Here is a 44807-nt window from a genome sequence, read left to right as displayed (position 1 = left end):
AGGAGATTCGCGCGATCGCCTGGATCAGGTCGGTCGACTTGTCCATCACGATGACGGCGGCGGTGCCAAGGCCGGAGCGCAGCTTGCCCAGGCTGTCGAAATCCATCGGCGTATCGATGATCTGTTCCGCCGGCACCATGCGCACCGAGGAGCCGCCGGGAATCACCGCCTTGAGATTATCCCAGCCGCCGCGGACGCCGCCGCAATGGCGCTCGATCAATTCGCGAAACGGAATTCCCATCGCCTCTTCGACGTTGCAGGGACGCTCGACATGGCCGGAGATGCAAAACAGCTTGGTGCCGACATTGTTGGGCCGGCCGATACCGGCGAACCACGCCGCACCACGCCGCAGAATATCCGGCGCGACCGCGATCGACTCGACGTTATTGACGGTGGTCGGACAGCCATACAGACCGACATTGGCCGGAAACGGCGGCTTCAGCCGCGGCATCCCCTTCTTGCCTTCGAGGCTTTCCAAGAGCGCGGTCTCTTCACCGCAGATATAGGCGCCGGCGCCGTGAGTCACATAGAGGTCGAACGGCCAGCCGTTGATATTGTCCTTGCCGATCAGCTTGGCCGCATAGGCCTGATCGACCGCGGCCTGCAGATGCTCGCGCTCGCGGATAAATTCGCCGCGCACGTAGATGTAGCAGGCGTGCGCGTTCATCGCGAAGCTCGCGATCAGACAGCCTTCGACCAGAAGATGCGGGTCGTGCCGCATGATCTCGCGATCCTTGCAGGTGCCGGGTTCGGACTCGTCGGCATTGACCACGAGATAGCTCGGACGGCCGTCGGTCGATTCCTTGGGCATGAACGACCATTTCAGCCCGGTCGGAAACCCTGCCCCGCCCCGTCCGCGCAGTCCGGAGGCCTTCATCTCGGCGATGATCCAGTCGCGGCCCTTGTCGATGATCGCCTTGGTGCCGTCCCAGGCGCCACGGCGGCGCGCGCCCTCAAGACCCCAGTCGTCGAGGCCGTAGAGATTGCGGAAGATGCGGTCCTTGTCGTCGAGCATGACTTGAAGCTTCCTCAGGGGTCAGCGATTGGACTGCATGAAGGCGAGGCCGGCGGCGCATCCGCCGAAGGTCAGCGCCCACAACAGGCTTGAATCCAGCGAGGCATTCAGCCCATAGCGCTGCAACAGAAAAATGAATGTGGCTGCGGTCAGGGCATGCAGAGCGATATAGCGCCATTTCCCCATGACACCGACGCTCCCGGGCTTTGACGCTTCCAGCGTGCGGATACGCGTCATGTGGTTTCCTTCAGCGTGGTCGGCCCGCCCATGGGGGCGGAGAACTGACGGCCATTCTGCGGCCCCGGCTTCGGAAGATTGCCGGAGGCGAAGCCGTCCAGCACCTTGCCGAAGTTTTCCTTGGTCAAGTCCTCGTAGGTATCTTTCCAGATCAGTACCATCGGCGCATTCACGCAGGCGCCGAGACACTCGACCTCTTCCCAGCTGAAATCACCATCCTTGGACAGGTGAAATGGATCATGATGGATGCGGCTCTGGCACACCTCGATGATATCGGCGGCGCCGCGCAGCCGGCATGGCGTGGTGCCGCAGACCTGGACATGGGCCTTCTTGCCGACCGGCTGCAGCTGGAACATGGTGTAGAAGGTCGCGATCTCGAGCGCCCGGATGTAGGGCATGCCAAGCAAATCAGCCACCGCGCGGATCGCGGCTTCCGAAACCCAGCCGTCATGCTGCTCCTGCACCCGCCACAGGATGGGTATCACCGCCGATGCCTGGCGGCCTGGCGGGTATTTGGCGATCTGCTCCTTCGCCCACGCGAGATTTTCCGCCGAGAACGTGAAGTTCGCGGGCTGTAGTTCCTTGGGTGCGAGGCGGCGGACGGACATTGTCTTTCAGTCTCTCATTGCATGCGGCGCGTGGCGTTGGCGTTCAGGGCATTGATCCGATTTTGCCAGAATGCGCTTGCGGTGCCGAACACGTTATAGCCGACGTGGGATGAAACCTTGATGCGGTCGAGTATCGAAAGCTCGGTGACGGTCTCCAGGCGATTGCTGCGGGGATCGTAAACGATCAGCTTGAGCGGCGTCTGCTCGAGGATAAAGCGCGACACGGTATGACGGGGGTCATTGCCGTGTTCCTCGCACAGCAGGACGCTGTCGCCCTGCAACAGACGCGTGCCGCCCTTGATGGCTTCAACCTCGACGCCTTCGACGTCGAGCTTGATCAAATATTTGCCGCCAGGCGAAATCTTGCCGTCGTCGAGCAGATTATCCAGCGCGATCACCGGCACGTCCTCGCCGCTGCCGCCGGCATTGCCGGTGATGCTCAACGCCTCATGCTTGGTACCGGACAGCCGTGCGGTGCCGCGCGCCGCGCCGATCGCGCACTTCATCAACTCGAAGCGGTGACCATTGATCTCGGCATTGTTCTTGAGCTTGGCAAAATTCTGCGACGACGGCTCGATCGCGATCGCCCGGTGCGAACCGAACGGCGCGCTGGAAACCAGTACCGACCAGTAACCGAAATTGGCGCCGCAATCGAGCAGCGTGTAGTCGACGCTGGCGGAATCCCGGAACAGCAGTTCCAGTTCGTCCTCATAACTATACGAGCGATTGAGCAGCTTGCTCCAGTAACCATCGCCATAGGGGAATTCGAACGTCGCGTCGGAATTGAGTTTGATCGCGATGTTGCGCTCGGGCAGCGTCTTGCGCAGCAGATTGGCGCAGCCGTTGTAGCCGCGATGCGAAAAGTGTGAGGATATTTTCGAACCCGTCGCCAGTGCCAGCGCAGCCGTCCGCTCCCACAGGTTGGCTCCCTCAAGAGCTCCCGATGCCCGGTCAAACTGGATGGGCGGCAACGCGATCACCGATCGACCTCTCCGAACACGATGTCGAGCGAACCCAGAATCGCCGAGACGTCGGCCAGTAGATGGCCCTTGCAGATGAAATCCATCGCCTGCAGATGGGCAAAACCCGGCGCGCGGATCTTGCACTTGTAGGGCTTGTTGCTGCCGTCGGCGACCAGATACACCCCGAACTCGCCCTTCGGCGCCTCGACCGCGGCGTAGACTTCGCCGGCGGGCACATGGAAGCCCTCGGTGTAGAGCTTGAAATGATGGATCAGCGATTCCATCGAGCGCTTCATCTCGCCGCGGCGCGGCGGGAAAATCTTGTTGTCTTCGATGGCGACAGGTCCCTGCCCGTCGGCGGCACGCAGCTTTACGATGCACTGCTTCATGATGCGCACCGACTGGCGCATCTCTTCCATGCGAATGCAGTAGCGGTCGTAGCAATCGCCGTTCTTGCCGATCGGAATGTCGAAATCCATTTCGGCGTAGCATTCGTAGGGCTGCGCCTTGCGCAGATCCCAGGCCGCTCCGGAGCCGCGCACCATGACGCCGGAAAAGCCCCACTCCCACGCCTGCTTCAGCGAGACCACGCCGATATCGACGTTGCGCTGCTTGAAGATGCGGTTGCCGGTCAGCAGCCGTTCGAGGTCGGCGACCACGCCGAGGAACGGACCGCACCAGGCGTCGATATCGTCGATCAGTTTCGGCGGCAGGTCCTGGTGCACGCCGCCGATCCGGAAATAGGCCGCATGCATCCGCGAGCCGGAGGCGCGCTCGTAAAACACCATCAGCTTTTCGCGCTCTTCAAAGCCCCACAAGGGCGGGGTCAGCGCGCCGACGTCCATCGCCTGCGTGGTGACATTGAGAAGATGCGACAGGATGCGGCCGATCTCGCAATACAAAACCCGGATCAACTGGCCGCGGCGCGGCACCGCGATGCCGAGCAGTTTTTCCGCAGCCAGACAGAACGCGTGTTCCTGGTTCATCGGCGCGACGTAGTCGAGCCGGTCGAAATACGGGATCGCCTGCAAATAGGTCTTCTGCTCGATCAGCTTCTCGGTGCCGCGATGAAGCAGCCCGATATGCGGATCGACGCGGGCGACCACTTCACCATCGAGCTCCAGCACCAGGCGCAACACGCCGTGCGCCGCCGGATGCTGCGGCCCGAAATTGATGGTGAAGTTGCGCAGTGCTGCTTCGGTCATGGTTTCGGCCCCGCTTTCTCATCCCCGGGCAGCACCGGATAGTCGGCACCCTCCCATGGCGAGAGAAAATCGAACTTGCGGAATTCCTGGTTGAGACGGACGGGTTCGTAGACCACCCGCTTCTCCTGGTCGTCGTAGCGCACCTCGACGAAGCCGGAGAGCGGGAAGTCCTTGCGCAGCGGGTGGCCATCGAAGCCGTAATCGGTCAACAGCCGCCGCATGTCGGGATGGCCGGTGAAGATCACCCCGTAGAGGTCGTAGCACTCGCGCTCGAACCAGTCGGAACCGGGAAACACCTCGATGATCGACGGCACCTGGGTGGTCTCGTCGGCCTCGGCGCGCAAACGGACGCGCGCATTCAGCGCCGGAGACAGAAAATGATAAATCACGTCGAAGCGCTTCTCGCGCCCGGGATAATCCACCGCCGTCACATCGATCAGGCTGACGAAGCGGCAACCGGGATCGTCGCGCAGGAATTTGACGACATCGACGATCCTTGAGGCCTGCACCGTGACGGTGAGTTGATCGAACGCCACCGAATGACCGATCGCGGCATCGCCGAGCCCGCCGACGATCTTCTCTCCGAGACTATTGAGTAGTTCGCTCATCGCACCCCATCAATCCACAATGAACAGGCGCGCACCCTGCGCGGTGTGCGAACGATGCGGCTCGGCCCCATCGGCGACCTGATAGCTCATGCCGGGCGTCAATCTGAACGTACGGCCGTCAGCGAGATCGGTCCCAAGCTCGCCCTCGACGCACAACAGGATATGCCCCTTCTGGCACCAGTGATCGGCCACATAGCCCGGCGAATAGTCGACCATCCGAACGCGGATATCGCCGAATTGCCGGGTGCGCCAGGTCGCCACGCCGGTGTCGCCCTGATGCGTGGTCGGCTCTACGCTCGACCAGTCGGTAGTGCCGAATGGGAGGCCGGTGATCTGCATGGTCTTTACCGTTCGATGGTTCCGGTGCGCCGGATCTTCTTCTGCAGCAGCATCACGCCGTAAAGCAGCGCTTCCGCCGTTGGTGGGCAGCCAGGCACGTAGATATCGATGGGCACGATGCGGTCGCAGCCGCGTACCACCGAATACGAATAATGATAGTAGCCCCCGCCATTGGCGCATGACCCCATCGAGATCACGTAGCGCGGCTCGGGCATCTGGTCGTAGACCTTGCGCAGCGCCGGCGCCATCTTGTTGGTCAGCGTGCCCGCCACGATCATCACGTCGGACTGGCGCGGGGAAGCACGCGGCGCAAAGCCGAAGCGCTCGGCATCGTAGCGCGGCATCGACATCTGCATCATCTCGACCGCGCAGCATGCGAGGCCGAATGTCATCCACATCAGCGATCCCGTGCGCGCCCAGGTGATCAGGTCGTCGGTGGCGGTGACGAAGAAGCCCTTGTCGGACAGTTCGTGATTGACCTCGAGAAAGTAGGGATCATTGGCTCCGACCGGCCGGCCGGTCGATGGATCGATAATGCCGGTCGCGGCGGGGGCCACCGCCGGTGCGAACCCTGGCGTTGCGGCAGCGGGGCTCAATCCCATTCGAGCGCGCCTTTCTTCCATTCATAGGCAAAGCCGACGGTGAGGACGGCGAGGAAAACCACCATCGACCAGAAGCCGGTCGCCCCGAGCTTGCCGAACGCGACCGCCCACGGAAACAGGAATGCGACTTCGAGGTCGAAGATGATGAAGAGGATCGCCACCAGATAGAACCGGACGTCGAACTTCATGCGGGCGTCGTCGAAAGCGTTGAACCCGCATTCATACGCCGAAAGCTTTTCCGGATCGGGCTGCTGGAAGGCGACGAGGAAGGGAGCAATCAGCAGCACCAAACCGATCAGGCCGGCGACCCCGATAAACACCACAAGTGGAAGGTAATTCTGCAAGATGCCGGTCATCGGCGGGGCCTTTTTCCTGCGGTCGCTGACAACAGCAGATTCGTTAATTGGAATTGTTCTGAGGCTTAGCGCAGCGCAACAGAGGGCGCAAGACAAGCTATCTTGACGGCTCCGCCTCGTCCCAGACGCGGCGGGAAAACTCGGGATCACCTGGCAACATGAGGTGCCGGCGACCCTATCCCCTGTGGTGAGGACCGCCGCTCGCCAACACCGCCTTTATCTCCCGGCGCGATCCGGCGCCGCCCCTGCCATCGGACCTTCCGCCGCCCCGATCGGCCCAACCACGATCGGCCGCCGCATAGCACGGAAACGCCCTCCTCCATGGCCGGCAGGAAAACCGCCTGAAAGACGCCCACGAAACCATTTTGGGGAACCCACGAAACCGGCCGGAAACACACGGGGGGTAAATCTGTCGTCAATAAAGCGGCGACAGAGGCGCCAGGAGGCTTCCATGAACCATTCAATTCACTCGGCGGACCGTGCGACCCACCTGAAGATCGTGGTCGTGGCGCTGGTAGCTGGCATTGCGGTCGCGGGTTTCGGCATCTCCGCCCGCACCGGTTCGGATTACAGCCAGACCGCTCATGTCATTAAGGCGGGCAAGCCCGTGACCGTAACCAGTTCGGATGCATCCATCGTTCGCTAGGCCGCCCCCCAACGTCCTGGCGATGCGAAGTAAGGCCGCCCCTCCCCAGGGCGGCCTTTTGCTTTGGAGCTTTGCAGGGCGCCAGATTTTCTCGGGGGCAGTACCAACCGCATCGCCCGAATGCCTTCGGCCAATCATGATCGCGCCACCATAGATCGGCGGGCGGAAATCTGGAAAATGCGGCGTATGCAGGCGCTAAGCCATTGAAATAATGGCGCGAGAGACGGGACTCGAACCCGCGGCCTCCGCCGTGACAGGGCGGCGCTCTAACCAACTGAGCTACTCCCGCGGACGTCGAAATCAGAGACTGATCCGCACAGGAATGAGGACTTAAAGGGGCGACCTAGCCAAGTCAAGGTTGTTGCGAATCCCCTTGCCAGTCGGGCATTTTTGCGATGTCGATGCAAAAAATAGGCTGTTTGCAGGCAAAACAGCGTAGGCACGCCGGGTCCGAATCATTTAAGGCCTGCTACGTCTTAGGTTCCTAAGCCATCAACAACGAGGAGGGCCAAATATGGCGAAGAAGGCAGCGACCCCGACCACCGTCACGCTCAAGCATCTCGCCGCGGCAATCGCCGACGAGCAGGAGTTGTCCAAGAAGCAGGCGGAAGCGATTCTGAACGATCTGGTCGGTCGCATCACCAAGCATCTGAAGAAGGGCGAGCGCATCCGTATCGTCGGTCTTGGCATCCTGCAGGTGCGCAAGCGCGCCGCCCGCATGGGCCGCAACCCCGCCACCGGCGAAGCGATCCATATCAAGGCCAGCAAGAAGGTCGCCTTCCGCGCAGCCAAGGAATTGAAGGAAGCCGTCTGATAGGACGCGTTTTCCAATCCTGACCTTGCGTCATCCCGGCATACGCGGCTCCCCGGGATGACGCTTCAATCACAGCTTAAGCTTCCCTGTCTTACACACGGTTTGGATTGTGGCTTCGCTCCCAGGGTTCACCCACACCGTAACCGAGCGCTTTCTGCGCTATGTGGTCATCGACACCCAGTCGGACCCGGCGTCCCCGACCTGCCCCTCCACGGAAAAGCAAAAAGTGCTGGGGGCCCTGCTCGCGCGCGAGTTGCAGGCGATGGGAATTCGTGACGCGCATCTCGACGAACTCGGCTATGTCTACGCGACCATCCCGGCCAATACGGACAAGCCAGTCGCGGTCATCTGCTTCTGTTCGCATATGGACACCTCGCCCGACTGTACCGGCGCCAACGTCAAGCCTCAGATCGTCAGGGATTACCGCGGCGGCGACATCGTGTTGCCGGCCGATCCCACCCAAGTCATCCGTGCCGCGGATCATCCAGCACTGGCCGACCAGATCGGCAACGACATCATTACCACTGACGGCACCACGCTGCTCGGCGCCGACAACAAGGCCGGCCTCGCCGAAATCATGGATGCCGCGCAGTTCCTGATCGACAACCCGCAGATCAAGCACGGCACGATCAAGATCCTGTTCACGCCCGACGAGGAGATCGGCCGCGGCGTCGACAAGGCCGACCTCAAGAAACTCGGCGCCGATTTCGCCTATACGATCGATGGCGAAACCGCTGGGAATATCGAGGACGAAACCTTCTCCGCCGATGGCGCGACCCTTACCATCGAAGGCGTCAGCACCCATCCCGGCTTTGCCAAGGGCAAGATGGAGCACGCAATCAAGATCGCGGCCGCCATCGTCGACCGCCTGCCCAAACATACCTGCTCGCCCGAAACCACCGAAGGCAAGGAAGGATTTCTGCATCCGATCGGCATCTCAGGCGCGCTGGAAAAGGCGACGCTGAGCTTCATCGTGCGCGATTTCATCGACGCGGGACTGCAAGAGAAGGAAGTCCTGCTGGAAAATATCGTCAAGGAGGTGATGCGGGACTTTCCGCATTCATCATACCGGCTGGAAATCAAGCCGCAGTACCGCAACATGAAGCAGGTGATCGACCGCTACCCCGAGATCATCGACAATGCGATGGAAGCGATCCGGCGCGCCGGCCTCACGCCGATAAAGACATCCATCCGCGGCGGTACCGATGGCTCGCGGCTGTCCTTCATGGGACTGCCCTGCCCCAATATATTCGCAGGCGAGCACGCGTTCCATTCGCGGCTGGAATGGGTCAGCCGGCAGGACATGGAAAAAGCCGTGCAGACCATCGTCCATCTCGCGATGATCTGGGAAGAGCGCGCCTGAGGTGTTTTCAGGAGGCGCGCGCGGTAACGATCCAGATCGATGCGGGAAGCGGCACCGTCTCGCCCTTGGCGAAGGTCGACAGCACCTCGCGGATCGAATTGGTCGCAGCTGCACGAACGTCCGCCGGATGGCCTTCCAGCGCGCGGCTGGCCGGACCGATTTCCAGCGCGCTCTGCACCGCCGCATCGAGGCCGCGCCCGATCGCGACATCGAGCGCCAGATTATGCGGCTCCATCGCAATCCCGGTGAACCCGGCTTCGCCCAGGATACGGTGGACGCGCGCCTCCGAGGCGAACGAGAACGGTCCGGGATCTTCCGGCCCTTGCTGCGGCATTTTCGGGACGTGTTTGTAGACAGCCTGGAGTGGCGCCATGAAAAACGGATTTTCGCGCGGTTCGCGCCAGCAGGCGAACGCCAGCCTCCCCGACGGCCGCAACGCCTTGCGCATGTTCGCAAACGAGCGCGAGGGCTCCGCGAAGAACATCACGCCGAACCGCGAGGCCAATAGATCAAAGCTTGCGGGATCGAAGGGATAGACAGTCGCATCCGCCAGCGCAAAAACAACCGGCAACTCCTTGGGCGCACTCGCGCGCGCCCGGGCCAGCATCGGGCCCGATATGTCGATACCGAACACATGACCCGACGATCCGACCTGCTGCGCGAAGGCGATGCTGGTGGCGCCACTGCCGCAACCGACGTCGATGATCCGCTCGCCGGCCTTCGGCTTCGCGCGATCGATCAGCGTGTCGGCGATCGGCTTCAGCAGGATATCCTGCGCCTGTTGCCGATCGGCCCAGCGCTGGCCGCCTGGTCCATTCCAGTAGGCGATCTGGTCGGCGTTTTGCTCGTGGCCTATCGGGGATTCCATGGAATGAAAATCTCGGTTGCGGAACGTCCGCCTTCGTTGCTTCGCAACTTCGGCGCGACAGCCTTCGCTCTCCGAGCCTGGCTTGCCGAGCCGAAGCTCGAAGAGCGAAGGCTGGTAGGCGGCGAGAGATTCGAACTCCCGACCCTCTCGGTGTAAACGAGATGCTCTAACCAGCTGAGCTAGCCGCCCTCGCCCTCTGTTTAACGCCACCGCACCATCTGGCGCAAGCCGGGCGTCGCCTCATAAAAAAGCGGCGCCCCCGAGGGAACGCCGCCTTTTCAATGTTGGGTAGGTTCAGTGCGCCGTCAGGCCACCGGACGCTTCATCCGTGGCATCCGGCTTGACCGGTACCTTGGTGTCCTCTTCCCAGATAATCGGCACCGGCGGCCGCACCAGGGCCTTGGAAATCACGTCGTCCAGGCGAGCCACCGGAATGATCTCCATGCCGCCCTTGATCGCATCGGAAATCTCCGTGAGATCCTTGGCGTTGTCCTCGGGGATCAGCACCGTCTTGATGCCGCCGCGCGCGGCCGCCAGCAGCTTCTCCTTCAAGCCGCCGATCGGCAGGACCCGTCCCCGCAGCGTGATCTCGCCGGTCATGGCGACATCATGCCGGATCGGGATGCCGGTCATGATCGACACGATCGCGGTCGCCATCGCCACGCCGGCCGACGGGCCATCCTTCGGGGTCGCCCCCTCCGGCACGTGAACGTGGATATCGCGCCGATCGAACAAGGGCGGCTCGATGCCGAAGCCGACGGCGCGCGAGCGGACGTAAGACGCCGCCGCCGAAATCGACTCCTTCATCACGTCGCGCAGATTGCCCGTGACGGTCATCTTGCCCTTGCCGGGCATCATGACGCCTTCGATGGTGAGCAGCTCGCCACCGACATCGGTCCACGCCAGGCCGGTGACAATGCCGACCTGATCGTCGGTCTCGATCTCGCCGTAGCGGTACTTCGGCACACCCAGAAACTCTTCCAGAGTTTTCTCGGTGACCTTGACCGACTTCTTCTTGGACATCATCAGCTCCTTCACCGCCTTGCGGGCCAGTGTCGAAAGCTCACGCTCCAGGTTACGTACGCCCGCTTCGCGGGTGTAGCGCCGGATCATCAAGAGCAGCGCGTCGTCGTCGATCGACCATTCCTTCGAATCCAGGCCATGCTTGGAGATCGCGTTCGGGATCAGATGCTTGCGCGCGATCTCGACCTTCTCGTTCTCGGTATAGCCGGCGATCCGGATGATCTCCATGCGGTCCATCAGCGGCCCCGGAATATTCAGCGTATTCGCGGTCGTGATAAACATCACGTTGGATAGATCGTAATCGACCTCAAGATAGTGATCGTTGAAGGTCGAATTCTGCTCGGGGTCGAGGACCTCAAGCAGCGCCGATGACGGATCGCCGCGGAAATCGGCGCCCATCTTGTCGATCTCGTCCAGCAGAAACAGCGGATTCGAGGTCTTCGCCTTGCGCATCGACTGGATGATCTTGCCGGGCATCGAACCGATATAGGTGCGGCGGTGACCGCGGATCTCGGCCTCGTCGCGCACGCCGCCGAGCGACACGCGAACGAATTCGCGTCCCGTCGCCTTCGCGATCGACTTGCCGAGCGAGGTCTTGCCGACGCCGGGAGGGCCAACCAGGCACAGGATCGGTCCGGTCAGCTTGTTGGCGCGTGACTGCACCGCGAGATACTCGACAATGCGGTCCTTGACCTTCTCAAGCCCGTAATGGTCGTTATCGAGCGTGGACTGCGCCGCGACCAGATCCTTCTTGACCTTGGACTTCTTGTTCCACGGGATCGACAACAGCCAATCCAGATAGTTGCGCACCACCGTGGCCTCCGCGGACATCGGCGACATCTGGCGCAGCTTCTTTAATTCGTGCTGCGCCTTCTCGCGTGCTTCCTTGGAGAGCTTGGTCTTGGCAATCTTCTCTTCCAGATCGGCCAACTCGTCACGGCCTTCGTCGTCGCCGAGTTCCTTCTGGATCGCCTTCATCTGCTCGTTGAGATAATATTCGCGCTGCGTCTTCTCCATCTGGCGCTTGACGCGCGAGCGGATCCGCTTCTCGACCTGCAGCACCGAAATTTCGCTCTCCATCAGCCCGAGCACCTTCTCCAGGCGCGCGGTGACCGACAACGTCTCCAGGATCGCCTGCCGATCCGCGATCTTGACGGCCAGATGCGAGGCCACGGTGTCGCCGAGCTTGGCGAAATCCGTGATGGCCTGCACCACGCCGACGACTTCGGCGGAGATCTTCTTGTTCAGCTTCACATAGCTCTCGAAGTCCGACACCACCGAGCGCGACAGAGCCTCGGCCTCGACGGAGGTCGCATCGGTATCGGCAAGCGCGGTCGCAGTGGCTTCGTAGTATTCAGCGCGGCCGGTATATTTCTGCACACGGGCGCGCTCAAGCCCCTCCACCAGCACCTTCACGGTACCGTCGGGCAATTTGAGCAGTTGCAGCACGCTCGCCAGCGTGCCGGTCTCGTAAATCGAATCCGGGGTCGGATCGTCATCCGAGGCGTTCTTCTGCGTCGCGAGCATGATCAAGGCGTCATTCTTCATGACCTCCTCGAGCGCGCGGATCGATTTCTCGCGACCGACGAACAGCGGCACGATCATGTGCGGGAAAACGACGATGTCGCGCAGTGGCAGCACCGGATAAGAATGGCTTTCGCCGTGAACGATAGATGGCCGGGGTTTTGGGGTCGTCATGGCCTTTTCCTTTTGTTGTGCCCCCTTGCACGCAGTCCGCTTTGTGCGCAACCGCCACAAGGTGCCGAGATGCTCCGGGATCGTGTGGCCGCGTCTGGCCGGCGTCCCGGATCGTTGTTACGGCGAATCTCAAACCAGATTTATCACCGCCGACAGCATTAGGTGGCTATCGACCATGGAGGTGTCAAGTCGCTGAAAAAGGCCCGCCAATTGGGGCTAAACGCGGCGAACGATCTGCACAAACACGGCCGCCGAAAGGCCCGGCAGCCGTCTTCACCCGATACGCTGTTCGCCGGCGGCTGATACGATCAGGCGCTGGCGCTGCTTTCCACGGCGCGGTCGGAACGGTCGGCGTAGATGTAGAGCGGGCGAGCCGTCCCCTCCACCACTTCGCGCGAGATCACGACCTCTTCGACCCCTTCCAGACCCGGAAGATCGAACATGGTTTCAAGCAGTATGCTTTCGAGAATCGAGCGCAGGCCGCGCGCGCCGGTCTTGCGTTCGATCGCCTTGCGGGCGACCGCACCAAGCGCTTCGTCGGCGAAGGTCAGCTCGATGTTCTCCATCTCGAACAGCCGCTGATACTGCTTCACCAGCGCGTTCTTCGGATCGGTCAGAATCTTCTTCAGCGAAGCTTCGTCGAGATCCTCCAGCGTCGCGACCACCGGCAGGCGGCCGACGAATTCGGGGATCAGGCCGTACTTCAGCAGATCCTCAGGCTCGACGTGACGGAAGATTTCGCCGGTACGGCGATCTTCCGGCGCCAGCACCTGGGCGGCGAAACCGATCGAGGTCGAACGTCCCCGCGCGGAGATGATCTTCTCGAGGCCCGAGAAGGCGCCGCCGCAGATGAAGAGAATGTTGGTGGTATCGACCTGCAGGAACTCCTGCTGCGGATGCTTGCGGCCGCCTTGCGGCGGAACCGACGCAACCGTGCCTTCCATGATCTTCAGCAGCGCCTGCTGCACGCCTTCGCCGGACACGTCCCGGGTGATCGACGGATTGTCGGATTTGCGGCTGATCTTGTCGATCTCGTCGATATAGACGATGCCGCGCTGCGCGCGCTCGACATTATAGTCGGCCGACTGCAGCAGCTTCAGGATGATGTTCTCGACGTCTTCGCCGACATAGCCGGCTTCGGTCAGGGTCGTCGCATCGGCCATCGTAAACGGCACGTCGAGAATCCGCGCCAGCGTCTGCGCCAGCAGCGTCTTGCCCGAACCGGTCGGTCCGATCAGCAGGATGTTCGACTTCGCCAGTTCGACATCGTTGTGCTTGGTCTGGTGATTGAGCCGCTTGTAGTGATTGTGGACGGCAACCGACAGCACCTTCTTGGCGTGGCTCTGGCCGATGACGTAATCGTCGAGGACCTTGCAGATTTCCTTCGGGGTCGGAATGCCGTCACGCGACTTCACCAGCGAGGATTTGTTCTCCTCGCGGATGATGTCCATGCACAGCTCAACGCATTCGTCGCAGATGAATACGGTGGGGCCCGCGATCAATTTACGGACTTCATGCTGGCTCTTGCCACAGAACGAGCAATACAGCGTGTTCTTGGAGTCGCTGGTGCCGACCTTACTCATTCTTATCTCCGTCCGCCGTTCGATCCCGTACGCTCGATCGCCCTATTCCGGGAATTACCGGCACAGAGTTCTAGATAGAGCAAAATCCGTACCAAAAAAGACCCTACGCTCTAGATGCCACACGAATCGCGGTTCATTCGAATCTCCCGCGAGCATAACCTATTCGACCTAGCCAACCATGGTCGCACCCGACTATCAAGAATTCGCTAATCAGGCGGCCATCCGATATCCGTGACAATACCGTGATTTGCGGCTTTCGCACGGGGCGGAATGGTCGAAATCGGCCCGGCGTTGCGCGATTGCCACGCTTTCAGACCAGCACGAAAGCGGAACTTTCTGCCCGGGCGGGGCAAAAAGGCGCTGCCGGCCGGCCAGAAACGCCGTCGGCGGCAACGGTTAACCGTCTGTTCGACCGTAATTCGACCGTCGCCGGACCGCCAATATCAGGGGGTTTTCGCCGTCGGCTCTTCCGAACGCTTGTCGATGACCTTGTCCACAATCCCGAAATCGCGGGCCATCTCGGCGGTGAGGAACTTGTCGCGTTCCAGCGCATCCTCGATCGCCTTGAAGGTCTGACCGGTGTGCTTCACGTAGATTTCGTTGAGCCGCTTCTTGAGGTTCAGGATTTCCTGGGCGTGCAGCATGATGTCGGTGGCCTGGCCCTGGAACCCGCCGGAAGGCTGGTGCACCATGATTCGCGAATTCGGCAGCGAGAAGCGCATGTCCTTGTGGCCTGCGGCCAGCAGCAGCGAGCCCATCGAGGCAGCCTGCCCGGTGCAAAGTGTCGACACCGGCGGACGGATGAATTGCATCGTGTCGTAGATCGCAAGGCCCGACGTCACCACCCCGCCCGGCGAGTTGATGTACATCGAAATCTCCTTCTTCGGATTCTCGGCTTCGAGAAACAGAAGCTGGGCGACGGTCAGCGTCGACATGCCATCCTCGACCGGTCCGGTCACAAAGATGATTCGTTCTTTGAGCAGGCGCGAAAAAATGTCGTAGGCACGCTCGCCGCGGTTGGTCTGCTCGACCACCATCGGCACGAGGTTCATGTAGGTTTCCACCGGATCGCGCATTAGTCACCCAAGGGTTAGTAGACAAGTTGGCGGAAGCGAACATCCATCGGCAAGCCAGAACGAGCTGAAATTTGCCGGGCACGGACGAACGTCCCGTGATGCAGGACTTAAAAGACAGGGCTCACAGATATGGGCCATTTCTCCGGTGACAAGACCGGAGCCAATACGAGCTTAATCCGCCGCAGTTGAAGCTGATTCGCACAGCCCCGCATAGCGACGCACACCGCCGCCATGCGCCTTTCGCTGCGCATCCTTAACGCCGGCTAACTGGTCAGGCGGCGCTCTTCTCCGCCTCGTCGTCCTTGTAGAGCTCCTCGCGCGTCACCTTCTTTTCGGTCACGTTGGCGAGCTCGAGGATGAAATCGACGACCTTGTCTTCATAGATCGGCGCGCGAAGCTGGGCCAGCGCATTGGCATTGTTGCGATAGAAGTCCCAGACTTCCTTCTCGCGACCGGGCATCTGGCGCGCGCGCTCGATGACCGCACGACTGACTTCATCGTCGGTGACCGTGATCTTGTTCCTCTCGCCAATCTCGGACAGCACAAGACCGAGCCGGACGCGGCGATCGGCGATCTTGTGGTACTCCTCCCGGGCCGCCTCTTCCGTGGTGTTCTCATCGGCGAAGGTCTTGCCGCCGGACTCCATCTCGGACTGGATCGATTTCCACATCTGGTCGAATTCTTCTTCAACCAGCGATGGCGGCGCCTCGAAGCGGTGGGTCTCATCGAGACGGTCCAGCAGCGTCCGCTTGACCCGCTGGCGCGTGGCGCCGGCGAATTCGGACGCCAGCCGCTCGCGTGCGGCTTCCTTCAGCTTGTCGAGCGATTCCAGGCCGAGCGTCTTGGCAAACTCGTCGTCAACAACGGTTTCCTGCGCCGCTTCCACCAAAGACGCCGATGTCTCGAACTCGGCGGCCTGGCCGGCCAGCTTCTCGCTGCCGTAATTCTTCGGGAAGCTCACTTTGAGGGTGCGGGTTTCGCCCGCTGCAATGCCGATCAGCTGCTCCTCGAAGCCGGGAATGAAGGTATTCGAGCCGATCGTCACCGGCATGTCTTCGCCGGCACCGCCCTCGAACGGCGTGCCGTCGATTGAGCCCTTGAAGGAGATCGTGACCCGATCCCCAGTTTCGGCCTTGGCGCCTTCGCCCTTGGCGGCGAAGGTTCTGTTCTGTTCGGCGATACGCTTGATGGCCTCGTCGACCTCGGCGTCGGTCACATCAGCCACCGGTTTCTCGACCGTAAAGCTCTTGAAATCGGCGAGCTGGATCACAGGCACGACTTCGATCGCCACCGTATAGGTGAGGTCGGATTTCCCGGCGAGGATGTCCTCGACGGCTTTTTCCTCGGTCGGCATCGTGACCTTGGGCTCGGTCGCCAGACGGAACCCGCGCTCGGTGAAGAGTTGCGAGTTGGTGTCGCGGATCGTCTGATCGATGGTTTCGGCCATGACCGAGCGGCCATACACTTTTTTGAGATGGCTCACCGGCACCTTGCCGGGACGAAATCCGTTGAGACGGACCTTGTCCTTGAGGTCCACCAGACGGGCGTCCGCCTTGGCATCGAGGTCCGATGCGGGAACGCTGATCTGGAATTCGTGCTTCAATCCCTCGGCGAGGGTTTCTGTGACCTGCATGGCGTCAATCTTCTTCCCGCTTGGTCCGGCCTAACAGGCTCGGACATTGTCAATCTGGTCGACGCGCGGCCTGGAAGCCTGCGCCGGTGGTTCGGCGGACCGTTTCCCGGGGCAGACGCCCTTTGGAAATGGCCCTCCAGCAATCGTCATGCAAACGCTATCGGCGCTTGGTGCGGGCGGAGGGACTCGAACCCCCACAACTTTCGTCACTGGAACCTAAATCCAGCGCGTCTACCAGTTCCGCCACGCCCGCTGATAGCATCACGTCCGGCCGCGATGCCGCGAGCGGCGGGCTTATAACATGAGCCCACCGGTCCGCAGCAAAAAAATGGCCGTTTCGGAGCCTGCTCAAAAGCCTCCTTAAAGCCTGCTCAGAAGTCTCCTTGGACGTAGCTGCGGCAGCTGGACATATCCAGCAGAAAATGGTCCGCATCGATCCCATGGCAGATCGAATTTCCCGGTTGGGCCGACGCGAGCTGATGGCCGGATTGGGCGCCGTGGCCCTGAGCCAGGCGATGCCGCGAATGGCGGCCGCTCAAGGGCTCCCTTCGCTGAGGTTGCAGGCCAAGGCCGATGTTCTTGCCTTGCGTCCGGGACAGCCGGATACGCCGATATGGTCACTCCAGGACGCAAAGCCCGGCCCACGCTTCACGCGCGGTGACTCGGTTGAAATCACGCTCGGAAACGAACTGCCGGTGCCGACCATCCTGAACTGGCACGGGATCGAAGGTGTCCCGGCAGCCGAAGCGCTGACCGTACGGACCCGCCTCGCATCGAATGCCACGGAAAGCCTAGTGATTCCATTACGTCACGCCGGTACCCTCTTGTGTGACGTTCGACTGCTGGGCGACGGTCAGGCGCGGCCATCGCGGGCGTTGCCATTGATCGTCGGCGAGAGCGAGCCGGTCGCCGTCGACCGCGACGAGGTGTTTCTGGTCGAAGACTGGCGTCTGCGGCCGGACGGGTCCGCGATCGCCCCCGGCATCGACCCCAAGGACACGGTGCCGGTCTACACCGTCAACGGACTGACCATGCTCGATGTCCCCGTGCGGACCCATGAGCGCCTGAGGTTTCGCTTCATCAATGGCTTTCAGCGTAATGTTATTGCTATAAAAATGGAGAAACACGACGTTCGTGTCATGGCCCTTGACGGCCAGCCGAGCGAGCCGTTTTTGGCGCGCGACGGCACGCTGGTGCTGGCGCCGGGAACCCGCGTCGATGCCTTCGTCGACGCCACGGTGCCGCCGGGCTCGACATCGTCCATCCTGCTGCATGACGGCAAGGCGCCTCGTCCCATCGCACGGCTGGTCGCCTCACACGAGCCGCCGATCCGGGATGCGCCGCTGCCGGTGGCGGCGCCGCTGCCGTCCAATGGCCTTCCGGCGCGGCTCGACCTGAAGAACGCATTGCGGGTCGATTTGACGCTCAGTGGACGAACGCTCGGCGGACCATCAGCCGATTGGGCTGCGCCCGCGAGTTTCGCCAACTCGGCCGCCCCCGCCTTCCGGGCCGGGACCGGCCGCACCGTGGTACTGGCCCTGACCAATCGCGCCGATATGCCCGGGGTATTCCACCTCCATGGGCATCATTTCAGGCTGCTGGACCGGCTCGACGACGGCTGGAAGCCGTTCTGGCTGGATACGCTGGCGGTCGACGCCGGACAGACCCAGCGCATCGCCTTCGCCGCTGAGAATGCCGGACGCTGGCTGATGGAGTCTGTCGCGGCCGACTGGGCGGCGCCTCGATCGGTGCGCTGGTACAATGTCGAGTGAACGCTAAAGACGGCTCAATAGTCGACGCCGAACTCGTCATAGAGACGCCGAAACACCGCGGGCATGGTCTCCGGCAAATCTTCCGCGATCAAGCCGGGCCCCGCCTCGCGCGCGGCCTCGCCGTGCATCCAAACCCCGATGCAGGCGGCCTCGAACGCCGGGACGCCCTGTGCCAGCAGGCCCGATATCATGCCCGACAGCACGTCGCCGGCGCCGGCCGTGGCCAGCCAGGGCGGCGCGTTGGCGGCGATGGCGGCGCGCCCATCGGTTGACGCCACCACGGTATCCGGTCCCTTGAGCAGGACGATGGCGCCGGAGCGTTCGGCGGCTGCCCGCACCCGCTCGAGTTTGGAGCGCAGCGGATGCTTGTTGCTGATGTCGCTGAACAGCCGCGGAAATTCTCCCTCATGCGGCGTCAAAACCACCTGAGGGTCCGGCGATGCTTTGATCGCCTCAAACAGGTGATCGGGCGCCTCGGCAAAGCTGGTCAGTGCGTCCGCGTCCAGCACCAGGCTTCGTTTCGCGGACAGGGCGGTCAGGACCAGATCGCGGGTTCGCCCGCCAAGGCCGGCACCCGGGCCGATGACGCAGGTATTGAAGCGCTTGTCGGTCAATAATTCGGCGAACTCGACCACCGTATCGACGGCGCGAACCATCACCGCCGACAGCGCGGAGGCATTGACCGTGAGCGCATTGCGGGGCGATGCGAGCGTGACCAGCCCTGCTCCCGCCCGCAAACTCCCGCGCGCCGACAGCCGAGCCGCGCCCGTCGCAGCCATGTCGCCGGAGACGACAACCGCGTGGCCGCGGCTGTATTTATGGCCGTCGACCCGCGGCACCGGAAACCATTGGCGCCAAAACGCGGGAATGTTTTCGAAGGTCTGCGGCTGAATTTCTCCGAGTACATTCGGATTGATCCCGATATCGGCAACACGCACGCGACCGCAGTGAATCCGGCCCGGCAACAGCAAATGCGCCGGCTTGCGCCGGAAGAAGGTGACGGTCTCGGTCGCGTTGACCGCGACGCCCATGACGGCACCCGTGGTGCCGTTGACACCGCTCGGCAGATCAACGCTGAGGACGGGTGCGCCGTTGGCATTGATCGCTTCGATCATCTGTTGCGGCTCTCCCTTGACGCTTCGATCGAGACCGGCGCCGAACAGCGCATCGATGATCAGTGCCGGCCGGCCGATAGCTTGGGGATTGAACGGCAGAACCGGGTATTTCCAGCCCCGGGCCGCTGAAGCCGCGTCGCCCTGCAGGCTATCGCGCTCACACAGCAGGATGACCGAGACCTCGCGGCCCCGCGCTGCCAGTTCAGCCGCTGCCACAAAGCCGTCGCCGCCATTATTGCCGGGGCCGGCGACAACGACGATCGGCCCCTCCTCCACGAGGTTCATCGCGGCCTCGGCGACGGCCTGGCCCGCACTCAGCATCAGCGCGAAGCCCGGCGTACCGGCGGCAATGGCGAGCCGATCGGCACGCTCCATCTCAGCAGCGGTTAGAACTTCCATGCCAATCCCCTGTCAGAATCGCCTTTTCCTGAGGCATTTCTTGTTTCGTATGCAGTTCGACCTCGACGACTGCACGCCGATTGATCTAGTTGCCTATTTCCTAGGCTTGGGTATGGTGACGGCTTCGGTCTACCCCCCTGCGAATGCCCGTTAAAAGCCTGATAACATTTCGAAATCAGGCATCTTAACAACTTGGCATAGACCCTGCTTTTGAGGAAGCCAGCTCCGGATCATCGTGCTGACCGGTAAACGATAGATGTGTGCGTAGCCGCGCGCCGGGATAAACGATCGAATAGCTGCGCACCTCGCGCAATGTGGAAGCAACCCTGAAGTCCGAAATATGAAGTGCCCGGGAGGCGTTCAGTGAAAAAAATCGAAGCCATCATCAAGCCATTCAAGCTCGACGAGGTCAAAGAAGCGCTCCAGGAAGTTGGACTGCAAGGCATTACCGTCACCGAAGCCAAGGGGTTCGGGCGGCAAAAGGGCCATGCCGAGCTCTATCGCGGCGCCGAGTACATTGTAGACTTTCTTCCCAAGGTGAAGATCGAGATCGTGATCTCCGATGAGCTGGTCGATCGGGCGATCGACGCGATCAGGCGGGCGGCCCAGACCGGACGCATCGGCGACGGAAAGATCTTCGTATCCAACATCGAAGAGGCCATTCGGATCAGAACCGGGGAATCCGGGCTCGATGCCATTTGACCGGAACCTGCCGGCATTTTGATGCCGACACTCTGATATTGTATTGAACATCCCCCAATTGTATTGACCATTGTCCATGGTCGCTGGCCGCGGCCGGCTCAACACAACCAAAAATCCTAAGGGGGGATTCATGAAGACCGCCAAAGACGTCCTGAAATCAATCAAGGACAACGACGTGAAATACGTCGATCTGCGTTTTACCGACCCGCGCGGCAAGTGGCAGCATGTGACCTTCGACATCAGCATGATTGATGAGGAGATATTCGCTGAGGGAACGATGTTCGACGGCTCATCGATCGCCGGCTGGAAGGCGATCAACGAATCCGACATGTGCCTGATGCCCGATCCGGTCACCGCGACGATCGATCCGTTCTTCGCAGAAACCACCATGGTCATCACCTGCGACGTGCTGGAGCCGACCACGGGCGAGCCCTACAACCGCGACCCCCGCGGCATGGCCAAGAAGGCCGAGGCGATGGTCAAGTCGATGGGCGTCGGCGATACCGTCTTTTTCGGACCGGAAGCCGAATTCTTCGTGTTCGACGACGTCCGCTACCAGACCACCCCCTACAATACCGGCTTCAAGCTGGATTCGTCGGAACTGCCGATCAACTCGGACACCGAATATGAGGGCGGCAACCTCGGTCACCGCATCCGCACCAAGGCCGGCTACTTTCCCGTTCCGCCGCAGGATTCGGTGCAGGACATGCGCTCGGAAATGCTCGGCGCGATGGCCAAGATGGGCGTCAAGGTCGAGAAGCATCACCACGAAGTGGCATCCGCCCAGCACGAACTCGGCATGAAGTTCGACACGATGACGCTGATGGCCGACCAGATGCAGATCTACAAATACTGCATCCATCAGGTCGCCCACATCTACGGCAAGACCGCCACCTTCATGCCGAAGCCGGTCTATGGCGACAACGGCTCGGGCATGCATTGCCACCAGTCGATCTGGAAAGACGGCAAGCCGGTATTCGCCGGCAACAAATATGCCGACCTCTCGGAGACCTGCCTCTCCTACATCGCCGGCATCATCAAGCATGCCAAGGCGATCAATGCCTTCACCAACCCCTCGACCAACTCCTACAAGCGCCTGGTGCCGGGCTATGAAGCCCCGGTGCTGCTCGCCTACTCCGCGCGCAACCGCTCGGCATCGTGCCGGATTCCCTATACTTCCAATCCGAAGGCCAAACGCGTCGAGGTGCGTTTCCCCGATCCGATGGCCAATCCCTATCTCGGTTTTGCCGCGATGCTGATGGCCGGCCTCGACGGCGTCAAGAACAAGCTCGATCCGGGTCCGGCGATGGACAAGGACCTCTACGATTTGCCGAAGGAAGAGCTGAAGGCGATCCCGACGGTGTGCGGCTCGCTGCGCGAGGCGCTGGAGAATCTCGACAGGGATCGCGGCTTCCTCAAGAACGGCGGCGTGTTCGACGACGACTTCATCGACGCCTATATCGAGTTGAAGATGACCGAAGTGGCGCGCTATGAGATGACGCCGCATCCGGTCGAATTCGAAATGTATTATTCGCTGTGATGGATTGGCGGGATTTTCCCGCCAGCATCAGGACTTGAAAGCAAAAGGCGCTCCCGCGGGAGCGCCTTTTTTATTTCGATTGCCGCAATGAGCGTCGGTCGATCACACCCTGAAAACCTTGGAATAGCGCGCCTTTATCTCTTCGCTCGCCGCCTGCACCGCGGCCGGATCGGACTTCAGCAGTTTGAGGCTGGACATCGGCGTTTGTCCGTCTCTCGGCTTAACCTGTGCATGGAAGGAGCGATGGGCAAATTCGTTGACCAGCATCTGCTGAGCTTCCGCGCTGAAGAAGAAGCTCTGAAAAAGCCGCGCGGCATTTGGATTTGGTGCGTTCTGGAATACGCTGCAGGGAACAATGATCAGCGGTGACCCCTCCTGCGGATAAACCACTTCCACCGGCTTGCCCTGATCCTTGAACAGCACGAGATTGTAGTCGTTGCCGTCGGCCATCACCGCGCGCTCACCGAGCATGATTTTTTTCGGGGGATCGCCCGCCGATTGCACCTGCATCACCTTTTGCTGGGCTAGTTTTTCAAGATACGGCCAGCCCAAATCGCGTGCGAGCACGAAAGTCGTAGTCAGGACGGCGCCGCTGTAGCTGGGATGACCCTTGACGATTTTGCCTTGCCACTTCGGATCGAGCAGATCGGCGTAGCTCTTCGGCGCGTCCTCCGGTTTGACCAGACCGGTGTTGTAGCCGATCACCTCCAGCCACGCGCACGATGTGGCGTACATCCCGTCGGGATCGAACTGATCGGCGGGAAAATACTTCGCGACATCTTCAGGCAGATATGGCGCCAGCCAGCCGCTCTTTTTCCAGTCGAGATAATGCGACACATCGGTGCTGTTGGCGACATCTACGGCGTGAATGCCACTGTCCTGCTCCTGCGCGATACGCTGAAAAATCCGCTCGGCCCCCGAACGCTCGACCCGCACGGTAATTCCGGGATATTTGGCCTCGAACATCTTCCCCAGACGTTCGGCGACGTTCAGCTCGATGGCCGCGTAATAGGAAATCTTGCCTTCCTTGCGCGCGGCGTCGATCAAGGCCGGCGTGACCGCCGTCGGCGGTAGCGAGGCGGCTCGCAATGGCTGTGCGAAAAGCGCGCCGGCCACGGCTGCCGTCGATGCCTTAAGCACCTCACGCCTCGACCATTTCCGGTCCTGCACGGCATCCTCCCTGTGATGGCACGACCGTTGATCGGCCGCTCGCGATCAGTGTCTATAACCGACATTGACCGCGTGCCCAAGGATGCGGTGCATGATTGATCACCCCGTCATGCCGGCGCGACCAGCGAAGCCATCGGCACGTTCAATACGTACACAAATCCCGTCGCGTCATAGGCAAGTTTGACGGCGCCCTTTAATTGCTGTCCAAGCGTGCCGATCAGACGTGTTCCAAAGCTTTGCCTGGATGGCGCATGAACGGTCGGGCCATTTTTTTCGGACCACGTCAGATGCAACCGCTGCGCCGTTTCATCGATCTTCCAAACGATCTCGATGCGCCCCGCCGGTTCCGACAGCGCGCCGAATTTCGTGGTGTTGGTGCAGAGCTCATTGAGGGTCATGGCGAGAGCGATCACGGCTCCCGACGTTATCCTGATGTCGGGGCCCTGTATCGAGATTCTACCGGAACCGATGCTGACATAGGGCTCGGTTGCACCACGGATGGTATGTTCAAGACTTGCGTTGGCCCATCTCGCTTGCAACAGCAGATCATGCGCTCGTCCCAGCGCCACCAGCCGGCCTTCGATGGCGTGCTGACCGTGCTCGATGCTTGTTGCCGTCCGCAGACTCTGGGAAGCAATGGCGCTGACGGTCGCCAGCGTGTTCTTGATGCGGTGATGCAACTCCTCGAGAATAAGCTTCTGCAGTTTGTCGGCCGTTTCACGCTCCTTGGCATCGATGCCGGCCTGAGCAAGCAGTACCTTGGCATCGATACCGGCCTGCTCCAGCAGCAGGCGAAGGCTGTCATTTTCCGCAGTCAGGAATTCCTGCGTTGAACCGGGTGATCCCGGCCGGATCGCTTTGCCATTCGATTCCGGATGCGGGGCTGTCGCGATCAGCGCGGCGACATCCTTGGCGATTTTTAGCGCGCCATTGCCAATCATGTCCTGCAGTTCGGCAATCATTTGCTTCACGTCGAGCGGCTTTCCAAAGAAGCGGCTGTCGACAGGCTTGTCGTTGTCGGTCAATTTCAACTGGCCGGACACCAGAATGATCTTGATCAATGGCCAACGCTCATGGACGGCGTAAGCGAGCTTGAGGCCATCCATGCTTCCCGGCATCTGGATGTCCGTGAACAATAGTTCGATGTCGGAGCGGGATTCGAGGATCGCCAGCGCATCGTCGGCATTGATGGCTTCAACGGCGGTGAACCCCGCGTCCTCGACCATGTCCACCGCCCGCATCCGCAGCATCATTTCGTCTTCGACGACCAGAACAGCACGAAGAACGGGAGACTCGCTCGCAACCATAAGTGCCCGGCACTTTCATTTGGAGCCGTTGGGATTAGCTCGTGCCAGTTGCTCACTTATGGCTTCGAACGGTTCAGCCAATTCCACGCCTTTTGAGAATTGATGGTGTCGCGCGCAGAAGATCCCGCTGGGTTGGGGCGCGGCTACCAACAATCTCGGACGCATCGGGTTCCATGGTCGCAACTTAAATTTGAGGCGGTCTTTTCGCTGAAGCGCGCCGGAATTGAATTAAACAAAAATTATTGAACCATACCAATCGCTTACCGGCCAACACCACCCGGATTGCCTCGTCGCCTCGTTCCGCACCATCGCAGGCGACGGCTGGATAAACGGAGCTCGTCGTCATTCCCGTCCGGTGCGCAATTGAATTAGGATGTGTGAAAGAGCGGAGTTGAAAGCCGCCGTCGACCGCTCCGCCATCCAAATAGCGGTACCGGGAATGCCATTCGAGCAAACTTATCAGGGGGGTATCAGACAATGAACCGGACGAAATTGACCTGCATATCTTGTATCGCGCTCATGGTTGGGCTGGCTGTCACGTTCTTCCAGTCAAGCCGATCCAGCGCTTCGGGCCAAATTTAGCTACGATGGAATAGCTACTTGCGAAAACCCATCCGTTCAGAATCTTCCCATTCACGTGGAAGGAACTGGAACCCTAGATGTCGATCGTCATGCCTCCCTGGATGTAACCGGTAGCACCATGGGGATCTTCGTCAAGAAAGAGCATTACGATACGACTCTGGGAGGCAAACCCAGTGCTGCGGAGAATGGTGCGGCTTCAGTGCGGGTGATCGGAAGGCGTCATCTTCAAGCGATCCGGTATTATCCAAACAACAGCGTGATCGCCGATCTCTACGTGACAGGCAATTTGTGCACGATCAAGATTGACCACCGGCTGAACCGGGGCAAACGGCAATATACGTTCACCAATCCTCTGGGAGGTCTGGCCTATTGTGAACGTCCACGCACCGTCCACACATCCTGTGAACCAATTTGACGCCCTGCCCCGGCCGCGTATTGCCGCCTTACGGCACCGACGACCTCGGCAGCTATCCGCGATGCTTCTGCGCCAGTAGCGCTTCGCCGAACGCCTGAAACAAGGCGCGGTTGATGGGATTGCGTTGTGGATCGTACTCGGCGTGCCACTGCACGCCGAGTGCGAAGCCCGGCGCGTCGGCGATCCGGATCGCCTCGATCGTGCCGTCCTCTGCCGTGCCCTCGATAACCACCCGCTTGCCCGGCTCGAGGATGCCCTGGCCGTGCAGTGAATTGACGCGGATCGTCTCGCAACCGAGCAGCCGCGCAAAGGCGCCGCCGGGGACGAGGCTGACATCGTGACGGTCGGCGAAGATAACCTTGGGATCGGGATGGATTTCGCCATTTTCCAGCCGCGGCATCCGATGGTTCATGCGGCCGGGCAATTCGCGGATTTCGGGATGCAACGAGCCGCCAAAAGCGACGTTCATCTCCTGCAAGCCGCGGCAGATACCGAACAAGGGTACACCGCGGGCGACGCAAACTTCCGATAGCGCCAGCGCCACATCGTCACGGCGCAGATCGTAGGGTTCGTGCCGGGGGTCGGGTTCGGTGCGAAAATGCGTTGGGTGAACATTGGCACGGGCCCCGGTCAGCACGACGCCGTCGACCACGTCGAGCAACGCGCCGATATCGGTGATTTCGGGTGACGCCGCAAACATCAGCGGCAACGCGCCCGATACTTCGGCCACCGCGCGAAGATTTCGCTCACCGACCATCTGTGTGGCAAATCTGTTTTCGATGCGATAGGAATTTCCGATCACACCGACCACCGGCCTCCTCATCCCTGGCTTCCAATCCGCGTCGAATTCAGGGCTGGATCATGCCCCGCGGCCGGCTGCGGATCAACATGTTACGTCCCCTTCTTCCACTTCGCAGCCCTGCAAGAACCTCAGTCCAGCACTGCCAACTTGGCATCGAGATAGGCGCCAAGCACTGTCTTCAGTTCCTCCAGCAGCTTGCCGCGCTCCCCCGGCTTGCTTCGATCGAGGCTCGAGATCATGGCGCCGGTGATATCCGACCATGCGGCAAGCATACGACCGCGATCGTCCCTGGGCAGCTGTGGAAAGGCTTCGGCAAAGATGCGATCAAGGTGGCGGGTGAGCGTACGGCGAAGGTCCCGCGCCAGGCCATCGAATCGCACATGCGACTGACTGCCCGAAAACACGCATACGAAGGCCGACGCATCGGCCTGAATGCCGGCGATACCATCGACGAGTCTGGCTATGAAGGCCCGACGGTCCCGTGCGACGCCCGCCGCATCCAACTGCTCATTCGCAAGCCTGAGGATCCGCTCCTGAAACTGCTCGACCAACGCGGCAACGACATCGTCCTTGCCGTCAAAAAACTGATAGATCGAGCCTACTGGAACCTTCGCGCGCTCGGCTATCAGATTGGTCGAAAGGCCGTCGTACCCGACTTCGCCCAGCAATTCGCCGGCCGCTTTTAGAATCGCAGCCACACGCGCGCGGCTGCGCGCCTGGCTAGGCACCTTGCGCAGGCCACTGCGTTTTTCAATCAAAGCCTTCATCATCGCGGATCGCACCGGCAATTGACATAACATGAATATATGCTCATATTCATGTTGTCGCTGCAAACCTTGTGGCATATCCGGCGGGCCTTGCAATGGGCGTTCTTGACAGGCTCGGACTGCGGCGGCCGGGACCTCCGCCCTGTTCCGCCAGCGGGCAATTCCAAATCGCAGGCGTCACCGTCATCAACCCGATGCACGGTCGGCGTGCCGGCGCGACGATTGAAATCTCCGGCGGTTCGATCACGGGGATTTCCGACGCACAGACCCCGCTGCCGTCCGGATTTGCCGGATGCTTCGCTTTGCCCGGACTTGTCGACATGCACGTCCATTTGCCTCCGGACAATGCTTTGAAACTCACGCAAGGGGCGGCGCTGCTCTATCTGCGGCACGGCGTGACCAGCGTTCGCGACGCCGGCGATCTCGATGGAACGGCGGTGGCCGCGGCGCGAAGATCGAGCCGCCAAGGCGTTTATCCGGTGCCCCGGGTGATCTCGTGCGGGCCCTTTGTCGGCGCCGGCAAGGCTACCTTCAAGAACACCATCCTGCTGGCGGACGCGAGCGCGGCGGCGGCCGACGCGGCAGCCCGTCGCGTCAAGGCGGATGGCGCGAGCTTCATGAAATTCTATGAAGGATTGACCGAGCCGATGATCCGGTCGCTTGAAGGGGCATGTGCTAAACACGACCTCAGAATGATGGGTCATGTGCCCCGCGGAATGACGTACGAAGACGCGCGAATTGCCGAGGTACAGCATTTCTTCGGCGTCCCAGAGCCGGCAACGCTGGAGCGTGACACGCTCGTCAACCGCTCGTGCGATTGGCACGCCGTCGACGAACGGCGAATGGACGCTATTGTCGACGCGACCCTGAAATATGGCATCGCCAATACGCCAACGATCGTCACCAATCAAAAGATGCTTTGTTATCGGGATTTTGAAGCGACGCGCCGACAGCCCGAGATGTCAAAGGTGCCGCCGTTTTATCTCGACGTGGTCTGGCATCCCGAGCGAGGCCGCCCCGGTAACCGCATGCAACGCGATTATCTGGATCGGCAGGTGGCACCCGCAATCGCGAAGAAGCAGCAACTGGCAAAGAGGCTGTTCGACGCCGGCGCCCAACTGTATCTGGGAACCGACGTCGCCCAACCGTTCGTCATCCCGGGCGCCAGCCTGATCGAAGAAATGACATTGTTTATCGATGCCGGGATCCGCGTTGAGCAAGTCTGGCAGCTCGCGACGCGGGACGCCGGCGACCGGCTTGGCATCCGCGGCCTCGGACGAATCGAACCCGACGCGCCGGCCGATATCCTGTTGTTCCGGCGCGATCCGACGCAGACCATCGGCAACTTGTCGAGCCTTGAAGCCGTCGTCACGGCGGGCAAACTCTATCGCATCACCGATCTGGATCGCGCACTTCGATCGAGCCAGGCATATTTCGCTTCGCCACTGATCAAACCACTTGCGCGTCGTGGCGCCGAACGCGCATTGGCACGCGCCTTCGGAGGTGCTGGGGCCTGATTGCATCGGAATCCAGGCACCAGTCTTCCATTTTTGACGCGACGACCTTGCGCGAACCGGCGTCAAACGGGCGTGCCTTCTTTGCTTGATCCCGGGCGTGTTTGGCGAAAGAGTGCTTCCGCAACAAACCAGAAGGATTTCAAGGTGACAGATTCCGCCGACAATCGTCTTGAGGCCCGCGGCGATCTAGCATGGGCGATATCCGTCGGCGGCATCGGTGTGGTCGGATTCGCTGCCCTGTTGCTGTTCGCCTGGTATTTCGCCGCGACGCTATTTCTGATGTTTGCGGGAATGCTGCTCGGTGTCGCGCTCAACGCCATGACCAATATGCTCGGCCGCGTCGTCAGACTGCCGCATTCGCTGCGGCTGAGCATTGTATGCCTGGTGCTGGCAGGGCTGTTGTCCGGCGTGGTCTTCCTCGGCGGCGCCACCATCGCGCAACAGGCCATCGTGTTGAGCGATACGATTAAATCGCAACTGGTCGGCGTCAAGGCCTTCCTGGAGCGAAACGGGATCGACACCAGCTATTTCGAGCTCGGCAATCCCGCCGCGACACCGGCAGCAACCGCGACGCCGGCAACACCGGGATCCGCGATGACACCGGCTGCGACTGCGACACGCAATTTTCCCGGCGCAGGCGCGCTCGCCTCCAGCGGCGGCGCGATCGTGAGCCAGACCCTGAAACTGCTTCTGGGCACAGTCAGCGCGGTTGGAAATTTCTTTATCGTGCTGTTTCTCGGGCTGACCTTCGCGGCGCAGCCCGGCGTCTACCGAACGGGGCTGTTGTACATGGCCCCGGCACGGCATCGCGCCCGCACAACCATTATCGTCGATCGGATCAGCGAGACGCTGGAGCGCTGGCTGATCGCGCAGATCATCACCATGGCCGCGGTATTCGTTGTAACCTGGATCGGTCTTGCGCTCATCGGTATCCAGAGTTCGTTTATTCTGGGCATCCAGGCTGGCCTGCTGGCCTTCATTCCGACGGTGGGCGCGCTGGTCGCCGGATTGATCGTGGTGCTCGCGAGTCTCGCCTCCGGCTGGGTCGCCGCCGCCAGCGCGTTCGCGCTTTTCCTGGGCGTTCACGCGCTGGAAAGCTACGTTCTGACGCCGATCATCCAGCGTCAGGCGCTCGACATTCCGCCGGCCACGCTGTTCGGCTTCCAGATCCTGCTCGGTGTCGTGTTCGGGATCTGGGGAATATCGCTCGCTTTGCCGTTAATGGCGATCGTCAAAGTCCTGATAGATCATTTCAAGGCCGATGAAGCGGCAACCGGCGCGGTGGCGGCTTGACGCCGTCGCCGCCCGACCGTTGAGGCTCAGGACAATACCGTCTCGGTGTGTTCGACCTCGGGGGGTGCCGCAAAATACTGCCCGACCAGCGCCCGCCAGGCCGCGAAGTCTTCGGAGCCCCTGAAATCGACGGTGTGGTTTTCCACCGTCGCCCATTTCGCCATCAGCCGGTAACGCGACGGCTTCTCGATCGACCTGTGCAGTTCAATTCCCAGGCCCCCCTTGGCGCGCAGGAATAGCGGGCGCGCCTTGGTGACCGCGGCTTCAAAGTCCTTCTCGGTGCCCGGCTTGACGTCGATTTGTGCGATTTCAGTGATCATCTGGAGGCGGCCTCTGGTTGTGATGCACGTCTCTAGCTCAATCGGTTGAATAGCAAAAGCCGGCCGCCTCGATTTCGGAAGATGACGCTAGCAAAGAAAAAGGCGCCTTGCGGCGCCTTGACGTCCCCTGCTCCCGAGGAACTCAGTTCAAAAGCAGCACGGTACCGGCGACCATCAGCGCACAGCCGACAAACAAGACTGCGGGCCAGCGGCTCGGTAGCTGATCGTAGCGGCCTTGCGCACGACGCTGTGTGATCAGCGCGGTCTCATATTCGTCGGCGGTCGAGAACATGCAGGCAAAACCACCGCGCGCCAGCGTAGCCGCCGCTTCGAGCGAGGTCAGGGCGGCGTTGGGCCGGTGGCGGTGTGGCGTGTTCATGACTACAGATAATATGGATCGAATGGTAAACGGCAGGTTACCGCCGCCGTCCACCGTAGCTATGCGAGGCTCGCCACATCCGACTGCTGCGGCGATGGACGCAGGGCCCCCGCGGTCTTCCGCCGCCAATTTTCCAGCGATAGCGGCAGTTCCTCGGCCGCCTCGACACGATTACGGCCGCCGCGTTTGGCCTGATAGAGCGCGGTATCGGCCGCCGCCAGCAGCACCTCAAGCTCGGTGCCCGCCGGCCCACCGGCGACCCCGATGCTGACGGTGGTATCGACCGGCCCGCTCTCGTCCACAATTCCCGAGCTCTCGAAGGCTTCCCGCACCCGCTCGGCGGCGAGCACGCCTTCTTCCAGCGAACAGGGCAGCAACGCGGCGAACTCCTCGCCGCCGATACGCCCGGAGAGATCTGTGATCCGCAACGAGTTGACCACGATGGCGGAGAATAATTTGAGGATCTCGTCGCCCGCCGGATGACCGAAGCGATCATTGATCGACTTGAAATGGTCGATATCGAAGATCAGCACCGTCACCGGCCGGCCAGCTTTAGCTTCGCGCTCGATCACCCGCGACGTCGCCTCCGCGAAGCCACGGCGATTGAACATGCCGGTCAAGGGGTCCATCGACGCCGCCGTCTTGTGCGCGGTCACCGTGCGCTCCGACACCAGCATGAAGATGACGAACACGGTGCCGACCGCATAAAGCACGAGTTCGATCGCGAATACCGTAACCCAGACGCTGGTGCCAAACGAATGATTCTGGCGATGCAGGAAATCACCGAGCAGGATCGGCAGCATCAGCACGAATCCGTGCAGCACCGGGACCGCGATCGCGGGCCAGCGCCTTTGCAGCGTCCTGCGGCGCTCGGACCACAATTCGCTGGCCGTCAGCGCGGCATAAACCGCAACAATGCCGGCGCCGATCGTCATGCGCAGTGACGCAGCTTCAGGCGCCAGCGTCACGACGGCGGCAATCCAGACCAATGCGCCGAGCGGCAGCCCCGGCAGATTGGGCTTGCGGCCGTGGAACACCCGCGATGCGTTCCAGACCATGCCGCAGGCCACGAAACCGACAGCGTTCAACGCCAGCGACAGCATGTCGCCGAGCACCGGACCGGCCATTGTCCACAGCGCCACCGACGCGGCGCCGAGCAGATAGGCGGTCCCCCACCATTTCAACGCCGGGATATTCTCCTGCCGTCCGAACAGCAGCAGCATGGCTCCGAGCATTGCCGCGACCATTGTGGCAACGAGATAAAGCGTGGAAGTATCAAGCGACATGGGCCACCCTGTGATTGTGATGCAGCATTCCCGTCGCGGCTGAAATTGCAGCACACGCCGTCACTTCTTCGTGACGCTATGACTGCCGCGTTGGCAATCCGTTTGCGGCGATACGCAAGTTTTCAGGAAAAACTGCATCAACTCGTCGGCAATTGCTCAATAAAAAAGGCGCCCGGAACCGGGCGCCTTCTGGATGTTTCGCTTTCGCGATAATTCTAACGAAGCACTTAGCGCTTCGAGAACTGGAACGACTTGCGCGCCTTGGCGCGACCGTACTTCTTGCGTTCGACCACGCGGGAGTCGCGTGTGAGGAAGCCGCCCTTTTTCAGAACGCCGCGCAGGTCCGGCTCGAAATAGGTCAGCGCCTTCGAGATGCCGTGACGCACCGCACCCGCCTGGCCCGACAGACCGCCGCCAGCCACGGTGCAGATCACGTCGTACTGGCCCGCACGCGCGGCGGCGATCAGCGGCTGCTGGATCATCATCCGCAACACCGGACGCGCGAAATAGACTTCGACCTCACGGGTATTGACGGTGACCTTGCCGGCACCGGGCTTGATCCAGACACGGGCCACCGCGTCCTTGCGCTTGCCGGTGGCATAGGCACGGCCGTATTTGTCGACCTTCTTGACGTATTTCGGCGCTTCCGGCGCGGCCGGCTTCAGCGACGACAACTGATCGAGCGACTGCATGGTATCGGACATCTTATGCGGCCCTCATGTTCTTGCGATTCATCGAAGCAACGTCCACCGTTTCGGGTTGCTGGGCTTCATGCGGATGCTCCGGCCCGGGGTAAACGCGTAAATTACCGAGTTGCACACGGCCCAGCGGCCCGCGCGGGATCATGCGCTCGATGGCCTTCTCGACCACGCGCTCGGGAAACCGACCCTCGAGGATCGACTTGGCCGTACGTTCCTTGATGCCGCCGATGAAACCGGTGTGGTTGTAATAGACCTTGTTGTCACGCTTGCGCCCCGTGAGCACGATATGGGCCGCGTTGATGATGATGACATGGTCGCCGCAATCGACATGGGGCGTGTAGGTCGGGAGGTGTTTGCCGCGAAGGCGCATCGCGACCAAAGAGGCGAGCCGGCCGACCACCAAGCCTTTGGCGTCGATCAGCACCCACTTCTTCGTCACCTCGGCTGGCTTTGCCGAAAACGTTTTCATGTGAGGAAATCCGTGAAAGGGGGATATCGGACGCATCAGCGCCGAACTGCCGCGCTTTCTAGATAGGTCCGGCGTTCGCGTCAATGCCCAATCAAGATAAATATCTTAGTAAAAACAAATACTTATAAATATGGTGCGATAATACCGTAAAAAACACTAAGCATTTGGAATGGAATAGGTCGCCGTCACATGGGCGATCGGATCGGGCGCCGTACCCGACAGCAGATTGACCTCGCCGACCGCGAGCCGCTTGCCCAACTTCAAAAGCTTCGCTGCCGCCAGGATATCCTGCCCGGGCTGGCCCTTGCGCAGGAAATTGATGTTGAGATTGGTCGTGACCGCAAGACCAATCGGGCCGATCGCCGACAGCAGCACCACATACATGGCGAAATCCGCCAGCGCCATCAGCGTCGGTCCCGACACCGTGCCGCCCGGACGCAGCATCTGATCGCCGTAGCGCTGACGCAGCAGGCAGGAAGCACCGTCAGCGCTTTCGATCGATATATCGCCGCCGCTGAAGGCCTGGGGGAACTCGAGCTGGAGAAACCTCTCCAGCTCAGCCACGCTCATTTTCGCCATTGCCATGTCGCTTCGCCCGCCCTCGCCTCGCCCCGCTTGTTACATTAAGCTGTCATATCTGCCCAAGCGGATATTTCGTGGATATTTCGATGACGAGCCAGACCGCCCGCGCCGCCGCGCCACACACCCCGGTTCTCCTGCGCGAGACCGTCGGCTCCATCGTGGTGCTCACGCTCAATCGCCCCGAAGCCCGCAACAGCCTGTCGGAAGCCATGATCGCCGAACTGCACGCGGCGCTGAGGGATATTCACGATGATGCCAAGGTCCGCGCGGTGGTGATCGCCGCCAACGGCCCGGCCTTCTCCGCCGGCCACGACATGAAAGAACTGACCGCCCGCCGCGCCGACCCCGATCGCGGGCGCGCTTATTTCGCCCACATCATGACGGCCTGCAGCGCGATGATGCAGGCCATCGTGCAATTGCCGAAGCCGGTGGTTGCGGCCGTCCAGGGCATCGCCACCGCGGCCGGTTGCCAGCTGGTGGCAAGCTGCGATCTTGCCGTCGCATCGGAGGCCGCAACCTTCGCCACGCCCGGCGTCGACATTGGGCTGTTCTGTTCGACGCCGATGGTGGCGCTGTCGCGCAACGTTCCGCGCAAGCAGGCGATGGAAATGCTGCTCACCGGCGAACCGGTCCGGGCTACGACGGCGCGGGATATCGGCCTCGTCAATCGCGTCGTCGCCGCCGGCACCGAGCGGAATGCCGCCATCGCGCTGGCGCAAAAGGTCGCGCTCAAATCCGCCTACACCATCAAGCTCGGCAAGGCCGCATTCTACCGCCAGGCCGAAATGAGCCTTGCGGACGCCTATCGCTATGCGGCAGAGGTGATGGCCGAAAACATGATGGCCCGCGACGCCGAGGAAGGCATCGGCGCCTTCATCGAGAAACGCGAGCCGAAATGGCAGGACAAGTAAATTCGCAATGAACCATGACGCCTACGACGACAGTTACATCCGATCGATTCTCAACGGCGTGAAATCCATCGCGATGGTCGGGGCGTCGCCGGTCAATGTGCGGCCGAGTTACTTCGCCTTCAAATATCTGGCGCAGCGCGGCTACGACATGATCCCGGTCAATCCCGGCCATGTCGGCAAAAGCCTGCTCGATAAGCCCTTTGTCGCTTCGCTGCGCGAGATCGGCCGTCCCGTCGATATGATCGACATCTTCCGGAATTCGAGCCACATCATGCCGGTGGTCGATGAAGCGCTGCAAATGACGCCGCTGCCGAAAGTGATCTGGATGCAGCTTGGTGCGCGCGACGATGCCGCGGCCGCAAAGGCCGAAGCCGCCGGCATCAAGGTCGTCATGAACCGCTGCCCGAAAATCGAATATGGCCGGCTGTCCTCGGAAATCTCGTGGATGGGTGTCAATTCGCGGACGCTGAGTTCGAAGCGCGCGCCGATGCCGACCCAGGGCATGCGGCTTTCCCTGAACCGCATGAGCGTCGGCGGCGGCGAAACCGCCGCGTCCGACCGCGCCGCGAAAAACAAGAACGACCCTTCGTGACGCAAATGCGAAACGATTGTTTCACAAGCGCGCCACGACAAAGCACGACTATTGCGAACAACCCATGAAGTATCATGCCGGCTTGACGGCGAACGCCGCGGCCATCAGATTTCACAGCACAAGGAGCGCCAACAATGACCGATCGCCTTCCGGGATTTTCAACCCTCGCGGTGCATGCCGGCGCGCAACCCGATCCCACCACCGGCGCGCGCGCGACGCCGATCTATCAAACCACGTCATTTGTATTCAATGACGCCGACCATGCGGCATCGCTGTTTGGGCTGCAGGCGTTCGGAAACATCTACACCCGGATCGGGAACCCGACGCAGGCGGTGCTGGAAGAACGTGTCGCGGCACTCGAGGGCGGCACCGCCGCGCTGGCAACGGCGTCGGGTCACGCCGCGCAGGTCGTGGTGTTTCAGATGCTGCTCAAGCCCGGTGACGAATTCATCGCGGCGCGCAAGCTCTATGGTGGCTCGATCAATCAGTTCACCCACGCCTTCAAGAGTTTCGGCTGGAACGTGGTGTGGGCCGACCCCGATGACATCGCCAGCTTCGAGCGCGCGGTCACGCCGCACACCAAGGCGATCTTCATCGAATCGATCGCCAACCCCGGCGGCAGCGTTACCGACATCGAGGCGATCGCGGCCGTCGCCCGCAAGGCCGGCGTTCCCCTGATCGTCGACAACACGCTGGCGACGCCCTATCTGATCCGCCCGATCGACCACGGCGCCGATATTGTCGTGCATTCGCTGACGAAGTTTCTGGGCGGTCACGGCAATTCGCTCGGCGGCATCATCGTCGATGCCGGCACCTTCGACTGGTCGAAGGACAACAAATATCCGATGCTGAGCGAGCCGCGGCCCGAATATCACGGCATCAAGATTCAGGAGACCTTCGGCAACTTCGCCTTTGCAATCGCCTGCCGCGTGCTTGGCCTGCGTGACCTCGGTCCCGCGATCTCGCCGTTCAACGCGTTTCTCATTCTCACGGGCATCGAGACGCTGCCGCTGCGCATGCAAAAGCATTGCGAGAACGCCAAGGCGATTGCGGAATGGCTGTCGGCGCATCCGGCGGTCGCCTCGGTCAATTACGCCGGACTGTTGGGCGACAAATACAACAACCTCGCGCGCAAATATGCCCCGAAGGGCGCCGGCGCGGTGTTCACCTTCAGCCTCAAGGGCGGCTACGAGGCCGGCGTCAGCCTGGTGTCGAACCTGAAGCTGTTCTCGCATCTCGCCAACGTCGGAGACACCCGCTCGCTGGTGATCCACCCGGCATCGACCACCCACAGCCAGCTCGACGACGCCGCGAAGATCAAGTCGGGAGCCGCCCCGGACGTGGTGCGGCTGTCGATCGGCATCGAAGACAAGGAGGACCTGATTGCGGATCTGGAGCAGGCGCTGAGCGCGTAACCGGCGCGCAAGGCATCGCCCCAGGGCAGGCCGTCAACCCCGCAAATGCGAGTATCCAGTACGCCGCGACTTCGCGGTTTGAGCTCCAGCGCTCCGGCATACTGCTTCACGTGCCGGAGCCTGTCACCGGGCGGCGCATTGCGCCGACCCGGTGGCTGGTGGATCTGATTCGATCAGAACCGGTCCGGCTCCAGAATCAGATATGCTGCCCGGCGAAACCCGGGAACCTGCGATGCTGCGCGGCATGACGCTATTACTGTTGACGATGGCGATGGCCGGCGTGGCATTGGGCGCCGACATGCCCCCACGGCACTCGAGAACGGGGCCTTCCTATGGCGCTCCGCCTCAGGCCCAACGCGACCCCGACGTGCTGTTTACGCCGGCGCTCCCGACCATTCCGCCTTTGGTCCGCACACCGTTCTTGCAAGGCAAGGCGACACTGCCGGGCTATTACGGATCGACCCATTCCTATGATTATCAGGGTCCCTATTACGGCGGTCCCTATGTCGACTACCGGGACCGGCTGCCCTACGCCTGCGGCGTTTACGGCTATTGCTAGAGCATGATTCGGAAAAGTGGGAACCAATTTTCCGAAGAGATCATGCTCAAATAAAGGAGAAGCCAAGGTCTGATTCAACTTTGTTGAATCAGACCTTGGCGGCTTACGGCTTCGCCGTGGGCATCGCGGCCTTTTCCTCGCGCGCCAGCCGGGCATTGCGCTGGACCACCGAATAGGTCGCAAGCGCAAACACGATCACGAGCAACTGCGCCGACAAGGCCTCCACCGTCGGATTCAATCCGATGACGTCGAGCCATGCCGCGCCTTTCACCTCGGTGAACGGCAGCATCGACTGTTCCTGGAATTCCTGCACCGCCTCACCGATAAACTTGATCGCCATCGCAAACAGAAATGCCGAGGTGATGATGAACAGCGGCCGCAACGGGATCTTCTGCGCGATCAGGTTGATGAAATAGAACAGCACCACGAGACCGACGCTCGCGGCACCGAGCCCTGCGAACAGGCCGGCGCTCCAGCCGCCCTCGGTTGTGGCCAGCGCGTTGATGAACAGCACGGTTTCGGCGCCCTCGCGAAACACCGCGAGAAAGGCAAGTGCGCCAACCGCCCAGACGGTATCCTGCGCCAGCGCGTTATTGGCCTTTTGCGCCAGATAGTCCTGCCAGCCGCGCGGATCCTGTTTCACCATCAGCCAGCCGCTGACATAAAGCATCAGGCTTGCCGCGACGAGAATGATAATGCCTTCGAAAACGTCGCTATGCTCGCCCGAATTCAGCACCGCAAACAGCCAGGCCGCGATGATGCTGGCGCCGACCGCGGCCAGCGCTCCGCCATAAAGCGCCTGGATGCGGTGACCGGCACCCGCCTTGGTCAGATAACCGGCGAGTGCGGCGATCACCAGCATGGCTTCGAGCCCCTCGCGGAGCAGGATGACGGCGGCCTGAATGAATGCAGACGACATGAGCGAACCTGTGTTTGGCTCGTTTTATCGCCCAAACGCTTGATGTAAAGCGACGACACGACGCACAACCCCGGTAACGGACGTGCGACGTAAACAAAGCCCTGCAAACAAGGCGTTTCCTGAATTGCGAAGAAAATTAGAATAGTTCAATTCAGCCGATCTGCGTGACCGGCAGCACGAGCTTTTGCGACGCCGGCTCCGGCTGCCGCGCAGCCAGCCGTTCAGCCTGGATCACCGCTGCCGTCAGAACCACGATCGCAACGGCCTGATGCGCCAAACCGAGCGCCGTCGGAACCTGGTTGAGCAGCGTAAAAATTCCCAGCGTCGCCTGCAGCGCCACTGCCGCCGCCAGCCACACCGCGCCGTTGATCGCCGCTTTGCCCGCGCGCGAGCGAACCGCATCGAGAGCATGCAGGACCGCCAGCACCAACAGCGTATAGGCGACCATGCGATGCTCGAACTGAACGGTAAGGGTGTTGTCGAACAGATTGCGCCACCACGGCGTCTCGAAGAACAGTCGTGCCGCCGATGGGATCAATCCGCCGTCGATATCCGGCCAGGTGTTGTAGATCTTGCCCGCGCGCAGGCCCGCGACCAGCGCGCCCAGATAAAGCTGCACGAATGTCAGCACCAGCAGAGCCACGCCGGTGATTTTCAGCCGCGCTGGAACGGCCGCCGAACCAGTTAATGACGGCTGGTCCACCAGCCGGCGCAGCGTCCAGACAATGCCCGCGAAAATCAGCAGTGCCAGCACCAGATGCGTGGCCAGGCGATAATGCGAGACCTCGACGCGTTGCGAAAGCCCCGACGCCACCATCCACCAGCCGACCACGCCCTGCAGCGCGCCGAGACCGAAGATCAGCCACAACCGCCGCCTCAGATCGGCGCCCAGAGCCCCGCGCCACAGGAACCAGAGAAACGGCAGCAGATAGGCCACCCCGATCACGCGTCCAAGCAGCCGATGGCTCCATTCCCACCAGAAGATCGTCTTGAATTCGGCGAGATCCATGCCGGCATTGAGTTCACGATATTGCGGAATGGTCTTGTAGGCGTCGAAGGCTTGCGTCCATTGTTCCTGATTGAGTGGCGGCAGCGCGCCGGTGACCGGCTTCCATTCGACGATCGAAAGCCCGGATTCGGTCAGGCGCGTGGCGCCGCCGACCAGCACCATGATCGCGATCAGCGCGGCGATCGAGATCAACCACCAGCGGATGGTGCGGACGTGCGGAACTTGAGATGCGGAAAAGCCGGCCATCGACGCTGCGCTTGAATGAATTTGCGCGCACCTTATAGTCCGCCCCTTCCGGCGCGCAAGGCGCGCCCTGACAGCGAGCCGCACATTTCCGTCATGACCATACGCACCCGCAAATTCTTCGGAACCATCGCCCTCCTGGTACTGGTCGTGGTTTGGTCGCTGATGGGAATGACGGTGGCGCAGACGCCGTGGCTGGCGAGTTCGGGACTGCTGCAGGCGATTTTCTATGTCGTGGCCGGGATCGGATGGGTGCTGCCGGCGATGCCGATCATCAGCTGGATGGCGCGGCCTGACGCCTGAAATCCGCAGCTGCTAGAATCCCGCACTGCGCGTGGGTTTGGCCGAAGGGAATGTGATGCCTGAAAGAATCACGCGCATGGCGCGCAGCGAACGCTGACGTCCGTCCCAGGCGATACGCGGAAGCGCGTACAGGTTGGTCCGCCCCTCGGTCTCGACGACGCCTGGTATCGCCGACGCCGCGCTGGCGAATCCGGCCTCTTGCGCCATCGCAGCATGCTGCCGGCGCCACGATGCGCGATCGCCGAACGGATAGGCGAAATGCCTGACGTCGCGGTGAAACGCGGCGTGCGCGACCGCCCTCCCCATCGTCATCTCGCGCAATGCTGCCGCGTCCTTCAGGTTCGACAGCACGGGATAGTTCACCGTGGTGCTTCCGATTGTCACCAGCGGATCGGCCGCAAGCTTTGCCAGATCGCTCCAGTCCAGCGATGCCTCGCGCGACACTGCTGCGAGGTCGACCGAGTATCGCGTGCAGATATCCCTGATGGCGGAAGAAAGATCCGGCGGCGCCAGCGTGCGCATCCACCCCGAAAGAAAATCGTAGAGCTGGTATTTTTCGGACGTGCTTGCGATATTGAAGTGCCGCTCCTTGCGATCCATCACCAGGCTGAGACGAATCTCGCGCGCAATCACCGCCTCGAGCGCCAGCCACCAGGCCTCGCCAAGCCCGTCCGGGAACGCGGTCGGCACGTAAACGGTGAAGGGAACGCCATGCTGCGACAATACCGGATAGGCCGCCTCCATCAGATCCTTGTAGCCGCCATCGAAGGTCAGACAGGCAAACCGTCTTGGCGAGGCCAGCCTGACCGACCTCTGGCAAGCCTCGTCCATTGAAACGATATCGTACTTCCATCGCTTCAACGCCCGGATCGCTCGATCGAGAAATCCGGGCGTGATTTCCCGGGATTTGAGCGGCTGAAAGCGCACGCCGCGGCGCGGGCGCACCCGCTCAAAACGCATGATCACGCCGGCGCCGCCGGCTCGTCGTCCCCTGAGCAACGGCAGGCCGCTGAAATAGGCGAGTTCCAGCTTCAGGCTGGTCAGAAATCTGTTGTCGGATGGCAACGTCCCGCCCCTCAAATCCCTGGATTTCCGTCCCGCCACGGCCGCATTGTCATTACTCTTTGTTGACATTTCTTTGCAAAGGTCGGCCCAAGCTGAGAAATGTAAATATTTCCTTGTAGACGGGTTTCACAATGACCATGGCTGCCGCGATCGAGAGCCGGACAGCGGAAGCGCCAGCGTGGTCGAAGGCAAGCCGCATCGCCAGCGTCGATATTCTCGGCGATCTCAATCAGGCCGAGACGATCTGGCGCCGCCTGGAAGATCAGCAGCACTTCTCCACGCCGTATCAGCGGTTCGATTTCCTCGGCCCCTGGCAACGGCTGGTGGGGGAGCGCGAGAACCTTCGGCCTTTCATCGTCATCGCCTATGACATCGAACGTCGGCCGCTGCTGCTGCTTCCGCTCGCGCTCCGGCAAGAGCACGGCGTTCGCATCGCCTGTTTCATGGGCGGCAAGCATGCCACCTTCAACATGGCGCTGTGGGACCGGGATTTTGCCGCGCACGCGACCCGCGCCGATCTCGACGCGCTGATCTCGGCGATACGCGCACGGTCCGAGGCCGACGTCCTGGCGTTCAGCCAGCAACCCCTGTCCTGGCAGGATTTGCCAAACCCGATGGCGCTGCTGCGAAACCAAGCCTCAGCCAACGACTGTCCGCTGATGACGATTGCACCGGATGCGCCGCCCACGGCGCAGATCAGCAGTTCGTTTCGCCGCCGGCTCAAGGGCAAGGAACGCAAGCTGAAGACACTGCCGGGCTATCGCTATCGCGTCGCCGCCACCGACGCCGAGATCGGACGGCTGCTCGATGCGTTCTTCCGCATCAAGCCGCTGCGGATGGCCGAGCAAAAACTGCCCAACGTATTCGCCGACCCCGGCGTCGAGGACTTTATCCGCGGCGTCTGCATGATGCCGCTGGCCGGCGGCGGTCACGTCATCGATATTCATGCCCTTGAATGCGACGACGAGATCATCGCGATCTTTGCCGGCGTCGCCGACGGTTACCGCTTTTCGATGATGTTCAATACCTACACGATGTCTGAGAATTCGCGTTACAGCCCCGGGCTGATCCTGGTGCGCAACATCGTCGACCATTACGCCGAACGCGGATATCGAGCGCTCGACCTCGGAATCGGATCGGACAGCTACAAGAGACTGTTTTGCAAAGCCAACGAACCGATTTTCGACAGCTTCATCCCGCTCAATCTGCGCGGCACAGTCGCGGCTGCGGCAATGTCAGGCGTCAACCGCGCCAAATATCTGGTGAAGCACACACCGGCGCTGTTTCATATGGCGCAAAAGCTGCGAAGCGCGCTGCGCTGAGGCTCATCCCGCCACGCATGCCGTCCGGAGTAAGTCGTCCAAAGTATGCCGCTGGACCGGGTCCGAGGGTGAAGGGCTGCGGCGTTCAGGCCGCGACGACCCGCGGATTATAATCGATGGCATCAGACGACAGGGATGGCTTGCTCAGCATCGTGACGTCGCTGAAACCTGCCGCCCTGAGCTGATCGCACATCAGGGCACGGGCATCGGCGGCCATCGATAGGTCGGGCACCACCACGGCACGGGCCTGCGCCGTCAATAGCTCGGCGGGCAGATCGGAGGCGCTGCCGGCATCCAGCAATACATGGTCATAGACCCGCAGCAGCGCGTCGATCGCCAGCGTGAGCCGCGGCGATTGTAGCAACGCGCGGTCCGAGCCCGGACGCCCCGCGCTCACAAGATGAACCCGCGACAGCCGGTCCTTGGTGATGATTTGCGAAAAGGAAGCTTCGCCCAGCATCAATTCCGCAAGCCCAGGCGCTTTCGGATCGGCCGATACCGCCGGGATTGTCGGCGACGCCGCCGCCAAATCGACCACCACGACCTTTGCGCTGCGCGCGATCAGCCGCGCGATCGTCAGCGCCGTCAGTGTAATGCTTTCGCTCGAGGCGGTACCGAGGATGGTGATCTTGCGCGCCGCCGCCCCGGCGCTGCGCAAACCGTCGGCGAGGCGTTCGATTTCGGTGAGCCCGCTCACGAGGTCCGGGCGAGCCGCGCTGAAACTCGCCGTGGGCAATGGCATGCGAGCCGTTGCCGGCGAGGACGCGAACACAGCCACCGCGCGCGGCGCGGTCATGCGCAACAATTCGCCGGTGACGATGGCGCCGGCGCTGAGCATCAGGGTCGCCAGCGTCGCGATCAGCACGATCGGCAGCTTCTTCGGATAGGCCGGCGTGTTGGAAACGCTGGCACGGGAGATGATCCGGCCATCCGCCGGCGCGGCCTCGATATTCTCGCGGGTATTGGCCTCGCGATATTTCGCGAGATAGGATTCCAGGAGGTCGCGCTGCGCCTTGGCTTCGCGCTCGAGCGCCCGAAGCTGGACGTCCTGACCGTTGGTCGAGGTCGCCTGCTTCTTCAGCTGTTCAAGACTTGCGCTCAGGCCCTCGACCCTGCCACCGGCGATGCGCGCATCATTGTCCAGCGAACGCGAGATCTTGCTCGCTTCCTCCCGCAGCTGCCGGTCGAGATCGGCAAGCTGCGCCTTCAGCTCCTTGATGCGCGGATGACCGTCAAGCAGCGTCGATGACTGCTCGGCCAATTGCGCACGCAGCGTCACCCGCTGTTCGGACAGCCGGCGGGTCAATTCGGAATTGAGAACCTCGGACGCCTCGATCGGTTTGCCGCTCTGAAGCATTTCGCGGATCAGCCGCGCTTTCGATTCGGCGTCGGACTTCAGCGCCCGTGCGTTGTTCAATTGCGTGTTCAGCTCACCCATCTGCTGGTTGGAGAGCGTGGTATTGTTGGTGCCGACGAAAAGGCTCGATTTCGAGCGAAAATCCTCGACGCGGGATTCCGCGTCCGCAACCTTCTTGCGCAGATTTTCGATTTCGCCCGACAACCATTGGCCGGCGGATTTGGCCTGGTCCTGCCGCGCGCCCTGCTGCAGCACCAGATAGCCTTCGGCGATCGAATTAGCGACACGCGCCGCCAGTTCGGGATCACGCGACTGGAATTCGATCACGATGACGCGCGATTTGTCGACCGCATAGGCCGTGAACCGGTCGTAATACGCATCGAGCACCCGCTCTTCCGGCGTCAGCGAGAACGGATCTCGGCCAATCCCGAACAGTGCCAGCAGCGATCTCAGCGGCGAAAAGCCCTGCAGCACCGGATCGAATTCCGGCCGCTCCGCCAGTTTGTTCTTCTTGATGATTTCGCGGGCGAGATCGCGCGATAGCAAGAGCTGGACCTGGCTGGTCACCGCCTCGGGATCGAGCGCGTTACGCTCCTCGTTGCGTTCGCCATTCGGCCGCAGGAAGACGTTTTCACGTCCGTCGACCAGAATGCGCGCTTCGGATTTGTAGCGCGGGGTAACAAGATTGACGGCGGCGATCGAGAGCACCGCTGCAAGCAGCGTCGGAATGATGATCCAGCGTCTGTTGCGCACGAGCGCCTGGCCCAAAACGCGCAAATCCAGATCGCCGGATTCGGACGCCGCGGCCGGCTTATAAACCGCGGGTGCAGGCTTTGCGATGGCCCTCTCAATGAACGACCTGCCTGCTCGCCAGAACGCTAAACGCATCGCACACTCCCGCGGACGCCACGACTCTATCTAATCCCGGCGATTACACTCCATTAAGGTTGCCGCTGGGTTAATTCAGCCGATTTGCTGGCGCCGGCAACCGGTTCAGTCGACTGCGGTCATGCTTTGTTAACCATGAAAGTCCTTAATCGGAATCAACAATTGGCCGTGGATTGTCCGATGCGAGGCGTGCGCGCCGTAATAGCCTGTCTGCTCGCCGCGCTCGCGCTGTCGGGCTGCATGCACACGACCTCTCCGGTCGCAACCGCGCAGCCGCAAAGCGACCTCGATACCATGGCTTATGGCGGGCCTGCTTCCTATCCAGCCCCCGCGGCCGCCGTCGCGCCATCATCCAATTCCGGGGGCGCCATCGCCGCCCTTCGCGCCAGTTTTGCCGCGCCCCCCCGGCGTACTTACGCTCCGGCCCAGGCGGCCTATGCGGCAGCACCGATGCCGACACCGGTCGCCTA

The 44807-nt window shown here is 61.6% G+C and carries 44 protein-coding genes, 3 tRNA genes and 1 pseudogene; 16 read left to right on the top strand and 32 right to left on the bottom strand.

What is annotated here, in order from left to right:
• From nuoF to ABR948_RS03665, 9 genes are all read right to left on the bottom strand, one after another.
• Positions 1-1015, bottom strand: a 1015-nt coding sequence (nuoF, locus tag ABR948_RS03705) for an NADH-quinone oxidoreductase subunit NuoF (protein WP_428114083.1), incomplete at its 3' end; no start/stop codon positions are given.
• Positions 1016-1036: 21 nt separating this feature from the next.
• A complete protein-coding gene (locus tag ABR948_RS03700) occupies positions 1037-1252 on the bottom strand; it encodes a hypothetical protein (RefSeq protein WP_428114082.1) in 216 nt (71 codons plus the stop codon).
• On the bottom strand, positions 1249-1860 hold the full coding sequence (gene nuoE, locus ABR948_RS03695; protein ID WP_428114081.1) for an NADH-quinone oxidoreductase subunit NuoE: 612 nt from the start codon (positions 1858-1860) through the stop codon (positions 1249-1251). The genes ABR948_RS03700 and nuoE overlap by 4 nt, the downstream gene beginning before the upstream one ends.
• Before the next feature lie 14 nt (positions 1861-1874).
• Positions 1875-2837 carry an FkbM family methyltransferase gene (locus ABR948_RS03690; RefSeq protein WP_428114085.1) on the bottom strand — a complete coding sequence of 321 codons (963 nt, stop codon included), beginning with the start codon at positions 2835-2837 and terminating at the stop codon, positions 1875-1877.
• Positions 2837-4027, bottom strand: a complete 1191-nt coding sequence (locus ABR948_RS03685; RefSeq protein WP_428114080.1) for an NADH-quinone oxidoreductase subunit D — start codon at positions 4025-4027, stop codon at positions 2837-2839. Before ABR948_RS03685 ends, ABR948_RS03690 begins: the two co-directional genes overlap by 1 nt.
• On the bottom strand, positions 4024-4635 hold the full coding sequence (locus tag ABR948_RS03680; protein ID WP_428114079.1) for an NADH-quinone oxidoreductase subunit C: 612 nt from the start codon (positions 4633-4635) through the stop codon (positions 4024-4026). Before ABR948_RS03680 ends, ABR948_RS03685 begins: the two co-directional genes overlap by 4 nt.
• A gap of 9 nt (positions 4636-4644) precedes the next feature.
• Positions 4645-4974, bottom strand: a complete 330-nt coding sequence (locus ABR948_RS03675; protein WP_428114078.1) for a DHCW motif cupin fold protein — start codon at positions 4972-4974, stop codon at positions 4645-4647.
• 5 nt (positions 4975-4979) lie between these two features.
• On the bottom strand, positions 4980-5576 hold the full coding sequence (locus ABR948_RS03670) for a NuoB/complex I 20 kDa subunit family protein (protein ID WP_428114077.1): 597 nt from the start codon (positions 5574-5576) through the stop codon (positions 4980-4982).
• Positions 5567-5932 (bottom strand): NADH-quinone oxidoreductase subunit A, encoded by a 366-nt coding sequence (locus ABR948_RS03665; RefSeq protein ID WP_428114076.1) that lies wholly within the window; start codon positions 5930-5932, stop codon positions 5567-5569. The genes ABR948_RS03670 and ABR948_RS03665 overlap by 10 nt, the downstream gene beginning before the upstream one ends.
• A gap of 451 nt (positions 5933-6383) precedes the next feature.
• Between ABR948_RS03665 and ABR948_RS03660 the strand changes: the two genes are divergently transcribed.
• A complete protein-coding gene (locus ABR948_RS03660) occupies positions 6384-6578 on the top strand; it encodes a hypothetical protein (RefSeq protein ID WP_428114075.1) in 195 nt (64 codons plus the stop codon).
• 212 nt (positions 6579-6790) lie between these two features.
• Here the strand turns inward: ABR948_RS03660 and ABR948_RS03655 are convergent.
• Positions 6791-6867: transfer RNA gene (locus ABR948_RS03655), tRNA-Asp, on the bottom strand.
• 225 nt (positions 6868-7092) lie between these two features.
• Here ABR948_RS03655 and ABR948_RS03650 point away from each other — a divergent pair.
• Both ABR948_RS03650 and pepT read left to right on the top strand, forming a co-directional pair.
• The gene (locus ABR948_RS03650; RefSeq protein ID WP_424615548.1) at positions 7093-7392 is read left to right on the top strand and encodes an HU family DNA-binding protein; all 300 of its coding nucleotides are present in this window, start codon (positions 7093-7095) and stop codon (positions 7390-7392) included.
• A 106-nt stretch (positions 7393-7498) separates the two neighbouring features.
• Complete coding sequence (gene pepT, locus ABR948_RS03645) at positions 7499-8755, top strand: peptidase T (RefSeq protein WP_428114084.1); 1257 nt, start codon at positions 7499-7501, stop codon at positions 8753-8755.
• 7 nt (positions 8756-8762) lie between these two features.
• Here the strand turns inward: pepT and ABR948_RS03640 are convergent, their stop codons facing one another.
• The 7 genes from ABR948_RS03640 to ABR948_RS03610 form a co-directional block, all read right to left on the bottom strand.
• Positions 8763-9623, bottom strand: coding sequence for a class I SAM-dependent methyltransferase (locus tag ABR948_RS03640; protein ID WP_428114074.1), 861 nt, complete (start codon positions 9621-9623; stop codon positions 8763-8765).
• A gap of 112 nt (positions 9624-9735) precedes the next feature.
• A tRNA-Val gene (locus ABR948_RS03635) sits at positions 9736-9812 on the bottom strand.
• 105 nt (positions 9813-9917) lie between these two features.
• The gene (gene lon, locus ABR948_RS03630) at positions 9918-12344 is read right to left on the bottom strand and encodes an endopeptidase La (RefSeq protein ID WP_428114073.1); all 2427 of its coding nucleotides are present in this window, start codon (positions 12342-12344) and stop codon (positions 9918-9920) included.
• A gap of 308 nt (positions 12345-12652) precedes the next feature.
• Positions 12653-13927, bottom strand: a complete 1275-nt coding sequence (clpX, locus tag ABR948_RS03625; protein WP_027537232.1) for an ATP-dependent Clp protease ATP-binding subunit ClpX — start codon at positions 13925-13927, stop codon at positions 12653-12655.
• A 443-nt stretch (positions 13928-14370) separates the two neighbouring features.
• Positions 14371-15003, bottom strand: coding sequence for an ATP-dependent Clp protease proteolytic subunit (locus tag ABR948_RS03620; RefSeq protein ID WP_428114072.1), 633 nt, complete (start codon positions 15001-15003; stop codon positions 14371-14373).
• A 271-nt stretch (positions 15004-15274) separates the two neighbouring features.
• Complete coding sequence (tig, locus tag ABR948_RS03615) at positions 15275-16636, bottom strand: trigger factor (protein WP_428114071.1); 1362 nt, start codon at positions 16634-16636, stop codon at positions 15275-15277.
• 168 nt (positions 16637-16804) lie between these two features.
• Positions 16805-16889, bottom strand: a tRNA-Leu gene (locus ABR948_RS03610).
• A 187-nt stretch (positions 16890-17076) separates the two neighbouring features.
• Between ABR948_RS03610 and ABR948_RS03605 the strand changes: the two genes are divergently transcribed.
• Entirely contained in the window at positions 17077-18408 is a 1332-nt protein-coding gene (locus ABR948_RS03605) for a multicopper oxidase family protein (RefSeq protein ID WP_428114070.1), read from the top strand.
• A gap of 14 nt (positions 18409-18422) precedes the next feature.
• Here the strand turns inward: ABR948_RS03605 and ABR948_RS03600 are convergent, their stop codons facing one another.
• Positions 18423-19922 carry an NAD(P)H-hydrate dehydratase gene (locus ABR948_RS03600; protein ID WP_428114069.1) on the bottom strand — a complete coding sequence of 500 codons (1500 nt, stop codon included), beginning with the start codon at positions 19920-19922 and terminating at the stop codon, positions 18423-18425.
• 363 nt (positions 19923-20285) lie between these two features.
• On the opposite strand from ABR948_RS03600, the gene ABR948_RS03595 reads away from it, so the two are divergent.
• On the top strand, positions 20286-20624 hold the full coding sequence (locus tag ABR948_RS03595; RefSeq protein ID WP_213741013.1) for a P-II family nitrogen regulator: 339 nt from the start codon (positions 20286-20288) through the stop codon (positions 20622-20624).
• A gap of 130 nt (positions 20625-20754) precedes the next feature.
• Positions 20755-22164, top strand: coding sequence for a type I glutamate--ammonia ligase (gene glnA, locus ABR948_RS03590; RefSeq protein WP_428114068.1), 1410 nt, complete (start codon positions 20755-20757; stop codon positions 22162-22164).
• A gap of 102 nt (positions 22165-22266) precedes the next feature.
• On the opposite strand, the gene ABR948_RS03585 is transcribed toward glnA, so the two are convergent.
• A complete protein-coding gene (locus tag ABR948_RS03585) occupies positions 22267-23334 on the bottom strand; it encodes an ABC transporter substrate-binding protein (RefSeq protein ID WP_428114067.1) in 1068 nt (355 codons plus the stop codon).
• A gap of 107 nt (positions 23335-23441) precedes the next feature.
• Positions 23442-24587 carry a sensor histidine kinase gene (locus ABR948_RS03580; protein WP_428114066.1) on the bottom strand — a complete coding sequence of 382 codons (1146 nt, stop codon included), beginning with the start codon at positions 24585-24587 and terminating at the stop codon, positions 23442-23444.
• Between the two features lie 754 nt (positions 24588-25341).
• On the opposite strand from ABR948_RS03580, the gene ABR948_RS03575 reads away from it, so the two are divergent.
• Complete coding sequence (locus tag ABR948_RS03575) at positions 25342-25638, top strand: hypothetical protein (protein ID WP_428114065.1); 297 nt, start codon at positions 25342-25344, stop codon at positions 25636-25638.
• A gap of 52 nt (positions 25639-25690) precedes the next feature.
• Here ABR948_RS03575 and ABR948_RS03570 read toward each other — a convergent pair whose 3' ends face one another.
• Together ABR948_RS03570 and ABR948_RS03565 are read right to left on the bottom strand one after the other, a co-directional pair.
• The gene (locus ABR948_RS03570) at positions 25691-26461 is read right to left on the bottom strand and encodes a gamma-glutamyl-gamma-aminobutyrate hydrolase family protein (protein ID WP_428114064.1); all 771 of its coding nucleotides are present in this window, start codon (positions 26459-26461) and stop codon (positions 25691-25693) included.
• Positions 26462-26568: 107 nt separating this feature from the next.
• Positions 26569-27210, bottom strand: a complete 642-nt coding sequence (locus ABR948_RS03565; RefSeq protein WP_428114063.1) for a TetR/AcrR family transcriptional regulator — start codon at positions 27208-27210, stop codon at positions 26569-26571.
• Between the two features lie 92 nt (positions 27211-27302).
• On the opposite strand from ABR948_RS03565, the gene ABR948_RS03560 reads away from it, so the two are divergent.
• Both ABR948_RS03560 and ABR948_RS03555 read left to right on the top strand, forming a co-directional pair.
• Entirely contained in the window at positions 27303-28724 is a 1422-nt protein-coding gene (locus ABR948_RS03560; RefSeq protein ID WP_428114062.1) for an amidohydrolase family protein, read from the top strand.
• 144 nt (positions 28725-28868) lie between these two features.
• Complete coding sequence (locus tag ABR948_RS03555) at positions 28869-30017, top strand: AI-2E family transporter (protein ID WP_428114061.1); 1149 nt, start codon at positions 28869-28871, stop codon at positions 30015-30017.
• Positions 30018-30043: 26 nt separating this feature from the next.
• Here ABR948_RS03555 and ABR948_RS03550 read toward each other — a convergent pair whose 3' ends face one another.
• From ABR948_RS03550 to ABR948_RS03525, 6 genes are all read right to left on the bottom strand, one after another.
• Positions 30044-30337 carry an antibiotic biosynthesis monooxygenase family protein gene (locus tag ABR948_RS03550; protein WP_428114060.1) on the bottom strand — a complete coding sequence of 98 codons (294 nt, stop codon included), beginning with the start codon at positions 30335-30337 and terminating at the stop codon, positions 30044-30046.
• A gap of 142 nt (positions 30338-30479) precedes the next feature.
• Positions 30480-30716, bottom strand: coding sequence for a hypothetical protein (locus ABR948_RS03545; RefSeq protein WP_428114059.1), 237 nt, complete (start codon positions 30714-30716; stop codon positions 30480-30482).
• A gap of 59 nt (positions 30717-30775) precedes the next feature.
• A complete protein-coding gene (locus ABR948_RS03540) occupies positions 30776-32002 on the bottom strand; it encodes a GGDEF domain-containing protein (protein ID WP_428114058.1) in 1227 nt (408 codons plus the stop codon).
• A 227-nt stretch (positions 32003-32229) separates the two neighbouring features.
• Positions 32230-32706 (bottom strand): 30S ribosomal protein S9, encoded by a 477-nt coding sequence (rpsI, locus tag ABR948_RS03535; protein WP_428114057.1) that lies wholly within the window; start codon positions 32704-32706, stop codon positions 32230-32232.
• A gap of 1 nt (position 32707) precedes the next feature.
• The gene (gene rplM / locus ABR948_RS03530) at positions 32708-33172 is read right to left on the bottom strand and encodes a 50S ribosomal protein L13 (protein WP_428114056.1); all 465 of its coding nucleotides are present in this window, start codon (positions 33170-33172) and stop codon (positions 32708-32710) included.
• A gap of 156 nt (positions 33173-33328) precedes the next feature.
• Positions 33329-33757: a PaaI family thioesterase gene (locus ABR948_RS03525; protein WP_428114055.1), complete on the bottom strand. Its 429-nt coding sequence runs from the start codon at positions 33755-33757 to the stop codon at positions 33329-33331.
• 83 nt (positions 33758-33840) lie between these two features.
• Here ABR948_RS03525 and ABR948_RS03520 point away from each other — a divergent pair, with 83 nt between their 5' ends.
• The 4 genes from ABR948_RS03520 (at position 33841) to ABR948_RS03505 (ending at position 37231) form a co-directional block, all read left to right on the top strand.
• Entirely contained in the window at positions 33841-34665 is an 825-nt protein-coding gene (locus tag ABR948_RS03520) for an enoyl-CoA hydratase (protein WP_428114054.1), read from the top strand.
• A gap of 7 nt (positions 34666-34672) precedes the next feature.
• Positions 34673-35257: a CoA-binding protein gene (locus ABR948_RS03515; protein ID WP_428114053.1), complete on the top strand. Its 585-nt coding sequence runs from the start codon at positions 34673-34675 to the stop codon at positions 35255-35257.
• Positions 35258-35391: 134 nt separating this feature from the next.
• Entirely contained in the window at positions 35392-36672 is a 1281-nt protein-coding gene (locus ABR948_RS03510; protein WP_428114052.1) for an O-acetylhomoserine aminocarboxypropyltransferase, read from the top strand.
• A gap of 202 nt (positions 36673-36874) precedes the next feature.
• Positions 36875-37231 (top strand): hypothetical protein, encoded by a 357-nt coding sequence (locus tag ABR948_RS03505; RefSeq protein ID WP_428114051.1) that lies wholly within the window; start codon positions 36875-36877, stop codon positions 37229-37231.
• 103 nt (positions 37232-37334) lie between these two features.
• On the opposite strand, the gene ABR948_RS03500 is transcribed toward ABR948_RS03505, so the two are convergent.
• Complete coding sequence (locus ABR948_RS03500; protein WP_428114050.1) at positions 37335-38150, bottom strand: FTR1 family iron permease; 816 nt, start codon at positions 38148-38150, stop codon at positions 37335-37337.
• Positions 38151-38301: 151 nt separating this feature from the next.
• Positions 38302-39405, bottom strand: coding sequence for a COX15/CtaA family protein (locus ABR948_RS03495; protein ID WP_428114049.1), 1104 nt, complete (start codon positions 39403-39405; stop codon positions 38302-38304).
• Positions 39406-39498: 93 nt separating this feature from the next.
• Between ABR948_RS03495 and ABR948_RS03490 the strand changes: the two genes are divergently transcribed.
• Complete coding sequence (locus tag ABR948_RS03490) at positions 39499-39705, top strand: DUF2842 domain-containing protein (protein ID WP_428114048.1); 207 nt, start codon at positions 39499-39501, stop codon at positions 39703-39705.
• Between the two features lie 12 nt (positions 39706-39717).
• Here ABR948_RS03490 and ABR948_RS03485 read toward each other — a convergent pair whose 3' ends face one another.
• Positions 39718-40770: a polysaccharide deacetylase family protein gene (locus tag ABR948_RS03485; protein WP_428114047.1), complete on the bottom strand. Its 1053-nt coding sequence runs from the start codon at positions 40768-40770 to the stop codon at positions 39718-39720.
• Between the two features lie 131 nt (positions 40771-40901).
• Between ABR948_RS03485 and ABR948_RS03480 the strand changes: the two genes are divergently transcribed.
• Positions 40902-42092, top strand: a complete 1191-nt coding sequence (locus tag ABR948_RS03480; RefSeq protein ID WP_428114046.1) for a GNAT family N-acetyltransferase — start codon at positions 40902-40904, stop codon at positions 42090-42092.
• 85 nt (positions 42093-42177) lie between these two features.
• Here ABR948_RS03480 and ABR948_RS03475 read toward each other — a convergent pair whose 3' ends face one another.
• A complete protein-coding gene (locus ABR948_RS03475; protein ID WP_428114045.1) occupies positions 42178-44337 on the bottom strand; it encodes a GumC family protein in 2160 nt (719 codons plus the stop codon).
• 180 nt (positions 44338-44517) lie between these two features.
• Here ABR948_RS03475 and ABR948_RS03470 point away from each other — a divergent pair.
• Positions 44518-44807: pseudogene (locus tag ABR948_RS03470) on the top strand (polysaccharide biosynthesis/export family protein); the annotation flags it as partial.

The organism is Bradyrhizobium sp., assembly GCF_050014615.1.
In the GTDB taxonomy this organism is placed as follows: Bacteria; Pseudomonadota; Alphaproteobacteria; order Rhizobiales; family Xanthobacteraceae; genus Bradyrhizobium.
Note: the sequence above shows the minus strand (reverse complement) of the source record. Positions and strands in the feature narration are given on the sequence as shown.

Bases quoted from the DNA above. Each gene is read 5' to 3' on its own strand.
- ABR948_RS03700 (WP_428114082.1), bottom strand. From the start codon at position 1,252: ATGACGCGTATCCGCACGCTGGAAGCGTCAAAGCCCGGGAGCGTCGGT.
- nuoE (WP_428114081.1), bottom strand. From the start codon at position 1,860: ATGTCCGTCCGCCGCCTCGCACCCAAGGAACTACAGCCCGCGAACTTC.
- ABR948_RS03685 (WP_428114080.1), bottom strand. From the start codon at position 4,027: ATGACCGAAGCAGCACTGCGCAACTTCACCATCAATTTCGGGCCGCAG.
- ABR948_RS03680 (WP_428114079.1), bottom strand. From the start codon at position 4,635: ATGAGCGAACTACTCAATAGTCTCGGAGAGAAGATCGTCGGCGGGCTC.
- ABR948_RS03675 (WP_428114078.1), bottom strand. From the start codon at position 4,974: ATGCAGATCACCGGCCTCCCATTCGGCACTACCGACTGGTCGAGCGTA.
- ABR948_RS03670 (WP_428114077.1), bottom strand. From the start codon at position 5,576: ATGGGATTGAGCCCCGCTGCCGCAACGCCAGGGTTCGCACCGGCGGTG.
- ABR948_RS03665 (WP_428114076.1), bottom strand. From the start codon at position 5,932: ATGACCGGCATCTTGCAGAATTACCTTCCACTTGTGGTGTTTATCGGG.
- ABR948_RS03660 (WP_428114075.1), top strand. From the start codon at position 6,384: ATGAACCATTCAATTCACTCGGCGGACCGTGCGACCCACCTGAAGATC.
- ABR948_RS03650 (WP_424615548.1), top strand. From the start codon at position 7,093: ATGGCGAAGAAGGCAGCGACCCCGACCACCGTCACGCTCAAGCATCTC.
- ABR948_RS03640 (WP_428114074.1), bottom strand. From the start codon at position 9,623: ATGGAATCCCCGATAGGCCACGAGCAAAACGCCGACCAGATCGCCTAC.
- lon (WP_428114073.1), bottom strand. From the start codon at position 12,344: ATGACGACCCCAAAACCCCGGCCATCTATCGTTCACGGCGAAAGCCAT.
- clpX (WP_027537232.1), bottom strand. From the start codon at position 13,927: ATGAGTAAGGTCGGCACCAGCGACTCCAAGAACACGCTGTATTGCTCG.
- ABR948_RS03620 (WP_428114072.1), bottom strand. From the start codon at position 15,003: ATGCGCGATCCGGTGGAAACCTACATGAACCTCGTGCCGATGGTGGTC.
- tig (WP_428114071.1), bottom strand. From the start codon at position 16,636: ATGCAGGTCACAGAAACCCTCGCCGAGGGATTGAAGCACGAATTCCAG.
- ABR948_RS03605 (WP_428114070.1), top strand. From the start codon at position 17,077: ATGGCAGATCGAATTTCCCGGTTGGGCCGACGCGAGCTGATGGCCGGA.
- ABR948_RS03600 (WP_428114069.1), bottom strand. From the start codon at position 19,922: ATGGAAGTTCTAACCGCTGCTGAGATGGAGCGTGCCGATCGGCTCGCC.
- glnA (WP_428114068.1), top strand. From the start codon at position 20,755: ATGAAGACCGCCAAAGACGTCCTGAAATCAATCAAGGACAACGACGTG.
- ABR948_RS03580 (WP_428114066.1), bottom strand. From the start codon at position 24,587: ATGATGCTGCGGATGCGGGCGGTGGACATGGTCGAGGACGCGGGGTTC.
- ABR948_RS03575 (WP_428114065.1), top strand. From the start codon at position 25,342: ATGGGGATCTTCGTCAAGAAAGAGCATTACGATACGACTCTGGGAGGC.
- ABR948_RS03570 (WP_428114064.1), bottom strand. From the start codon at position 26,461: ATGAGGAGGCCGGTGGTCGGTGTGATCGGAAATTCCTATCGCATCGAA.
- ABR948_RS03565 (WP_428114063.1), bottom strand. From the start codon at position 27,210: ATGATGAAGGCTTTGATTGAAAAACGCAGTGGCCTGCGCAAGGTGCCT.
- ABR948_RS03560 (WP_428114062.1), top strand. From the start codon at position 27,303: ATGGGCGTTCTTGACAGGCTCGGACTGCGGCGGCCGGGACCTCCGCCC.
- ABR948_RS03550 (WP_428114060.1), bottom strand. From the start codon at position 30,337: ATGATCACTGAAATCGCACAAATCGACGTCAAGCCGGGCACCGAGAAG.
- ABR948_RS03545 (WP_428114059.1), bottom strand. From the start codon at position 30,716: ATGAACACGCCACACCGCCACCGGCCCAACGCCGCCCTGACCTCGCTC.
- ABR948_RS03540 (WP_428114058.1), bottom strand. From the start codon at position 32,002: ATGTCGCTTGATACTTCCACGCTTTATCTCGTTGCCACAATGGTCGCG.
- rpsI (WP_428114057.1), bottom strand. From the start codon at position 32,706: ATGTCCGATACCATGCAGTCGCTCGATCAGTTGTCGTCGCTGAAGCCG.
- rplM (WP_428114056.1), bottom strand. From the start codon at position 33,172: ATGAAAACGTTTTCGGCAAAGCCAGCCGAGGTGACGAAGAAGTGGGTG.
- ABR948_RS03525 (WP_428114055.1), bottom strand. From the start codon at position 33,757: ATGGCAATGGCGAAAATGAGCGTGGCTGAGCTGGAGAGGTTTCTCCAG.
- ABR948_RS03520 (WP_428114054.1), top strand. From the start codon at position 33,841: ATGACGAGCCAGACCGCCCGCGCCGCCGCGCCACACACCCCGGTTCTC.
- ABR948_RS03515 (WP_428114053.1), top strand. From the start codon at position 34,673: ATGAACCATGACGCCTACGACGACAGTTACATCCGATCGATTCTCAAC.
- ABR948_RS03510 (WP_428114052.1), top strand. From the start codon at position 35,392: ATGACCGATCGCCTTCCGGGATTTTCAACCCTCGCGGTGCATGCCGGC.
- ABR948_RS03505 (WP_428114051.1), top strand. From the start codon at position 36,875: ATGCTGCCCGGCGAAACCCGGGAACCTGCGATGCTGCGCGGCATGACG.
- ABR948_RS03500 (WP_428114050.1), bottom strand. From the start codon at position 38,150: ATGTCGTCTGCATTCATTCAGGCCGCCGTCATCCTGCTCCGCGAGGGG.
- ABR948_RS03495 (WP_428114049.1), bottom strand. From the start codon at position 39,405: ATGGCCGGCTTTTCCGCATCTCAAGTTCCGCACGTCCGCACCATCCGC.
- ABR948_RS03490 (WP_428114048.1), top strand. From the start codon at position 39,499: ATGACCATACGCACCCGCAAATTCTTCGGAACCATCGCCCTCCTGGTA.
- ABR948_RS03480 (WP_428114046.1), top strand. From the start codon at position 40,902: ATGACCATGGCTGCCGCGATCGAGAGCCGGACAGCGGAAGCGCCAGCG.
- ABR948_RS03475 (WP_428114045.1), bottom strand. From the start codon at position 44,337: ATGCGTTTAGCGTTCTGGCGAGCAGGCAGGTCGTTCATTGAGAGGGCC.